The sequence below is a fragment of the Mesorhizobium sp. CO1-1-11 genome, from assembly GCF_020164995.1.
Lineage (GTDB): Bacteria > Pseudomonadota > Alphaproteobacteria > Rhizobiales > Rhizobiaceae > Mesorhizobium > Mesorhizobium australicum.
In genome coordinates this window covers 1-55,738 of sequence record NZ_JAIUHE010000021.1, presented here as the reverse complement: position 1 = coordinate 55,738, position 55,738 = coordinate 1, and the positions used below count along the sequence as shown (strand labels likewise).

At 63.7% G+C, this 55,738-nt stretch carries 54 protein-coding genes and 3 pseudogenes (1 of these 57 cut by a window edge); 38 read left to right on the top strand and 19 right to left on the bottom strand.

Annotated elements, in window-relative coordinates; genetic code table 11:
- From LB554_RS23135 to LB554_RS23120, 4 genes are all read left to right on the top strand, one after another.
- Positions 1–1,564, top strand: partial view of a DEAD/DEAH box helicase gene (locus LB554_RS23135; protein WP_140660419.1) — the 3' portion only. 305 nt of this gene lie to the left of the window's left edge; 1,564 of the gene's 1,869 nt are visible here — the last part of the coding sequence; its start codon lies off the left edge, out of view; the stop codon is at positions 1,562–1,564.
- Between the two features lie 215 nt (positions 1,565–1,779).
- Complete coding sequence (locus tag LB554_RS23130; RefSeq protein WP_140791642.1) at positions 1,780–2,511, top strand: DUF805 domain-containing protein; 732 nt, start codon at positions 1,780–1,782, stop codon at positions 2,509–2,511.
- Positions 2,512–2,649: 138 nt separating this feature from the next.
- Entirely contained in the window at positions 2,650–3,078 is a 429-nt protein-coding gene (locus LB554_RS23125) for a polyketide cyclase (RefSeq protein ID WP_224587118.1), read from the top strand.
- Entirely contained in the window at positions 3,071–3,520 is a 450-nt protein-coding gene (locus tag LB554_RS23120; protein WP_224587116.1) for a MarR family winged helix-turn-helix transcriptional regulator, read from the top strand. The genes LB554_RS23125 and LB554_RS23120 overlap by 8 nt, the downstream gene beginning before the upstream one ends.
- On the opposite strand, the gene leuB is transcribed toward LB554_RS23120, so the two are convergent.
- The 3 genes from leuB to LB554_RS23105 form a co-directional block, all read right to left on the bottom strand.
- The gene (gene leuB / locus LB554_RS23115) at positions 3,521–4,624 is read right to left on the bottom strand and encodes a 3-isopropylmalate dehydrogenase (RefSeq protein ID WP_140660421.1); all 1,104 of its coding nucleotides are present in this window, start codon (positions 4,622–4,624) and stop codon (positions 3,521–3,523) included. It abuts the gene before it with no gap.
- A gap of 184 nt (positions 4,625–4,808) precedes the next feature.
- A complete protein-coding gene (locus tag LB554_RS23110) occupies positions 4,809–5,159 on the bottom strand; it encodes a VOC family protein (protein ID WP_224587114.1) in 351 nt (116 codons plus the stop codon).
- Positions 5,160–5,172: 13 nt separating this feature from the next.
- Positions 5,173–5,556: a RidA family protein gene (locus tag LB554_RS23105; RefSeq protein ID WP_140618274.1), complete on the bottom strand. Its 384-nt coding sequence runs from the start codon at positions 5,554–5,556 to the stop codon at positions 5,173–5,175.
- Positions 5,557–5,798: 242 nt separating this feature from the next.
- Between LB554_RS23105 and LB554_RS23100 the strand changes: the two genes are divergently transcribed.
- Entirely contained in the window at positions 5,799–9,158 is a 3,360-nt protein-coding gene (locus LB554_RS23100) for a tetratricopeptide repeat protein (RefSeq protein WP_224587111.1), read from the top strand.
- Positions 9,159–9,329: 171 nt separating this feature from the next.
- On the opposite strand, the pseudogene LB554_RS29660 reads toward LB554_RS23100, so the two are convergent.
- From LB554_RS29660 to leuD, 3 genes and pseudogenes are all read right to left on the bottom strand, one after another.
- Positions 9,330–9,596: pseudogene (locus tag LB554_RS29660) on the bottom strand (nuclear transport factor 2 family protein); the annotation flags it as partial.
- Positions 9,597–9,768: 172 nt separating this feature from the next.
- Positions 9,769–10,704, bottom strand: a complete 936-nt coding sequence (locus tag LB554_RS23090) for a hypothetical protein (protein WP_224587109.1) — start codon at positions 10,702–10,704, stop codon at positions 9,769–9,771.
- A gap of 50 nt (positions 10,705–10,754) precedes the next feature.
- Positions 10,755–11,360 carry a 3-isopropylmalate dehydratase small subunit gene (gene leuD, locus LB554_RS23085; RefSeq protein WP_224587107.1) on the bottom strand — a complete coding sequence of 202 codons (606 nt, stop codon included), beginning with the start codon at positions 11,358–11,360 and terminating at the stop codon, positions 10,755–10,757.
- A 152-nt stretch (positions 11,361–11,512) separates the two neighbouring features.
- Here leuD and LB554_RS23080 point away from each other — a divergent pair, with 152 nt between their 5' ends.
- From LB554_RS23080 to LB554_RS23060, 5 genes are all read left to right on the top strand, one after another.
- Entirely contained in the window at positions 11,513–11,983 is a 471-nt protein-coding gene (locus LB554_RS23080; protein WP_224587106.1) for a GNAT family N-acetyltransferase, read from the top strand.
- Positions 11,984–12,065: 82 nt separating this feature from the next.
- Entirely contained in the window at positions 12,066–12,383 is a 318-nt protein-coding gene (locus tag LB554_RS23075) for an ArsR/SmtB family transcription factor (protein ID WP_224587103.1), read from the top strand.
- Entirely contained in the window at positions 12,383–12,829 is a 447-nt protein-coding gene (locus tag LB554_RS23070; RefSeq protein ID WP_140660427.1) for an SRPBCC family protein, read from the top strand. Before LB554_RS23075 ends, LB554_RS23070 begins: the two co-directional genes overlap by 1 nt.
- A 41-nt stretch (positions 12,830–12,870) precedes the next feature.
- Positions 12,871–13,362 (top strand): SRPBCC domain-containing protein, encoded by a 492-nt coding sequence (locus tag LB554_RS23065; protein ID WP_140712227.1) that lies wholly within the window; start codon positions 12,871–12,873, stop codon positions 13,360–13,362.
- A gap of 71 nt (positions 13,363–13,433) precedes the next feature.
- Positions 13,434–14,171: a DUF72 domain-containing protein gene (locus LB554_RS23060; protein WP_224587102.1), complete on the top strand. Its 738-nt coding sequence runs from the start codon at positions 13,434–13,436 to the stop codon at positions 14,169–14,171.
- 233 nt (positions 14,172–14,404) lie between these two features.
- On the opposite strand, the gene LB554_RS23055 is transcribed toward LB554_RS23060, so the two are convergent.
- The 4 genes and pseudogenes from LB554_RS23055 to LB554_RS23040 form a co-directional block, all read right to left on the bottom strand.
- On the bottom strand, positions 14,405–15,571 hold the full coding sequence (locus tag LB554_RS23055; RefSeq protein ID WP_015314982.1) for an NAD(P)/FAD-dependent oxidoreductase: 1,167 nt from the start codon (positions 15,569–15,571) through the stop codon (positions 14,405–14,407).
- Positions 15,572–15,598: 27 nt separating this feature from the next.
- Positions 15,599–17,215: an ATP-binding protein gene (locus tag LB554_RS23050; RefSeq protein WP_224587100.1), complete on the bottom strand. Its 1,617-nt coding sequence runs from the start codon at positions 17,213–17,215 to the stop codon at positions 15,599–15,601.
- The gene (locus LB554_RS23045; protein WP_015314984.1) at positions 17,206–17,898 is read right to left on the bottom strand and encodes a response regulator transcription factor; all 693 of its coding nucleotides are present in this window, start codon (positions 17,896–17,898) and stop codon (positions 17,206–17,208) included. Before LB554_RS23045 ends, LB554_RS23050 begins: the two co-directional genes overlap by 10 nt.
- Before the next feature lie 3 nt (positions 17,899–17,901).
- Positions 17,902–19,436, bottom strand: a pseudogene (locus tag LB554_RS23040) (DUF4153 domain-containing protein).
- A gap of 285 nt (positions 19,437–19,721) precedes the next feature.
- Here LB554_RS23040 and LB554_RS23035 point away from each other — a divergent pair.
- Both LB554_RS23035 and LB554_RS23030 read left to right on the top strand, forming a co-directional pair.
- Complete coding sequence (locus tag LB554_RS23035) at positions 19,722–20,609, top strand: HpcH/HpaI aldolase/citrate lyase family protein (protein WP_224587097.1); 888 nt, start codon at positions 19,722–19,724, stop codon at positions 20,607–20,609.
- Positions 20,610–20,647: 38 nt separating this feature from the next.
- Positions 20,648–20,854 carry a DUF1737 domain-containing protein gene (locus LB554_RS23030; protein ID WP_140791662.1) on the top strand — a complete coding sequence of 69 codons (207 nt, stop codon included), beginning with the start codon at positions 20,648–20,650 and terminating at the stop codon, positions 20,852–20,854.
- 18 nt (positions 20,855–20,872) lie between these two features.
- On the opposite strand, the gene LB554_RS23025 is transcribed toward LB554_RS23030, so the two are convergent.
- The 3 genes and pseudogenes from LB554_RS23025 to LB554_RS23015 form a co-directional block, all read right to left on the bottom strand.
- On the bottom strand, positions 20,873–21,154 hold the full coding sequence (locus LB554_RS23025) for a helix-turn-helix domain-containing protein (protein ID WP_015314988.1): 282 nt from the start codon (positions 21,152–21,154) through the stop codon (positions 20,873–20,875).
- A 14-nt stretch (positions 21,155–21,168) separates the two neighbouring features.
- A pseudogene (locus tag LB554_RS23020) lies at positions 21,169–21,488 on the bottom strand (type II toxin-antitoxin system RelE/ParE family toxin).
- Positions 21,489–21,690: 202 nt separating this feature from the next.
- Positions 21,691–22,113, bottom strand: a complete 423-nt coding sequence (locus tag LB554_RS23015; RefSeq protein ID WP_140618287.1) for a metallopeptidase family protein — start codon at positions 22,111–22,113, stop codon at positions 21,691–21,693.
- Between the two features lie 171 nt (positions 22,114–22,284).
- On the opposite strand from LB554_RS23015, the gene LB554_RS23010 reads away from it, so the two are divergent.
- The gene (locus LB554_RS23010; RefSeq protein WP_224587096.1) at positions 22,285–22,581 is read left to right on the top strand and encodes a DUF6932 family protein; all 297 of its coding nucleotides are present in this window, start codon (positions 22,285–22,287) and stop codon (positions 22,579–22,581) included.
- Between the two features lie 186 nt (positions 22,582–22,767).
- Positions 22,768–23,742, top strand: coding sequence for a hypothetical protein (locus LB554_RS23005; protein WP_224587094.1), 975 nt, complete (start codon positions 22,768–22,770; stop codon positions 23,740–23,742).
- Positions 23,743–23,907: 165 nt separating this feature from the next.
- Here LB554_RS23005 and LB554_RS23000 read toward each other — a convergent pair whose 3' ends face one another.
- Positions 23,908–24,858 (bottom strand): IS1595 family transposase, encoded by a 951-nt coding sequence (locus LB554_RS23000; protein WP_224587092.1) that lies wholly within the window; start codon positions 24,856–24,858, stop codon positions 23,908–23,910.
- 158 nt (positions 24,859–25,016) lie between these two features.
- On the opposite strand from LB554_RS23000, the gene LB554_RS22995 reads away from it, so the two are divergent.
- From LB554_RS22995 to LB554_RS22985, 3 genes are read left to right on the top strand one after another with little or no spacing between them, the layout of a single operon-like run.
- Complete coding sequence (locus LB554_RS22995; RefSeq protein ID WP_224587091.1) at positions 25,017–26,057, top strand: ImuA family protein; 1,041 nt, start codon at positions 25,017–25,019, stop codon at positions 26,055–26,057.
- Entirely contained in the window at positions 25,999–27,477 is a 1,479-nt protein-coding gene (locus LB554_RS22990; protein ID WP_224587089.1) for a DUF6504 family protein, read from the top strand. Before LB554_RS22995 ends, LB554_RS22990 begins: the two co-directional genes overlap by 59 nt.
- Positions 27,474–30,812 carry an error-prone DNA polymerase gene (locus LB554_RS22985; RefSeq protein ID WP_224587087.1) on the top strand — a complete coding sequence of 1,113 codons (3,339 nt, stop codon included), beginning with the start codon at positions 27,474–27,476 and terminating at the stop codon, positions 30,810–30,812. Before LB554_RS22990 ends, LB554_RS22985 begins: the two co-directional genes overlap by 4 nt.
- 84 nt (positions 30,813–30,896) lie before the next feature.
- Here the strand turns inward: LB554_RS22985 and LB554_RS22980 are convergent, their stop codons facing one another.
- A complete protein-coding gene (locus LB554_RS22980; RefSeq protein WP_015314993.1) occupies positions 30,897–31,064 on the bottom strand; it encodes a hypothetical protein in 168 nt (55 codons plus the stop codon).
- Between the two features lie 281 nt (positions 31,065–31,345).
- Between LB554_RS22980 and LB554_RS22975 the strand changes: the two genes are divergently transcribed.
- Together LB554_RS22975 and LB554_RS22970 are read left to right on the top strand one after the other, a co-directional pair.
- A complete protein-coding gene (locus LB554_RS22975; RefSeq protein WP_015314994.1) occupies positions 31,346–32,266 on the top strand; it encodes an SMP-30/gluconolactonase/LRE family protein in 921 nt (306 codons plus the stop codon).
- 161 nt (positions 32,267–32,427) lie between these two features.
- The gene (locus tag LB554_RS22970) at positions 32,428–32,637 is read left to right on the top strand and encodes a tautomerase family protein (protein WP_015314995.1); all 210 of its coding nucleotides are present in this window, start codon (positions 32,428–32,430) and stop codon (positions 32,635–32,637) included.
- 39 nt (positions 32,638–32,676) lie between these two features.
- Here the strand turns inward: LB554_RS22970 and zapE are convergent, their stop codons facing one another.
- The 3 genes from zapE to LB554_RS22955 form a co-directional block, all read right to left on the bottom strand.
- Entirely contained in the window at positions 32,677–33,903 is a 1,227-nt protein-coding gene (gene zapE, locus LB554_RS22965; protein ID WP_140712245.1) for a cell division protein ZapE, read from the bottom strand.
- Between the two features lie 92 nt (positions 33,904–33,995).
- The gene (locus LB554_RS22960) at positions 33,996–34,535 is read right to left on the bottom strand and encodes a protease inhibitor Inh/omp19 family protein (RefSeq protein WP_015314997.1); all 540 of its coding nucleotides are present in this window, start codon (positions 34,533–34,535) and stop codon (positions 33,996–33,998) included.
- Positions 34,536–34,673: 138 nt separating this feature from the next.
- Positions 34,674–35,117: a hypothetical protein gene (locus tag LB554_RS22955; protein WP_015314998.1), complete on the bottom strand. Its 444-nt coding sequence runs from the start codon at positions 35,115–35,117 to the stop codon at positions 34,674–34,676.
- 215 nt (positions 35,118–35,332) lie between these two features.
- Between LB554_RS22955 and LB554_RS22950 the strand changes: the two genes are divergently transcribed.
- The 9 genes from LB554_RS22950 (at position 35,333) to LB554_RS22910 (ending at position 43,519) form a co-directional block, all read left to right on the top strand.
- Positions 35,333–36,343: an MBL fold metallo-hydrolase gene (locus LB554_RS22950; RefSeq protein ID WP_224587085.1), complete on the top strand. Its 1,011-nt coding sequence runs from the start codon at positions 35,333–35,335 to the stop codon at positions 36,341–36,343.
- Positions 36,344–36,436: 93 nt separating this feature from the next.
- Positions 36,437–36,991 carry a hypothetical protein gene (locus LB554_RS22945; RefSeq protein ID WP_224587083.1) on the top strand — a complete coding sequence of 185 codons (555 nt, stop codon included), beginning with the start codon at positions 36,437–36,439 and terminating at the stop codon, positions 36,989–36,991.
- 213 nt (positions 36,992–37,204) lie between these two features.
- Entirely contained in the window at positions 37,205–37,366 is a 162-nt protein-coding gene (locus LB554_RS22940; protein ID WP_015315001.1) for a DUF1328 family protein, read from the top strand.
- Positions 37,367–37,459: 93 nt separating this feature from the next.
- A complete protein-coding gene (dapF, locus tag LB554_RS22935) occupies positions 37,460–38,344 on the top strand; it encodes a diaminopimelate epimerase (protein ID WP_140618301.1) in 885 nt (294 codons plus the stop codon).
- Positions 38,344–39,669 carry a tRNA (N(6)-L-threonylcarbamoyladenosine(37)-C(2))-methylthiotransferase MtaB gene (gene mtaB, locus LB554_RS22930; protein ID WP_224587081.1) on the top strand — a complete coding sequence of 442 codons (1,326 nt, stop codon included), beginning with the start codon at positions 38,344–38,346 and terminating at the stop codon, positions 39,667–39,669. The genes dapF and mtaB overlap by 1 nt, the downstream gene beginning before the upstream one ends.
- A 456-nt stretch (positions 39,670–40,125) precedes the next feature.
- Positions 40,126–41,571 carry a signal recognition particle-docking protein FtsY gene (gene ftsY, locus LB554_RS22925; protein ID WP_411962646.1) on the top strand — a complete coding sequence of 482 codons (1,446 nt, stop codon included), beginning with the start codon at positions 40,126–40,128 and terminating at the stop codon, positions 41,569–41,571.
- A gap of 57 nt (positions 41,572–41,628) precedes the next feature.
- The gene (locus LB554_RS22920; RefSeq protein ID WP_224587077.1) at positions 41,629–42,303 is read left to right on the top strand and encodes a septation protein A; all 675 of its coding nucleotides are present in this window, start codon (positions 41,629–41,631) and stop codon (positions 42,301–42,303) included.
- 19 nt (positions 42,304–42,322) lie between these two features.
- Complete coding sequence (locus LB554_RS22915; protein WP_140660442.1) at positions 42,323–42,943, top strand: pyridoxamine 5'-phosphate oxidase family protein; 621 nt, start codon at positions 42,323–42,325, stop codon at positions 42,941–42,943.
- A gap of 36 nt (positions 42,944–42,979) precedes the next feature.
- Entirely contained in the window at positions 42,980–43,519 is a 540-nt protein-coding gene (locus tag LB554_RS22910; protein ID WP_224587075.1) for an NADPH-dependent FMN reductase, read from the top strand.
- A gap of 72 nt (positions 43,520–43,591) precedes the next feature.
- Here LB554_RS22910 and LB554_RS22905 read toward each other — a convergent pair whose 3' ends face one another.
- Entirely contained in the window at positions 43,592–44,020 is a 429-nt protein-coding gene (locus LB554_RS22905; RefSeq protein WP_224587074.1) for a GNAT family N-acetyltransferase, read from the bottom strand.
- Between the two features lie 213 nt (positions 44,021–44,233).
- On the opposite strand from LB554_RS22905, the gene mdh reads away from it, so the two are divergent.
- The 10 genes from mdh (at position 44,234) to lpdA (ending at position 55,400) form a co-directional block, all read left to right on the top strand.
- Entirely contained in the window at positions 44,234–45,202 is a 969-nt protein-coding gene (gene mdh, locus LB554_RS22900; RefSeq protein ID WP_015315009.1) for a malate dehydrogenase, read from the top strand.
- Between the two features lie 45 nt (positions 45,203–45,247).
- Positions 45,248–46,441 (top strand): ADP-forming succinate--CoA ligase subunit beta, encoded by a 1,194-nt coding sequence (gene sucC, locus LB554_RS22895; protein ID WP_224587072.1) that lies wholly within the window; start codon positions 45,248–45,250, stop codon positions 46,439–46,441.
- 4 nt (positions 46,442–46,445) lie between these two features.
- Positions 46,446–46,817: a cupin domain-containing protein gene (locus LB554_RS22890; RefSeq protein ID WP_015315011.1), complete on the top strand. Its 372-nt coding sequence runs from the start codon at positions 46,446–46,448 to the stop codon at positions 46,815–46,817.
- A gap of 3 nt (positions 46,818–46,820) precedes the next feature.
- Positions 46,821–47,318 carry a DUF1579 family protein gene (locus tag LB554_RS22885; RefSeq protein WP_224587070.1) on the top strand — a complete coding sequence of 166 codons (498 nt, stop codon included), beginning with the start codon at positions 46,821–46,823 and terminating at the stop codon, positions 47,316–47,318.
- An 11-nt stretch (positions 47,319–47,329) separates the two neighbouring features.
- Positions 47,330–48,232, top strand: a complete 903-nt coding sequence (gene sucD / locus LB554_RS22880; RefSeq protein ID WP_023784122.1) for a succinate--CoA ligase subunit alpha — start codon at positions 47,330–47,332, stop codon at positions 48,230–48,232.
- A gap of 144 nt (positions 48,233–48,376) precedes the next feature.
- Positions 48,377–51,361, top strand: coding sequence for a 2-oxoglutarate dehydrogenase E1 component (locus LB554_RS22875; RefSeq protein WP_140618313.1), 2,985 nt, complete (start codon positions 48,377–48,379; stop codon positions 51,359–51,361).
- A 32-nt stretch (positions 51,362–51,393) separates the two neighbouring features.
- On the top strand, positions 51,394–52,671 hold the full coding sequence (odhB, locus tag LB554_RS22870; RefSeq protein ID WP_140618315.1) for a 2-oxoglutarate dehydrogenase complex dihydrolipoyllysine-residue succinyltransferase: 1,278 nt from the start codon (positions 51,394–51,396) through the stop codon (positions 52,669–52,671).
- Between the two features lie 39 nt (positions 52,672–52,710).
- Positions 52,711–53,217, top strand: a complete 507-nt coding sequence (locus tag LB554_RS22865; protein WP_411962645.1) for a hypothetical protein — start codon at positions 52,711–52,713, stop codon at positions 53,215–53,217.
- Complete coding sequence (locus LB554_RS22860; RefSeq protein WP_140791683.1) at positions 53,214–53,969, top strand: SDR family oxidoreductase; 756 nt, start codon at positions 53,214–53,216, stop codon at positions 53,967–53,969. The genes LB554_RS22865 and LB554_RS22860 overlap by 4 nt, the downstream gene beginning before the upstream one ends.
- Before the next feature lie 24 nt (positions 53,970–53,993).
- Positions 53,994–55,400, top strand: coding sequence for a dihydrolipoyl dehydrogenase (lpdA, locus tag LB554_RS22855; RefSeq protein WP_224587069.1), 1,407 nt, complete (start codon positions 53,994–53,996; stop codon positions 55,398–55,400).
- Positions 55,401–55,738: the final 338 nt, after the last annotated feature.

The following is a 55,738-nucleotide window of genomic DNA, read 5'->3' as shown; positions in this document are numbered from 1 at the left end:
GGTGGCGTCCTGCGTCGGCGGCATGGATATGCGCACCGAACGGCGCGCGCTGGAGCGCGGCGCCCATATCGTCGTCGGCACGCCCGGCCGGCTGCGCGACCACATCACGCGGCATTCGCTCGACATGTCGACGCTGAAGGCCGTGGTTCTCGACGAGGCCGACGAGATGCTCGACCTCGGCTTTCGCGAGGACCTCGAATTCATCCTCGATGCCGCACCGGCCGAGCGCCGGACGCTGATGTTCTCGGCCACCGTGCCGCGCTCCATCGCCACGCTCGCACAGGGCTATCAGCGCGATGCCGTGCGCATCTCGGCCGCCGGCGAGGAAAAGCAGCATCTCGACATCGAGTATCGGGCGCTGAATGTAGCCCAGGCCGACCGCGAGAACGCCATCATCAACGTGCTGCGCTTCTATGAGGCCAAGAACGCGCTGGTGTTCTGCAACACGCGCGCCGCCGTCAACCATCTGACCGCACGCTTCAACAACCGCAATTTTTCCGTCGTGGCGCTCTCGGGTGAACTCAGCCAGAACGAACGCAGCCACGCGCTGCAGGCGATGCGCGACGGCCGCGCGAAAGTCTGCATCGCCACCGACGTCGCGGCGCGCGGCATCGACCTGCCCAATCTCGAGCTGGTGATCCACGCCGACCTGCCGACCAATCCCGAAACGCTGCTGCACCGAAGCGGCCGCACGGGACGTGCCGGGCGCAAGGGCGTCAGCGCGCTGATCGTGCCTAACAGCGCCCGCAGGCGCACCGAGCGGCTGCTGCAAAGCGCCAAGCTGACGGCGACCTGGGCGAGCCCGCCCTCGGCCGACGACGTGATGCGGCGCGACGACGAGCGCATTCTTGCCGACCCGGCTTTCGACGAACCGGTCAAGGATGACGAGCGCGAGTTCATCGATGCGCTTCTTAGCCGGCATGGCGCCGAACAGGTGGCGGCCGCTTTCGTGCGCCAATGCCGCGCCAGCCGCTCGGCGCCCGAGGATCTCATGGACGTCGCGCCTTTCACGCCATCGCGTGAAAGAGCGGCGGGCGAAAAATTCAGCCCTCGCGACGAGGCACCGAGCCGCCGCGACGATTTCGGCGCCAGCGTCTGGTTCTCGCTGTCGGTGGGGCGCCGGCAGAATGCCGAGCCGCGCTGGCTGATCCCGATGCTGTGTCGTGCCGGCAGCATTTCCAAGCGCGAGATCGGCGCCATCAAGATGCAGCCGGAAGAGACGTTCGTGCAGATCGCCGCCGACTGGGCGGAGCGCTTTCTCGCCGCGATCGGTCCCGACCGCAAATTGCAGGGCAACATCGTGGTCAAGCGGCTGGACGGCACGCCGGACCTGTCGCGGGCCGGCTATCAGCCGCCGAGCCCGGACAAGAAGCCGCATCGCGGCAAGGCGCCGTTCGACCCGAACGCGCCGAAGCGCAAATTCGAGAAGCGTGCACCGGCTTCAGTCGACCATCGTCCGGCCACCACGCATGAGGCAAAGCCGTGGGCGAAGAAGCCGGGCAAGCCGAAATTCGACAACGCCGGTCCGCCAAAAAACAAGAAGACGAAGAAGCGGCCTTCGTAGGAATCCAGACTGGCCGCGCTCTGCTTCAGGCCGGCCCGGATGATCGCCGCCCAGCTTGCCGACGCCAGTGTCGGCCGGTGCTGTCTGGCGATGTGCCCGGCCAGGGACGCGCGGCAGGCATCGGAACGCTTGGCTGTCATAGCTATGGGCGGCTTGCCCATGGGCTTGGGCCTGTGCCACATCTTGGCAGGGAACGGGCTACAAGGGGCGGGCGGATGCGCGGTGAAGTGCTTCACTATGACGAGGACCAGGGCTTCGGCTTCATCACCGGAGCCGACGGCAGCAGCTACACTTTCACCCGCGAGAACCTGCGCCGGCAAACCGCCATGCCCAACGGGACGGCGGTCGAGTTCCAGCCGGGCGGCGGCCAGGCGCGCGACGTCTTTTCGATCGCTGGCCAAACCACCGCAGGCCCGGCCGTGAACTCGACGGTTGGCGCAGGCATAGATGCGGCACCGGCCCAAGCCGGCACCGCATCCACAGCCCGCGCACCGCAGGCGCAGCATTTCGGCCGATCCAGCGAGAGCGCAACCGCCGAACCCAGTGATCTCTGGGGCTATTTCTGGCGTGGACTGACGCAGAACTACTTCAACTTCGCCGGCCGCGCCCGCCGCAAGGAATATTGGGGCTATTGCCTGTTTTGGGTGGTCTGCCTGCTGATCGTCGGCGGCATCGGCATCTTCACCGATATCGAAATGGGCAATTTCGACACAGATGTCTCGGCGGCGGTGACGGTCGGCCTCTGCGGCACCTTCCTCCTGGCGACGCTCCTGCCCGGCCTCGGCATGACCGTGCGCCGGCTGCACGATATCGGCCTGTCGGGCTGGCTCTATCTGGTGATCCTGATCCCCAGCATCGGCAGCCTGATCATCCTGGTCTTCGCGCTGATCCCGACCCAGGCGCGTGAAAACCAGTGGGGACCGATACCGGCGGGAGTCAGGGTTTAGGAGCCAGATCCCTCGAAAAGTCACTCCAAAAAACGACGGTTCAGCCGAACTTCGTATCACAGACGAAGATTCCGCTTGCAATTTAATCCGCGCACAGATAGTCTGTGTGCAGATTAAATAGGTGAATGGAGCAAGACGATGTGGACCAATGAATACACCGCGACTTCCCCCCTTCCTGCGCAAGCCATCTGGAACGCGCTCAAGGCCTTGCATGAAGGCCGCCTGACTTATGAAGGCTCCGATACCTTCGTGCTGCATGGGCCATTCGCCAAGGGCACCCGCGTCTCGGTGACGCCGGTCGGTCAGGACACGTTCGAATCGACCATCGTCGATCTCGTCGAAAACGTCACCTATGCCGATGAAACTTCGTTCGGCGACACCAAGCTGCTGTTCCGGCACACTCTGGTGCCCGTCGAAGGCGGCACGCAGGTGACGCACCGGCTCGATATCTCAGGCCGTTCGGCCGCCGAGGTCGGCCCGGAACTCGGGCCCCAGATCAGTGGCGATTTCGACGTGTCGATGGCCAAGTTGTTCGAGCAGGCGGAGGCGTTGGCGAACCATGGCTGAACTCGACACGCGCTTCAAGGGCGGGCCGTCGGAGAGCCCCGGCTTGCTGCTCTGGCGAACCACCATGCGCTGGCAGCGCGTCATGGCGGCGGCGCTGGCGCCGCTCGACCTGACGCATGTCCAGTTCGTGCTGCTCGCCTCGGCGATGTGGCTTGGCCGCAATGGCGAACCGCCCAACCAGGTGCAGCTCGCCGCCCAGGCCGGCACGGAGGTGAAGATGACCTCTGACGTCGTCGCCCGGCTGGAGGCCAAGGGTTTGATCGCACGCGAAGCCGATTCCCGGGACTCCCGGGCCAAGGTGATCCGCGTCACCGCCGCCGGGGCGGCGGCCGCCCAGCAAGCGATCGTCGCCGTCGAGGCCGCCGACTCAGCGTTTTTCGAGCCGGTGGACGAGGCGCGGCTCGTCGGCCTGCTGCGGCAGCTTGCCGGCGAGATCCGCTGATTATCCCAGGAACTTGGCGATGATCGCGTCGCCCATTTCGACCGTGCCGACCTCGGTCATGCCGGGTGAGAAAATATCCTTGGTGCGCAGGCCCTGGTCGAGCACGGCGGCGATAGCGCCTTCAAGCTTGTCGGCTTCGTCGACCATGCCAAAGGAATAGCGCAGGCACATGGCGAAGGAGGCGATCATGGCGATCGGGTTGGCGATGCCCTTGCCGGCAATGTCGGGTGCCGAACCGTGCACCGGCTCGTACAGCGCCTTGCGCTTCTTGGTCTTGGCGTCAGGCGCGCCGAGCGAGGCCGACGGCAGCATGCCGATCGAGCCGGTCAGCATGGCGGCGATGTCGGACAGCATGTCGCCGAACAGATTGTCGGTGACGATGACGTCGAACTGCTTTGGCCAGCGCACCAGCTGCATGCCGCCGGCATCGGCCAGCATGTGGTCGAGCTTGACGTCGGAATAGCGTGCCTTGTGGGTCTGGGTGACGACCTCGTTCCACAGCACGCCCGACTTCATGACGTTGCGCTTTTCCATCGAGGTGACATGGTTCTTCCGGGTCCGCGCGAGCTCGAAAGCGACGCCCGAAATGCGCTCGATCTCGAACGTGTCGTAGACCTGGGTATCGATGCCGCGCTTCTGGCCGTTGCCGAGATCGATGATCTGCTTGGGCTCGCCGAAATAGACGCCGCCGGTCAGCTCACGCACGATGAGGATGTCGAGGCCTTCGACGACTTCCTGCTTCAGCGAGGACGACGCGGCCAGCGCCGGATAGCAGATGGCGGGCCTGAGATTGGCGAACAGCTCCATGTCCTTGCGCAGGCGCAGCAGGCCGGCTTCGGGGCGCACCTCGTAAGGCACGGCATCCCATTTCGGGCCGCCGACGGCGCCGAACAGCACCGCGTCCGCAGCCATCGCCTTTTCCATGTCGGCGTCGGAGATCGCCGCGCCGTGCGCATCGTGAGCGCAGCCGCCGACCAGGCCCTCGTCGGTGACGAAGCCACTGCCGAGCTTTGCGTTCATGGCCGAGATCAGCTTCTTGACCTCGGCCATCGCCTCGGGGCCGATGCCGTCGCCGGGGAGCAGGAAAAGATGCTTCGTTGCCATGGTGAGCCGTCCTAGAAAGAATGCGTTTCGGTTTGCACGGCGTCCTTCGCGCGCCAAAGAGGCGCGCGGCGCTGTGCGACGCGGCCTTGCTAAACGCCAAGCGGTTGCAGCGCAAGGGGAGGACGAAGGACCTGTCGCCGCTGTCCCGCCGGCATGTCCAAGTTAGTGGCCACGGAAGATGCGCTCACCGGTGCGAGAGAATGTTGACCAGCCGGCCCAGCGGATCGCGCACATAGAAGCGCCGCACGCCCCAGGGTTCATCAGCGGGCCCGTATTCGACGGCGAAGCCGGCGCCCTTCATGGCTTCGAATGCCGCATCGACATCGTCCACCTCGATCGACAGATCCGGCACCGGCGTACCGGACCCGCCTTGCGCCATGAAGCTGACCTGCAGCTGCATCATGTCCTCGGAACCGTAGGTTACGATCCAGCCCTGATCCATCAGGATGTCGAGGCCAAGCACGTCGTGGTAGAAACGGTTCGCCGCGGCCACGTCCGGCGTTTCGATATTGGCCACGATACGCCGGACCTTCATGGCGGAAGTCTCCTCACATGGTACGCCGCAGCGCCGTCACCTCGATCTCGATCTTCATTTCCGGCTTGTTGAGCTGGCAGACGATCATCGTCGCCGCCGGCCTGATGTCGCCGAATGTCTCGCCAAGGATCGGGAAGACGACATCCACGAAGGCCTGGTCGGTGATGTAGTAGTGCGCGCGCACCACGTCGGATATCTCGAAGCCGCCATCCTGCAACGCCTTGCCGATCGTCGCCAGGCAATTGCGCGTCTGCGCCTCGACACTGTCCGGCATCGTCATGGTGGCGTAATCGTAGCCGGTCGTCCCGGACACGAAGCACCAGTCGCCCTGCACCACGGCGCGTGAATAGCCGGCGGTCTTTTCGAACGGCGAGCCGGTTGAGATGAGCTTGCGCATGGGGGAGCCTCGCATTGTTGCAGCTAGTCTGCGGGGAAAAACCGATCCTGCCATGGGCCAATGCGGATGGATCGGCGGTGCAGAAACTGTGGCCTCGACGGGCCAGCTTGTGCCCGGACGCCACAAAGGGAAATCGGCAAAGTCAACCGCCGCCACAATTTCTGCTTGCATTCAGGAACAAAAAGAGAACTATATATGTATCCGCGAGAGCAGACGCGGTCACTCCGGGGGGAGGAATCATTATGTCAAGCCGCACCGTCGCGCTCGCTCGCGCCTTCGTGGTACGGTTTTCGCGCGTGCCGGTGGTAGTCTTGACAGCGATGGCGGCCCAGGCCGGGCTTGGCTCTACGGCGCTTGGCGCGGGCATGGATTACGCCACCTGTTTCAGCGACGGCAAGGTTGGCGCCGACCAGCAGATCGCCGCCTGCACGCCCATCGCCGAGGACAGCAGCGAGATACCCGATCTGCGCGTGAATGCCTATTTCTGGCGTGGCCTTGCCTATACGCAAAAGAATGATATCGACCATGTCATCGCTGACATGAATGAGGTGATAGCGCTCGATCCGACTTACGTGCGCGCTTTTACCAACCGCGCCATTGCCTGGGAGAGCAAGGGGGACTTCGACCGAGCCGTGGCGGACTATACGGGCGCGATCGCGCTCACGCCGAACGACGCCAACCTCTACGCCTATCGCGCCAGGGCACTCGGCAAAGGAGGCGAGCATGATCGCGCTATTGCCGAGTGCGACAAGGCGATCGACATCGACCCCGCCAACGAGATCGCCTATGGCGTGCGCGGTGTCCAATGGGAAGACAAGGGCGACGCGGCGCGGTCCCAAGCCGACTATGACAAAGCGGAGAGCGTCCGTACCGACCCGGTCGCGCCTTATCAAGACCGCGTCCGCTCGTGGATCGCGAAGGGCGAGCGCAAGCGCGCTGAAGCCGACTGCAAGTACATAGCTGGCGTCGACGTGAGCAAAGGACGCGCTTGCAGCCACCTGATCGTGAAAGCTCTCGGCGACCCGCGCGACGGCGGCCCCGGCTCAAACCCCGCTTCTGCTCAAAATGCGATTGGAGTGGGGTGGCAGGAAAAGGGCGACCATACCCGCGCCATCGCTGCATTCGACGAGGCTATCCGGCTCAATCCAACAAGTTCCGCTTTCTACTTCAATCGCGCCAAGAGCTGGGGCTTAAAGAAGAATTATACCCGCGCGCTCACCGATCTGAATGAAGCCGTCCGCCGCAACCCGGCCAACGCCGAGGCTTATCGCGTGCGCGGGATGACTATGGCTCGAATCGGCAATTCAAAGGAGGCTTTTGCCGACCTCGACAAAGCGATTTCCATCAGTGCCGACGATCCAAAACCGTATTTTGAGAGGGCGCTTGTCTGGGAGACGAGCGATCCCAACAAGGCACTCGCCGATCTGGATAAGGCAATCGCGCTCGATCCGGCCAACGTGGGTTACCGCAACGAAAGGCTTCGCGTCCAGCTCGACAAGCGCAGGGCGAAGGGGCAACCCGTACTGCAGGCACCAGACACGGAGGACAATCAGGGTCCCGAGACCGCCGACACCTCCAACCCAGCCGCGATGCAAGCGGCGAAGCCTGCCGAGCCTCCAACGTATGAGCCGTTTCAGCCATATCCCAAGAAGGTGGATCATTCCGAGATCGTGGCCTGGACGCTCAAGCGGGGCCTGGAGCAACAGGCGCGTGGAAATCTCAATGACGCGATAGACTCGTTCAATTTTGCAATCGAACGCGACCCCTACAATGCCGACGCCTTCTACAACCGCTCGATCGCCGAGGCATCGCGAGGGAACGACGCCGTCGCCGCCAAGGACTGCCGGCGCGCCGTTGATCTCGACCCCAGGCGAACGGGTTCCTGCAACGACCATGCGTCGGCCGAACCAGCCGAGTCGGCTGCGGGAGGGACCAGGAACCCGGCAGCTGCGAAAGTCCTGATCGAGCGCGCCAAGGCGCGTCTCGCGGAATATAGCGCCGGCAGCGCGCTCATCGATCTTGCCACTGCGATCCGCCTCGATCCCGACAATGCTGAAGCCTATCTGGCGCGAGGGCGAGCGAGGGCGACGAACGGGGACAAGGCCGGGGCATCGGCGGATTGCAGTCACGCGGTCGAACTCGATCCGAAATGGGCAGGAGCTTGCGACGAGCAGGTTGCAAGCGGCGAAAGCATGCAGTCGACTCCACCGAGGGTGGAACAGCCGAAGCCCTCCGTCGCGGCCGGGGTCGAAATCCTGGCCCGGCAACTCAGCCAGGATAAAGCAAAGCCAACCGAAAAGCTGCCCGCGTCAAAGATAACGGAGCTGGCTCAGGCGGCTCGCCCGGGCGTCCTGAGCGCAGTGCAGAACGGCGACACTTTCTCGGGTGCCGGAAAATACGAGCAAGCCATCGGGCAATATGAGAAGGCGATCGCCCTTGACCCCAATAGCCCGTTCGCCTATTTCGGTCGCGGCAAGGCCTGGGCCGCAAAACGCAACTACAGTCGAGCGATCGCCGACTATGATCGGGTGATCGATCTCCTCCCAAACTTAGAGTCGGCGTGGATCTTCCGGGGCGTCGCCAAGACCATGTCGGGCGATGTCGACGGAGCCTTGGCGGATTGTAGCCAGGCCGCCAAGATTGACCCGGAAGCGAGCGACGCATTTGTCTGTTCCGCGTCGGCTTGGAGCGCCAGGGGCGACGCCGAGCGGGCGATCGCGGCCTACTCAGTGGCGATTAAGATCGACCCGAAAAATGCAGCCAGTTACTTCGGGCGCGGCATGGCACGAGTCGACATGAATGACTATGAGGGCGCCATTGCCGATTTCGATCAGGCGATAAAATTCGATCCTTACAATGTCAGCTATGTGACCGAGCGCATTACGGCTCTGGCCGCGAAGGCAAAAGACGCTGCTGCATCGGGTGCCGTTGGGCCTGAGCCGAAGAATCTAAAGGCTTTGACCGATCGTGGCTACACTATTCCACCTGCAGCCAGAGTGGCTTTCGAGCAGGGAGGGGTGCTGGATAACGAAAATGACTATGACGGCGCCATCGCGCAGTATGGCAAGGCAATCCTCCTGTTCCCTGCATTCCGGGACGCATATGTGGCCCGCGCCTTCCTTTGGGAGATAAAGGGCGATTATGCTCAGGCCATTGCCGATTTCAGCCTTGCGATCGCGATCAATCCCGACATTGGCGAGACCTATGGCGATCGCGGCCGCAACCTCAAATATCAAGGGGATTATGACGGAGCGTTGGCGGATTACGACAAAGCCGTCCGTCTTGATCCAACGAACGCCAGGAGCTATGCCGGTCGAGGCATGTTCCGAATGGCCCGGCGAGAAGACGCAGCAGCACTTGCCGATTTCGAGACTGTGCTCAGCCTCGATCGCAATAACGTTTTCGGTTACTTCGGCCGAGGAGCGATCGGCGTTCGCCAATCGAACTATGATGGCGCCATTGCCGATCTGAACCAAGCAATAAGGATGAAGCCGAATTTCGCTGCCGCTTATCAAGCGCGAAGCCAAGCATGGGAAGCCAAGGGAAACCACAAACGCGCCGAGGCCGACCGCAAGAAAGCGCTCAGCCTCGAAGCGAAATAAGCTTGTCCGTCGGAGTTGCATGGAGGTCGGTCCGACTGGCCCGATGGCGGGCTCACAACGGTGAGCCGGTGATGAATCAGGCTCGCAGTTGCGCCAGGACGCCTGCGATATCACCCATGCCCAATGCCCGATGATGCGACCGTCTTCCACCCGAAAAAATGTCGCAGGAGGTGAAGTGCAGCGTCCGGCCGGTCGGTGCGACACCGAAATAGACACCCTTGTGTGCCGCTGTAGACGAAGCTCGCGGTCCTTGTCGGCGACCACGACTTCCGTGACGACTTTGAGATCCGGCATTGCCGTCAGCCGCGCCTTGAAGAAAGCGACCGTCGCCTGTTTCGGACTGACATTGGCCGGCGGCGGTGCCGCGGCGCTCTGTTGATGATTCACATAGGTGTCGGCGAACAGTTCGGAGAAGGCATCGATATCGCCCGCGCTCAATGTCGCCGCGAACCGTCCCGCCAGTGGTTGAGCCGAGCAGCCGCCCGGGCGAGGGTCGGCGTCAGCAAGCCGCCACCAAGAAGCAGCCCGGCTGCTGTCACTTGTCGCTGATTCTGCATCGTAGCCTCCGTCGGGAAATGGCGACGGAAGACCGTCGCGCTTGGCGACAGCGCTAGTTCGCCGACCCCAGCGCCTTGTCCAGCGCTTCCTTCACATCGGCCGGCCATGTCGCCAGCGCCGGCCAGGCGTTCGGTTGGCCATTGTCGCCGCGGCGGGCGAAATAGAGCTGGTGCTTGGCCGGGTCGACGGCCATGAAGCCGTCATTGCCGCCGCAATCATGCGGCACGCAGCCGCTGGCGAAGAAGGCGCCGGACGCGGTCTTTTCCGTGCCGCCGCCGACCAGCAGGCTGGTCGCCATATCGGGCATGTCCTTGCCGAGCAGCTTTTCGGCTTCCTTGTAGACAGCCTCATTGTGGAAGGCGTCGATGATGTTCTGGTACTTTTCCGGATCGATGTCTTTCCAGTCGGTGCCGGGTTCGGGCATGTAGGTGAGATTGCCCGAAATCGTCAGCCCATCCGTCGGCGACCACTGCAGGGCCGGCTTCTGGTCCCCCGGCAGGAGATAGGGCACGAAATAGATGGCGTTGTCGGACACTCCCGCGGGCGGCGCTCCGCACTCGTCCTGCTCGACCTTGGTGCTCTGGATGGCGCCGCCTTCTGGCTTCCAGACGATCACCGTCGCCGGGCCGCATTGATTGCCGCCATCGCCAACATCGAACAAGGCCACCTTGATGCCGCCAACCTCCACAATCTTGTCGAAGAAGAGATCATAATTGCTGGCCAGTTGCTTACCGTCATAAGCAAGCACCTTCTCGCCGTCCTGCTCCGGCTGCGTGATGGTGAGGTGGCCGCCTTCGAACGGCACCGGCGCCTGTTTGTCGTCGTCGGCGGCGTCGGCGGCGTTGGCTCCCGCATCCTGATCGGGGGCCGGCTTTTCCACCGCCGGCGCCCTCTGCGCGGCGGGCGTCTGAGTCTGCGCGAGCCCGCTCGCGGCGGGCGCCAGCAACAAGGCCAGCCCGCAAAAGCCGGCAAGAAGCTGATGTCTCATGACTGTCCCTCCCTCGACCCGGCCCGGAAAGGGCCGGTCTTGGCGGCCGCTCAAGCCCAGGGGCGCAGTTCGGCGTTCTTCTTCTCGAACGAGGCGATGGCGCCTGCCTTTTCCATGGTCAGGCCGATATCGTCGAGCCCATTGAGCAGGCAGTGCCGCTTGAAGTCGTCGAGGTCGAAGGTGACCACGCCGCCGTCCGGACCACGGATTTCCTTGGCTTCGAGATCGACCGACAGGGTGGCGTTGGAGCCGCGCGATGCGTCGTCCATCAGCTTCTCCAGGTCCTCTGGGCTGACGGTGATCGGCAGCACGCCGTTCTTGAAGCAGTTGTTGTAGAAGATGTCGGCGAACGAGGTCGAGATGATGCAGCGTATGCCGAAATCGAGCAGCGCCCATGGCGCGTGTTCCCTGCTCGAGCCGCAGCCGAAATTGTCACCGGCAACCAGGATCTGCGCCTTGCGGTAAGCCGGCTTGTTGAGCACGAAATCCGGATTTTCGGAGCCGTCGTCCCTGTAGCGCATCTCGGCGAACAGGCCGGTGCCAAGCCCGGTGCGCTTGATCGTCTTGAGATAATCCTTCGGGATGATCATGTCGGTGTCGACATTGACGATCGGCAGGGGAGCGGCGACGCCGGTGAGCTTGGTGAATTTTTCCATGGCTTTGGCCCGTGTTTTCGTTGCGGGGGATTTGCTGAGGCTCGGTTTACACAAAGCCGCGGGCAAATAAAAGGCAACTGTTCGTGCGCGCCGGCACAAGGCGCTGCGCAAAACAGCTTCGAATTCACCGCCCGATGGTGCAGTCTGGTCCAATGGTGGAAAACTCCCACGTTCTCTATGCGCGTGAACCGGCGCTCGGCATTCCCGAATTCCGCCGCGTGCTGGTGGAATCCGGTCTCGGCGAAGTCCGGCCCGTCGATGACGAGGCAAGGCTGAAGGCGATGCTGGAGGGCGCCAACCTGATCGTGACCGCCCGTCTCGACATGGCCCACCTCGACAGGGCCGGTCTCGACATGGCCGGTCTCGACATGGGAGGCAGGCCGCTGATTGGCGTTGCCCGCTGCCTGGCCGACTTTTCCTGGGTCTGCTACATCAGCGATCTTGCCGTTTCGGCCAAGGCGCAAGGCCTGGGCATCGGCAAGGGACTGATGGACGAGGTGGCCCGGCAGCTCGGACCGTCGGTCGCCATCAGCCTGATTTCCATGCCGGACGCTGTCAGATTCTATGAACGCATCGGCATGAAGCGCGTGCCCGACGCCTTCTGGATCTCCCGCAAGCGCTGACTTTTCTTCTGTGATCCATCCATCGTCAACGGTGAGCGACCTTGTCGCTTGACATGCAACCAAATGGTTGCATATTAAAGCCATGAGCATGGATGCCGTCTTTCGCGCCCTGGCCGACCCGACACGCCGGCAATTGCTGGACAGCCTCCATGCCAGGAACGGACAGACGCTCAATGCGCTGTGCGCGGAGATGGCCATGACCCGCCAGGCGGTGACCAAGCACCTGGCGATCCTGGAAGAGGCGAACCTCGTCACCACCATCCGCCGGGGCCGAGAGAAGGAGCACTACCTCAACCCGGTTCCGATCAATGAGATCGCCGAACGCTGGATCGGCAAATTCGAGCGCCACCGGCTTGAGGCATTGAGTGATCTGAAGAAACGCCTCGAAAGGGAAGACTGATGAGCAACAGCTTCGTTTACGTGACCTATATCCGCACCACGCCGGAGAAACTCTGGGAGGCGTTGACCGACCCGGAGTTCAACCGGCAGTTTTTCCTCTGCTCCTATCAGGAGAGCGACTGGAAAGTGGGCTCCAGCTGGAAGCTGATCTTCCCGGACGGCCGTGTCGCCGACAGTGGCGAGATTCTCGAGATCGACCCGCCACGACGCCTGGTCATCAAATGGCGCAATGAATGGATGCCCGAGATCAGGCAAGACGGCTACACGCGCTGCACCTTCACCATCGAGCCCGACGGCGAGCTGATGAAACTTGCCGTCACCCATGAGGCGGACGGCCCGCACAGGCTGATCGGCAATGTCGCCAAAGGCTGGCCGCTGGTGCTGGCCAGCCTGAAGAGCCTGCTCGAGACCGGCAAGGGATTCGAGCGTCCGCCATCGAAAGCTTGAACTCGTTTCGCTAGCGGAACAAATTTCACGTGGAGGCATCGATGATGCACGCTCTCAGGGTGCGGAGCATGACCAATGGCGAGACGATCATGGCATCGGCCGAGATCGGCGCGCCTCCCGAACGCGTCTTCAAGGCGCTGGTCGGCAAGGAAGCCGAGCAATGGTGGGGGTCAGCCGATACCTACCGGATGGTCGACTGGTCGGCCGACCTTCGCGTCGGCGGCCGCTGGACTGTTGTCGTGCGCACGGCCGGCGGTAGGGACCTGCCGGCCGGCGGCGAATTCCTCGAAATCGAAACACCGCGCCGGATCGTGCAGACGTGGGCCCATGGCTGGGACCATCCCACGCTTGGCCGGCGGCAAACCAGGGTCGCCTGGCTGCTGGAGCCTATCGCCGACGGCACGCGCGTCACCATCTGCCATGGCGGCTTTGGCGGGCGGCAAGAGGCGGCGGCTGAACATGCCGAGGACTGGGCCCGGGTGCTGGCCTGGCTGCAGGCGCATGTCGAGGCTGGAAGGCTGGCTGCGGCCTGATCGGCGTGCGGAGCGACGTCACGCCCCTCCGCACGCCTTGACCCACGCCTGTTCTGGTCCACATCCCATGCATGGGAAAACAGGCATGTTTCATAGGCACGGCTGGCTGGGGCATTCCGACACGATACAAGAATAATTTCCCGCAACCCGGATCGCATCTCGAACGCTACGCCCGGCACTTTCCGATCGTCGAGATCGACACGTCCTTCTACAAGCCGCACCGTCGCGAGACTTACGAACGCTGGGCACACGCCGTGCCGCAGCACTTCCGCTTCGCCGTCAAGATGCCGAAGGCGATCACCCATGAGCGCCGTCTCGTGGACTGCAACGAAATTTTGCAAAGCTTTCTCCAGGAGGTCGAAGGTCTCGGTGGAAAGCTGAGCGTGCTTCTGGTGCAGCTGCCGCCGAGCCTGTCCTTCGAGCCCGATGTCGCGAGCGATTTCTTCGACATGGTGGGCACCCGAACCGAAACTAGGCTGGTCTGCGAGCCGCGCCATCCCAGCTGGTTCGAAGCAGAGGCTGAAGCGCTTCTGGCCGATCGCCGGATCGCGCGCGTTGCCGCCGATCCCGCTCCGGTGCCACCTGCGGCGATGCCGGGCGGCTGGCCCGGCCTCGCCTATTTCCGCTGGCATGGCGCGCCGCGCGTCTACTATTCCGACTACGATGCCGACAGCCTCGACCGGTTCAGCCGGCAAGTCGAGGCCGCCGCCGCTTCGGGTGCCGAGGTCTGGGGAATCTTCGACAATACGGCCGGAGGCAATGCGCTGGGCAACGCGCTCAAGGTTGACGCCCAGACTTCGTCATTCTAGGGCGAAGCAAGGAGCGCAGCGACGCGGCGCAGACCCTAGAATCCATGCCGCGACGTCGACTTATCGCGACAATACGCGCCAATCGGCACCCCCTTCGTTCTGCGCCGTTAGAACACTACGACAACGGTAACGGCATGGATTCCAGGGTCTCCGCGACGTCGCTTCGCTCCTGCTCCGCCCTGGAATGACGAAGAAACTGAGCGCCTGGCAAACCCGCGAGGCAGCCCCTGACCTCAAATCACGTTCAATTCCCGGAAGGCCCGCCCTTCGGCGACGCGCGCGTAGCCAAATGCCGAGCAGTCGATCGTCCGGTAGCCGCCATGCACGATCAGTTCGGCCAGCGCCTTGCCGACCGCCGGCGCCTGTTGCAGGCCATGGCCGGAGAAACCGTTGGCGAACAGGAAATTCGTCACTTGCGGGTGCGGGCCGATCACGGCGTTCTGGTCCAGCGTGTTGTAGTCGTAGTGCCCGGCCCAGGCGCGCGTCGCCTTGATCGCCTCGAAGGCCGGGATGCGGGTTGCCAGCACCGGCCAGATTACCTCTTCGAACAGCGGCCAGTCGACGTCGAAGTCCCCGGGGTCGGCCGGACCGTCGCCCTCTTCCGGCTCAGCGCCGCCGGTGAGGTAGACCGAGCCTTCCGGCCTGACATAGATGCCGGAGGGATCGACCAATAATGGCATGTCAGTGAATTTGTCCCGCGCGTCGAACACGAAGACGTTGCGCTTGCGCGGCTCGACCGGCAGCGAAAGCTGGGCAAGGGCGGCGACCTTGCCGGCATTCGGCCCGGCGGCATTGATGACGGTGCCGGCCTCGAGCCGATCGCCATTGTCGAGGCTGACGCCGGTGACGCGGTCACCCTGCCGCTCGACGCCGGTGACCGACGCGCTGATGAAGTCGATCTTCTTCTGCCGCAGCGCCTTGCGAAACAGCATCAGCATCGCATGCGCGTCGAACCAGCCCTCGCCGGTCCGGCCATAGGCGCCGGCGGTGATGCCTTCGGCCGACAGCCAGGGGAAGCGGCGCGTCAGCTGGTCGGCGTCCTCGAGCAGGATGTCGGCTCCCTCGGCGACCTGCGCTTCGTGGTTGGCTTTCAGGATCGGCAGCCCGGCCTCGCCAGCAAGGATGAGATAGCCGCCCTCGCGAAAACCGATATCGGCGTCGGTGCCGAATTCTTCCTTCAGCCGCCGGAACAGTTTTAGCGTGAACTGCGACAGGCGGATGTTTTGCGGAATGGAGAATTGCTGGCGGATCGAGGCCATGGACAGCGTCGTCGCCGCATGGGCGAATTGCGGGTCGCGCTCGATCAGCGCGATCGAGCCGGAAAACCCTTCCTCGCGCAGATAGTAGGCGATCGAGGACCCGACGATGGCCCCGCCGATGATGACGATGTCGTAGCGCACTTTTTTCTCCGATCCGCCGTCCGCAATCTACGCGACCGGCAAAGTGATCTCGAAGCGCGTGCCGCGCTCGGAGTCAACCAGCCGGATCGTACCATCATGCGCTTTCAGGAGGGCCAGCACGATGCCAAGCCCCATGCCGGTGCCGCCCGTATCGCGTCGCGTGGTGAAGAACGGCTCGAAGATGCGCGCTTGGTTGCTTGGCGAGATGCCGGCGCCGTCGTCGCCGACCAGCACGGTCGCCTTGCCGCCTGCGCTTGCGGCGGTGATCGAAACCAGCGTCGCGCCGTGCCCGGCGGAATTGTCGATGAGGTTGGCAAGCACGATCGCCGCGTTCTCGGCCGAGATGCGCAAGGCCAGGTCGCCACCGGCCTTGACTTCAACCGCCAGCCTGGTGTCGACGGGAAGCAGGGCCAGCGCCGCGCCGACCGAGGTGCTTTCGCCGCTGGGTGCGAGGTTTTCGGCCCGCGCCAGGTCGAGCAGCCGCCGGACCAAAAGGTTGAGCCGCCCTGCATCGGTGACGATATTGTCGGAGAAGCGCCGCCGCTCGTCATCGTCCATCGCCGAGCCTGAATCGCGCAGCAGTTCGGCCGCGCCCTGGATCGCCGTCAGCGGCGATTTGAGTTCATGCGAGACATGGGTGGCGAAGGTCTGGATGGCGTCCGAGCGCGCCTGCAGTTTTTCGGCCATGTCGAGAAAGGCGGCGGAAAGCTCCGCCATTTCTCGCGTGCCATGGTGGTCGAGAGGCCGGATCGCGTCGCGCTCGCCGGCGGCGATGCGCTGGGTGCGGTCGATCAGCGCGTAGATCGGCCGGCTGACGGTGCGCAGGAAGACGAGGCCGATGAGCAGCGTGCCACCTAGGATGGCGATCGCCGCCGCCGTCACCTTGCCGCGTTCGCCATAGAGATGTTTTATGATGTTGTTGGGCGTCCGCGACACATAGACCGCGCCGGCGACCTTGCCGTCGACGGCCACCGGCAAAGCGACGAAGACGCGCACCCTGGTGCCGCGGCTGACCGAATAGAGCGGCGGCGCCGGCTGGTTGGGGATGCGCAGCCGGAGCGCGCTGGCATAGCGCCCGGCGAGCGCCTCACGCACCTCCTCGACCCCGGCGAGCGACTGCCCGGTCTCGTCGCGCCCGGCAATCACGACACCCCGGGGATCGAGCAGCCGGAAGCCGGCCAGCGTGGTCTTCTGCGTCGCGTCGAGAATGCCCGCCAGCCGCGCGCCGATCGTGGCGAAAGCGGGATCGACCGTGGCGGGGATCCCCGCCGGCCGGGTCGCAAGCACGTAGTCCGAGGCGAGATCGAGCCGCGGCTCGATCGGCCGATAGGGCGAATCGAGATTGGCGCCTCGGCTCGCATAGCCATTGGCCGGCGGCATCGCCACGCCAAGCTTTTCCGGTGAAATGCCGGCGTCGCGGACCTCCTGCGCATAGATGGCGGCGACGGCCGCGCCCTGTGCGATCAGTTCTGCCTCGGTCTGGCGGATCAGCTGGTTCTCATAGAGGCGGAAGAAGAACAGGCCGACCAGCGGCAGGGACATTACCAGGATCAGGATGGCGACGACGACGGTGGCGAGGCGAGGCCGCCATTTGCGGCCGATCCACTTGCTGCCAATCGATTTGCTTGATGTCGTCAGCCGCATCGGCCGAGCCGGAAGCCGACGCCATGCACGGTCTCGATGACCTCCGGGCACCCCACGGCCGCCAGCTTGGCCCGGATGTTGCGGATATGGCTGTCGACGGTGCGGTCGGCGACATGGATCTTGCCGGCATAGGCGTTGGCCATCACCGCGTCGCGGTCGAGCACATGGGTGGGCCGCGCCAGAAACCCTTTCAGGATCGAGAACTCGATCGCCGTCAGGGCGAGCGGCTTGCCGTCGAAGGCGGCCGCGTGGCTGGCCGGCGCCAGGGTGAGCTTTCCCTGCGCGAACTGCCTGTCGTCGGCCAGTTCCGGCGCCGCCGGACGGGCGCGGCGCAGGATGACGTTGACACGGGCGACGAGTTCGCGCGGGCTGAACGGTTTGGTGACATAGTCGTCGCCACCCATTTCGAGCCCGAGGATGCGGTCGATCTCCTCGTCGCGCGCGGACAGGAACAACACCGGCACGTCTGATGTGTGACGCAGCCGCCGGCAGACCTCCAGCCCGTCCATCTCCGGCATGCCGATGTCGAGCACGACAAGGTCGGGTGTGCTTCGTTCGATTGCCTGCAGGGCGGCGGCGCCATCGGAGACGGCAGCCGTTTTCATGCCGGCCTTTTCCAGCGCGAAGCAGATCACTTCGCGGATATGCGGGTCGTCGTCGGCGACGAGGATGTGATGCGGCATGGATTAGCGATCCGGCACGGGTTCCGCGGCGCTGGGAACAATAGGCCGCCTGTTGTCGAGATAGCGAAGCAGGCGCCAGTCGCGGAAGCTCCAGCTTCGCCAGTTTTCCTGCAGGCTGCGATACCAGCCTTCATCGACACCGCGCAACCTTGCCAGTTCGGCGACGGCACCGGCATTGGCCGTCCCGCGCTGACGATCGAAGAAGCGATCGAGCGCCGGAAACGCGTCCGGCCCGGCGAGCGGAGATACCAAGCGTCGAGCGGGATGCCCTGGCCGCTCATTTCGAGGGAATGGTCGACATTGTAGGTGGCGATCATGGCTGCGAAGTTGATGAAACAGCAGACATAAAGCGTCAGGGATAACGTCAGAAGATTGGCGGAGAGCAGCCATTCACTGGATTTTCCGAGCGCGATACGGGCGATGATCAGCGCAAGGCCGGCCGCCACCAGTCCCATCCAGACGAAGGTGGCGACGCGCCAGTAGGTCAGCGCATAGATGCCGACATAGAGGTCGAGCCGCAGGATCGACGAGACGACCAGCATGATGTTCTGCGCCACCCAGGCATAGACCAGCCGACGGATGAGCGGGTCGGCCGATGTTTCGCTGCCGGGCCTCAGCGCCGCAAGGACAAAACCGGCGGCCAGCAGCGCGGTGGCGATCAAGAGATAGGCGCCGCGATGCGCGTAGGCGGCGTAGCTCAAACCATCGGGAAGCGCGACCCCGCCCCACAGATAGGTGGCGTCGAGTCCGCTCTGCAGCGCAAACAGAATGTTGAAGACGATCAACGCGCGCAGGATGGCGGCCTTGCCGAAGACGATATCCTCGACGGCGTGCCTGTCGGCCGCTGGCTGGGCATCGGCAGGAGGGTGATTTGGCCTGGCGATGCGGCGCTGAAAGCGCGGCAGGCGTGGCCGCAGAAAGGCCCAGACGCCGGCAAGCACGAATAGCCAGAAGGCAATCCGCGTCAGCTGGATCAGGTCGAGCAGCTTGAAGACGTCGATCAGCGACAGCCAGTCTTCGATGACCGGATTGGCTGCACCGAAAAGGGCGACGAAGACCGCGCCCAGCGTCAGCGGCATTACCCAGACCGCGATTGCCGCCAGCCTTATGCGATGTCCGCCGAACCGCCGCGCCGCTCTTCGCCACTGGAGAAAATCGCCGAGGAACCGGAACGGCGCCGCCAGTCCGAACAGCACGATCTGGCCGGCAATTCGCGCCATGCCGTGCCACGGGCGGCCGCTCAGCGAAAGCGCGAACGCCACCAGCGCGGCAAGCGCGACCGAGACGGACAAGGGACTGACAGTCTCGGCGAGCGGCAACAGCGCGACAAGCAAGGCGGCCGACTTGAGCCACATCTTGCCGTCGCTGAAGGCGGCGGGATGCACGGCAATCACCGCGGCGGCAAGCAGCGTGGCGAACAGCAGAACCGTGATCCCGGCGGGCTGGCCGTAGAACAGGAAATCGGCGAGCGCGACCAGCAGCACGGCGACGCCGAAGCGGCTGCAATAGCTTGGCGCGGCGCGGAAGAAAGAGGTCATGGCCTGATCTTCCTGATGGCGTCCCATCGCCATGGCGATGGGCTCTTGCGGACAAATGGGATGGGAATTGCAGCGGGGTTGGCGCGTTGCGGGTCGACCAGCCACCAGCCTTCGCTGCGCAGCCGGTAAGGCAGACGGGGTTTTGCTCGCTTGTGCATGCCGCCTGTGTCGCAGGCCTGCAGGAAAGCGATGCGGCGGATCGGAGGAGGTTTTCGGCAGGCGCGTGCAGTTTTCGTGCAGGGCTGGCGGCTTGCCTCGACCAATCACACACGGCATAGATCTGGCATGACCGAAATCTACCGCCCGCGCCGCTCCGTGCTCTATGTCCCGGCCTCCAACGACAAGGCGCTGGCCAAGATCGCGCAGCTTGCCTGCGACGCCGTCATCATCGACCTCGAGGACGCCGTCGCCCCCGCCGACAAGATCGCCGCGCGCGAAAAACTGGCCGGCATTTTCGCCAACCGCCCTGATCCCAATGGCCGGCGCCGCGAGATGGTGGTACGCGTCAATGCGCTGTCCAGCGAATGGGGCACTGACGATCTTGCGGCCGTGGCCAAGGCGGAGCCGGACGGCATCCTGCTGCCGAAGGTCGACACGCCGCGTGACGTGCTCGAAGTCGGCGATGTGCTGGACGATAGTTTTGCCCCGGACAGCGTGAAACTATGGGCGATGATCGAGACGCCCAAGGCCATGCTCAACATCGGCGCCATCGCCGAACTCGGCCGCGACCCCGCCTCGCGCCTGGATTGTTTCATCGCCGGAACGAATGACCTGATCAAGGATACCGGCGTGCTGGCGACGCCGGATCGCGCCTATCTGCTGCCATGGCTGATGCAGATGCTGCTGGCGGCACGCGCCGGCGGGATCGACATGCTCGATGGGGTGTTCAACGATTTCCGCGACCCGGATGCGTTCGCGCGTGAGTGCACGCAGGCCGCCGCCATGGGCTTCGACGGCAAGACGCTGATCCATCCATCGCAGGTCGAGGCGGCCAACCGTGCCTTCGCCCCGTCGGCGCAGGCGCTGGCCGAGGCGCGCGCGGTGAAGGATGCCTTCGCGCTTGCGCAAAACAGTGGCAAGGGGGTCATCGCGCTGAATGGCAGGATGGTCGAGCGGTTGCACTTGGCGCAGGCCGAAAAACTTCTGGCGAAAGCGGCCGCCATCGGCGCATGATATTCGCCGATTTGGGGATACACGACAGGAGTTGGACGATGAAACTCTACCGCTTTCTCACCGCCCCGGACGACGCCAGCTTTTGCCATAAGGTGACGGCGGCGCTGAACAGGGGCTGGCACCTGTTCGGCTCGCCGACCTACGCCTACGACAAGAAGACCAAGACCATGCGCTGCGGCCAGGCCGTGGTGAAGGATGTCGATGGCCAGGAATACGGGCCGGATACGAAGCTCAGCGACTGGTAGCCGCTGGCAAGGAGAGCATCAGGCGGCCTCGACAATATCAAGACGCACGGTAAGTCCGGCCAGCGCGGCAAGATTGATCAACGTGTCCAGACTGAAATTCGTGATCCTGCCCCGCAGGAGGTCGCTAAGGCGTGGCTGGGTAATCCCAAGCCGGTTGGCTGCTTCGGCCTGGGTAACGTCCCAACTCCGCACCCGCTGTTCGATAGCGATCAGCAAGTTGGAGCGCATGGTCATGTTGGCGGACTCGGCCGGAGTCTCCTCCAGTGCGTCCCACACGTTTTCAAAACTCTGACGGTCCATCGTCCTTACCTCCACTAGATTTGTCTGAACCGGGATGCGGCAAGATCCAAGTTTCGTTTCACTGTCTGTTGCGTCTTCTTCTGGAAGGCGTGCAGCACATAGACAGCGTCGCCTATGCTCGCGACGTAAAGCACCCGGAACGCGCCGGTGGCGTCGCGGACGCGGATTCCCGCACACCTGGGCCGACCGTCGTCATCGGCTTCCAGTCGCTTGGCTCTAGTCCGAGCTGCACCTTATGCAGCTGAACGCCCGTTTCCTTGCGTGCCGCCTCTGGAAAATCCCGGAGCTGGGCAAGAGAATCTCCGAGAAACTCTAAGCGCTTTGTTACTGGCATTGGTGGATTTATATCAAAACTTGTATATTGCGCAAGGCGGTGATCCGGCCAATCGATGACCATAGCGGCGGCTCACCGACCATGCTGAGACCAACATGGTTAGGGATATCGACTGAGAAGGGAAGCGCGGTAACCTCTCTCTTCGTCACCTAGGGCGAAGCAAGAAGCGAAGCGGCATAGAGCAGGAAGACGAAGGTACGGGCTATTCAGCCGCCTCTTCGATCTTCTCCATATCATCGTCCGACAGGCCGAAATGGTGGCCGATCTCGTGGACCAGTACGTGGGTGACGATGTCGCCCAGCGTTTCCTCGTTTTCGGCCCAGTAGTCGAGCATGGCGCGGCGGTAGAGCGTGATGCGGTTCGGGCCTTCGCCTGTCTGCGGGTTCCAGCGTTCGGCGATGCCGCGCCCCTCGAACAGGCCGAGCAGGTCGAACGGTGTTTCCAGCGACAGGTCGTCCATGATCTCGTCGGTCGGGAATTCAGCGATCTGGATGACGATCTCGCCGGTCAGCTTGCGAAAATCCTCCGGCAGGTGGGCGTAGGCCTCCAGGGCCAGGAACTCCAATTCCTCCATCGAGGGCGCAAGTTCACCATGCCAGGTGCGGGTCTTATAGATGCGGGCCATGCTTTGTCCTTTGATCCCGGCATATAGGCGTTCGCGCTGGTCGAGGCAAATGACGCCTGTACGTCGGTGTCGCGCAGGAAGAGGAATAAATTCCGCATATTGTACTTCGCGTACCCACTGGCATTTTGAGCGGAACGCCAGTATGGTCCCCACGGCATTGGGGGGAACTGAGTGGCTGTCGGGCAAAAGCACGATTACGAACCGTTGCTGCCGCCCGGTCGCCACCAGATGACCCTAAGCGATGTTTGGGATCGCTTTGTTGTCCCCTTTGGCGAACCTCCTTCTCGAACCATGATTTTTTGGAACTTGGAGCAGGTCGTCCAAGACCTTCTTTCGGCAAAAATCCCCTGTGATTTGTGGCTTGACGGAAGCTTTTTGACGACGAAACCAGACCCCGACGACCTTGACATCACGATAGTGATAGTAATGAAGTCGTTGAATCTGTTGATGAAAATCAGTTTAAATTGATTGATAAACTAACCGTGGCAGGTTATGGTGAGAACATCGACAGTTTCGTGCTTACCAGGTGGCCAAGAGACCACCCAATCTTTGGAACGGAGCTGGATGAACTGAGTTCTTGGAATGAAGTGTACGGAGCGGAACACAGCAAGGAGTGGCTAAAGGGCTATGTCGTCCTGACGCTATATGAGACAGATGTCGGACTATTCCTACGTCGCGGATAGAGCAAAGAAGGCCCATGCGTCCGTCTCTCGTCTAGAGGCGGCGCTTCAGCGCGCGCCGCAGGATCGGGGGCTTCAAATCAATCTTGCGTCGATGCGTCGGCTGGCCGAGCAGGCCCGGTCGGACTTGAACAGGCTAGCTGCGATCAATCATATCGAGGTTTGTAACTACCGACTTTCCCCTGAATTTGGCGACGGCTATGCCTTGGAGCACGTGGCAAGTTCGTTCTTGGAATATCAGTTGCTCTTCAGCCAGATTTACGACGCATTCGCCAATGGGCCGAAGTCGAATGCTGTTATCGGGGCGGAAGCTAAGGCCGCCAGCACTCTCGACTTTGCGTTTTCCTACAGCGGCTCGCTAGGCATTGTTCTACTTGCCAAAAGCGAGCGCGATTTCATCGAAGGGAACTTGGACAAGCCAATCGACGCACTCTATCAGATCATGGATGTGTCTGACGTTGATAACGTCAAGGACATTGCCAACAATCTTGGTCGCGCGGTCGTTAAGCGCGTCCACGACTGGTCGAAGGCCACCGTCAAAGGTGGGTTCGCTGCGGATATTCGATGGAAGCGGTCTGACGGGGTAGAGCGAGGGCAGGTGATTGCCCGTTCTAAGTTGGAAAAGATCGCCGAAATCATTGATAGAACTTCGGATGAGAAAACCATTCCAATATCGGTTGCGGGAACTCTGGTCGGCATAGACGTCAATGCCAAGACCTTCCATTTTGTGGTTCCTGATGGAGAGTCCTACAAAGGCAAGCTTGACGATCAATTCTCATTGATTGCGCAGAACCGCGTTCCCGCTCCCTATGTCGCCGACATCAGCATGATTGAACGTCAGCACTACGCTACAGACGTACGCGAGGTCAAAAACGTACTCAGAAGGCTGAATCCGCTTCCTTTGGATCCACTTTCTATCGCTCTCGGTCCGCCGCTGCTCGGCGGATGATCGCGTCGACTGCCGACTCGAAGGCTTCCCCACTTTCATCAGCCTCAAGCTCCCGAGCGGCTTCCTTGAACCGCTCGGATTGCTCTTTCTGACTAAGTGGCTTTGCCTTTTTTCCGCTTGGCTTTGGGGCGGTATTTGGACGGTCGCCAGACGCCATAGGGTGCCTCACCTCGCACTAGTCGTTCGATAGGTCAGGCGCTTTCCGACGACACCATCAAGGATGCGATCGGCGCGCGCTACGTCATTCACGCCAAGGGCTACGCGTGAATTGTGGCGGAAGTCAAATTCCGCAAGGTAGCGGTGAAGGTGCTTCTCTGCGCAATGCTGGTAGGTCCCGCGCATACCGCGCTTGAAGATACTGAAATAGCTTTCGATGGTGTTCGAATGCACCACACCGCGCACGTATTCGCCAGCCGAATGCTTGACGCTATCGTGAGCGGCGAAGTGATCGCCCATGGTGGTGTAGAGGCGGCTTTCGTCGGTGTAGAGAGTGCTTTCGTGGTGGACGTTATCAGTCACCAGCTCGGCAACGTTGACCTTGGTGGCCTGCGCAACATGGAAGGTGCGCACGTTGCCGCCACGCTCGATAAGGCCAAGCACGGCGCGCTTGCCGGAGGGGCCGCCACGGCTCTTGAACTTGAACGGGGTCTTGCCATCGGTGCGCAGCGCCGGCTTTTCGGCGGTCTTGCCAAAGTAGGTTTCGTCCGCCTCAACGATCATCCCGTTCCCGCCGAGCGGACCAAGCTTGCCGTCGCGCATGGCCTCGCGAATGCGGTGCGAGATGAACCAAGCGGTTTTCAGGGTCACGCCAAGGGTGCGGTGAAGCTGGTTGCTCGAAATGCCTTTCTTGGACGACGCGATAAGGAAGATCGCCTGTAGCCAGTGGTTCAACTTGACGTGGCTGGCTTCGAAGATGGTGCCGATCTTCACGGTAAAGGGCTTGCGGCACTGGTAGCACTTGTAGGTGCCAATCCGGGTGCTCTTGCCTTCCATCTTGGAGATGCGCTCGAAGCCGCCGCAATGCGGGCAAACCGGGCCGTTCGGCCAAATCCTGGCCTCCACAAACTTGTAGGCTTCGGCTTCGTCGTGGAAGTGGGGATCGGAAAGGACGGACATCGGGGCAACTCCTTGTGTCTCCTTTCTAATCCCGAAACGTGGGTACGTCAAGTATAATATGCGGAATAAATTCCTTGATGACTCTGCTTGACTCTTCCGATCCCCTCTGGAATCTATAGGAACATAACAGGAACAATCGTGAGTGAAAGCTGACCGTCATGGCGATGACCGCCGTGGCGCGGGAGACTGTTTTTGCCCTGCGCCGCCAGATCGCGAAGATCGAGGGAACACTGCCCGAGCGCCTGCAGGCGCCGGCTGGCGCGCCCCTTGCTGACGCCGGCAGCGATCTGACGATCGTCCGGCGCGGGCTTGCCGCGGCCTTGCCGGATGCTTTCCTGCCCATCGGCATCGAGCGGCTCGATGCCGCGCTCAGCGGCGGCCTGCCGAAAGCCGCCCTGACCGAAATCCATGGCCTGGAAACCCGCGATGCGGGCGCCGTCGCCGGTTTCGCTCTGTCGATCGTCAGCCTGATCCTCAACCAGGCGCAGGGGCTGCCCATCCTGTGGATCGGGACATCGGAAATTTTCCATGAGGCCGGCTTTCCCTATGCCAGGGGGCTGCATGCCTCGTTCGGCATCGAGCCCCAGCAATTGCTGTTTTCCGAGGCGCCCAGGCTTGTCGATGCGCTGTGGATCGCCGAGGAGGCGGCCCGCATGACCGCGCTTGCAGCCGTCATCCTGGAGATCCGCGGCAATCCGCAGCGGCTGGACCTGACCGCGACACGCCGCCTGCATGCGCGGGCGCAAGGTGCCGGCCGGCCGGTGTTCCTGCTGCGACAAGCGGCCGAGCCCGAACCGACGGCGGCGCCTGTTCGTCTGATTGTCGCTTCGGCGCCGGCCGTGCCGCGCGAAACAGTCGCCGGGCCGCTCGCCGGCTCGATCGGCCACCCGGCCTTCACCATCAGCATCGGCAAGAGCCGCACGGCCCTGCCTGGACAATTCACACTGGAGTGGAACCCCGATGAACGCAGATTCGATGAAAGAAGGGGCGAGGAAAGAAGCAGGGCAAGCAACGAATGGGCAGAGAATCCTGTCCCTGTGGTTTCCCTATCTCGCGACCGAAAGGATCCTGCGGCAGCGTCTGGGGAAATCCTGGCGTTCCCGGCCGCCGGATCATCCGCAGCCATCTCATCCACCGCTCGTGATCAGCCATCGCCAGGGCAACGCGCAGCGCATCTCGGCCCTCGACGCGCGGGCTGAGGCGCTGCACCTGAAGCGCGACATGGGGATTGCCGACGCGCGCGCCATGCATCCGTCGATCGACATCGTCGAAGCCGATCCGGAGGCCGACCGGCGCCTGCTCGAGGGCCTTGCCGACTGGTGCGACCGCTACACGCCGCTGGTGGCGCTGGACGGCATCGACGGCCTGTTCCTCGACGTCACCGGCTGCACCCATCTGTTCGGCGGCGAACGCGCCATGCTGGACGAAATCCTGTCGCGCTTCTTCCAGCAGGGTTTCGACGTCCGCGCCGGGCTTGCCGGCACGCCCGGGGCGGCCTGGGCGGCGGCCCGCTTTTGCGGCGACCGCATCGTTCCATCAGGCGAGGAGGAAGCCCTGCTCGCGCCCTTGCCGCTGGCCGCCCTTCGCATAGCGCCGGAAACCCGTACCAGCCTGGAAAGCGTGGGGCTGCGCACGGCGGGTGCCGTCATGGCGGCACCGCGCGCGCCGCTCGCCCGCCGCTTCGGCGCTTTGCTGCTCCAGCGCCTCGACCAGGCGCTTGGCCGTCTCGACGAGGCGATCTCACCGCGTCTTCCCGTCGCGCCGCTTTCGGTCGAGCGTCATCTCGCCGAGCCCGTCACGCTGACGGAGGAGATAGAGCGGCTGGTGGGCATGCTGGCGACGACCTTGAAGACCGACCTCGAACGCCGCGGCGAAGGCGCAAGGAGCCTGGCGCTACTGCTTTTTCGCGTCGACGGCGCCGTCAGCCGCATCGCGCTCGGCACCTCGCGGCCGATGCGCGAACCCTTGCTGATCCGGAAATTGTTCCATGAAAGGCTGGCGGCACTCGAGCAGCATATCGATGCCGGCTTTGGCTTCGACCTGGTGCGCCTCTCGGTGCTGGCCGTCGCCGCTTTCGACATGCAGCAGACCGATCTGACCGGCGAAGCGGCCGATGACGGCGCCGACATCGCCCTGTTCGCCGACCGTATCCGCGTCCGCCTCGGCGAGGGCGCGGTTCTGCAGCCGGTTCCCGTGGAAAGCCACCTGCCGGAACGCGCCGTCGCCGTCATTCCCTTCACCGAAGCCCCGCGCCGGACCACACCACCCAAGAAGCCGGACAGGATGCAGGCGCCGATGACCATCTTCCCGCCGGAACGACCGATCCGGCTGTTCCGTTCGCCCGAGCCCATCGAGGTGCCGGCCACCGAAATGCCGGAGGGACCGCCGCTGCATTTTCGTTGGCGCCGCGCGCTTTACCGTGTGACGCGCGCCGAAGGGCCGGAGCGCATCGCCGCCGAATGGTGGCGCGAGGCGCCGGGCGACGCGGCGGCGTCGACACGCGATTATTTCCGCATCGAGGATGCCGGTGGCCGCCGCTACTGGCTCTACCGGCAAGGCCTTTACGGCGGCGTCTCGCAAACCCCGCCGCGCTGGTTCATGCATGGGGTCTTCGCATGAACGCGCTGACCGTCATTCCTTATGCGGAGTTCGGCATCCAGTCGAATTTCTCCTTCCTGCGCGGCGCCTCCAAACCCGAGGAGCTGGTGGTCGCGGCCAAGCTCATGGGCTTCTCCGCGATCGGGCTCGCCGACCGCAACAGCGTCGCCGGCGTGGTGCGCGCCTGGCAGCAGGCCAAGGTCGAAAAGCTTGCCTACCATCCCGGCTGCCGGCTGGTTTTTGGCGACGGCACGCCGGACATTCTCGCCTATCCCAGGGACCGTGCGGGCTGGGGCCATCTGTGCCGCATGCTCACCCAGGCCAATCTGCGTGACGAGACCGAAAAGGGCGCCACCCTGCTCCGGCGCGACGACCTGCTCGAATGGGGGGACCGGATGTCGCTGGCGGTCCTGCCCGATCTGGCGGCCGGCGCGCAAGACAGTCTGGCTTTGCTCCGTGAACTCAGGGGTCGCTTCGGCAGGATCCTGCGGCTCGGCGTCTCACCCTGTTATGCCGGCCATGATCGCTTCCGGATCGAGCAGGCGGCGGCGTTCGCCGAGAGCACCGGCATCCCGCTGATGGCGACCAACGATGTGCTCTACCACACGGCCGAACGGCGCCCGCTGCAGGACGTGCTGACCGCGATCCGCCTCAATGTTCCGGTCGCCGAGGTGGGGCTGGAACTGACCGCCAATGCCGAACGCCATCTGAAGCCGCCGCTGGAAATGGCGCGCCTGTTCCGCCGGTATCCGCAAGCGCTGGCGGAGACGCTGCGGTTTGCGCAAGAGCTGACCTTCTCGCTCGGCGACCTTCAGTACAATTATCCCGACGAGCCGACGGAATCGGGTCTCGGACCGCAGGCGGAGCTGGAGCGACTGGCTCGGGAAGGTGCGGCCCGGCGCTTTCCCGGCGGTATCCCCGCCAGCGTGATAAAACGAATCCAGGAAGAGCTCGCCCTGATCGAGCGGCTGAATTACGCCCGTTATTTCCTGACCGTCCATGACATCATCAAATTCGCCCGAGGCGAAGGCATTCTCTGCCAGGGCCGCGGCTCCGCGGCCAATTCGATTATCTGCTTCTGCATTGGCATTACCGAGGTCGGGCCGGACAAGATCGACACGCTCTTCGAGCGTTTCATTTCCGAGGAACGCAACGAGCCGCCGGATATCGACGTCGACTTCGAGCATGAACGGCGCGAAGAGGTGATGCAGTACATCTATACGAAATACAGCTCCAAACGCACGGCACTCGCCGCCGCCGTCATCAGCTATCGCGGCCGTTCGGCGCTGCGCGAAGTGTCGAAAGCGATGGGCCTTTCGGAGGATGTCAGGGCGTCTCTCTCCGGCTCGATCTGGGGTTGGTCGACCTCGGAACTCGGCGAGAAGGAAGCCAGGGCCGGCGGCCTCGACCGCAGGGATCCGGTGTCACGGCATGTGATGGAACGCGCCAACGAGATCATGGGCTTTCCCCGCCACCTCTCCCAGCATGTCGGCGGCTTCGTCATCACCAGGGACCGGCTCGACGAGATCGTCCCCATCGTCAAGACGGCGATGGACGAGCGCAAGATGGTCGAATGGGACAAGGACGATCTCGATTCGGTGAAAATCCTCAAGGTGGATATCCTGGCGCTCGGCATGCTGACCTGCCTCCAGCGCGCTTTCACCTTGCTCACGGATCACTATCCAAAGGCACGGGATGCGTATGGGCAGCCCTATGTGCTCGCCACCCTGCCCCCCGAGGATAGGCAGGTCTACAAAATGATCTGCCGAGCCGATACGCTTGGGGTCTTCCAGATCGAATCGCGCGCCCAGATGTCGATGCTGCCAAGGCTCGAACCAAAAGATTTTTATGACCTTGTCATAGAGGTGGCGATTGTTCGACCTGGTCCGATCCAGGGTGACATGGTCCACCCTTACCTGCGTCGGCGACAGGGCAAAGAGGCGGCCGAGTATCAAAAACCTGAACTAGAAGCGATCCTCAGCAGGACGCTGGGCGTGCCGCTGTTCCAGGAGCAGGCGATGAAGATCGCCATCGTCGCCGGTGGCTTCAAGCCGGGCGAGGCGGATGAACTGCGCCGCGCCATGGCCACCTTCAAGCGCACAGGCACGATCGGCAATTACCGCCAGCGCATGATCGACGGCATGGTCAGCAAGGGCTACACGAAGGACTTCGCCGAGCGCTGTTTCAAGCAGATCGAGGGCTTTGGCGAGTATGGCTTTCCCGAAAGCCACGCCGCCTCCTTCGCCCTGCTCGTCTATGCCTCCTGCTGGTTCAAGACCTTCTACCCGGACGTGTTCTGCGCCGCGATCCTGAATTCGCAGCCGATGGGCTTCTATCAGCCGGCGCAGCTGGTGCGCGACGCCCGCGACCATGGCGTCGACATCCGCGAGGTCGACGTCAATTTCTCCGTCTGGGACTGCACTTTGGAAAAGGCGCTTTTCGACCCGGCCCGCATCCTGCCGCGTCATGCCGAAATGCGCGGTGTCATCGAGACTCAGCATGCGGTGCGGCTCGGCTTCCGGCAGATCAAGGGACTTTCCAAGGAACGCATGGAGGTTTTCGTCGAGCGGCGCGGCGCCGGCTACTCGACGGTCCGGGATGTCTGGCTGCGCTCCGGCCTCAATGTCGACGAGATCGAGAAATTGGCGCAGGCCGACGCCTTTCGTTCCATCGGCCTCGACCGCCGCGCGGCACTATGGGAGGTCCGCGCGCTCGACGGGAAGAGTGCCGCCGAGAAGCTGCCGCTGTTCGACCAGCCGGCGCTCAGCCTGCGCGAGCTGGAGCCCGAAACGAAGCTGCCGAAAATGCCGCTCGGCGAGCATGTCATCCATGACTACCGCTCGCTCGGCCTGTCGCTGAAGGCGCATCCGGTCGCCTTCCTGCGCGAGCGGCTCGACCGCGCCGGCATCACTCCCAATGCCAGCCTGCCTTCCGTGCGCGACGGCAGGCGGGTCTCCGTTGCCGGGCTGGTGCTGGTGCGCCAGCGCCCCGGCAAGGGCAACGCGATCTTTCTCACGCTGGAAGACGACAAGGCCGTCGCCAACGTCATCTTTTGGGAAAGGACCTTCACCCGTTTCCGGCCCATCGTCATGGGTGCCCGGTTTGTGAAGGTCACCGGGAAACTGCAGTCGGAATCAGGTGTCGTCCATATCGTCGCCGAGAAGATCGAGGACCTGACGCCCTGGCTGACCGTGCTGCTGGAGAAGGTTGGTGCGGCCGCACTGCCGGCCGCCGATCCCTCGGACCGCTCCGGCCAACCCGCAATTCGGCCCGCGATGCTGAAAGACGGACGGGATCTCGCAACGCTGTCGGAAGAGGCGGAGAGGGTCATGCCCAAAGGGCGTAATTTTCAGTAGGCCCGCCCCACCTTCGTCATCCACGGGCGAGCAGGAGCGAAGCTCCGTCGCGGCCACCCGAGGACGACAAACGTGACGAGTTGCTCAGCCGTAGATCTGCTTGTGGATCTGGTAGAGCATTTCCGAACGGTCGGCGCGCATGTCGGCCAGATCGCGGCTGGAGAAGCTGTCGATTTCGGCGATGAGGCGATTGTAGTGCTTGCGCTTGGCGATGCTGGTGCGAGCGCGGGTCACGAGGTCGTTGAAGATCATAGCAAGGTTCCTTCTGTGCCGCATTCGGCGCGGCCGTTTCTTCCTCCCTTGATCGGTACGGATCATGACATAGGAATGATGCGTTGCAAAAAGAAGATGTTGCAATGCACCATTGCAGCCAGCGCATAGCCGGTTAATGGCTTCCAAGCTCCCGCACGACGCGCGGGCCGGGCCGGCAGGCGAGCCGCCTTCCATTTTGTCTTACAAATTAGCGTTACCCCGTCTTGCCAGATCGATTGCGGGCTGGCTTGATCCAATGTCACCTGATGCCTGGAGGAAACATGGCGGCCGCAGATTATTATGAAGTTCTCGATCCGCGTTTCGGGCGCCTGTTCAACGGCAACGCGCAGGTGGAGAAGCTGTTCACCGGCTGCCGGTGGGCGGAAGGGCCGGCCTGGTTCGCCGCCGGCCGCTATGTCGTCTGGTCGGACATTCCGAACAACCGCATGATGCGCTACGACGAGACGGACGGCAGCGTCAGTGTCTTCCGTCAGCCCTCCGGCAATTCCAACGGCAACACCGTCGACCGGCAAGGCCGGCTGGTCACCTGCGAGCATTCGGGCCGGCGCGTCAGCCGCACCGAGCATGACGGCTCGATCACCACCATCGCCGCCAAATGGAAGGGCAAGCCGCTGAACTCGCCCAACGACGCGGTGGTGAAGTCCGACGGCTCGATCTGGTTCACCGATCCGACCTACGGCATCGACACCGACTATGAGGGCGACAAAGCCGAGAGTGAAATCGGCGCCTGCCATGTCTACCGGGTCGATCCCGACACGGGCGATATCGAGGCTGTCATCACCGACATGGTCAGGCCGAACGGCCTTGCCTTCTCGCTCGACGAAAGCCTGCTCTATGTCGTCGACACCGGCCGCACGCATGGCGCCGAGAACCCGGCGCATATGCGGGTGTTCAACGTCGGCAAGCACGGCAAGAAGGTTTCCGGAGGCAAGGTGTTCGCCGACTGCACGGCCGGACTGTTCGACGGCTTCCGGCTCGACGCCGATGGGCGCATCTGGACGAGTGCCGCCGACGGCATCCATTGCTACGATCCCGACGGCACGCTGATCGGCAAGGTCAAGGTGCCGGAGGTGACCGCCAATTGCGTTTTCGGCGGCGCCAAGCTGAACTGTCTCTACATCGCCGGCACCACCTCGCTTTATTCGGTGCGGCTGATGGTGAATGGGGCCAAGACCTATTGAGTCTGCTGGAAACGCTTCTCTGGCGTCCCTTATTGGCCGTTTTGCGGGTAGCCACAGCGCCCGCTTCGCCGCGGCTTCCGGAGCCACCATCCTGCGGTTCGCCGGGGCGGAGTCGAAGCCGCATGTCGGCGGTATCAGACACAATTCAAGGGGAGGGCGTCATGCCATTCGTCAACATCCGCATCGTCAAGGAAGTGATCGCCGCCGATCCGGCCGGCAAGAAGGCTGACATCGCCAGGAAAGTCACGGCGGCCATCATGGACGCCACCGGGCTTAGCAACGACGATGTCTGGGTGGTCTTCGAGGAAGTCAACGCCCGCGACTGGTATGTCGGCAAGACCGACGTGGAGACGTTGAGAGGCAAGAAATAATCCCAAGGCGCGATGAGCGCCGTAAATCCTGGGCTCTGCTCAGGAAGGTGAAGGTGCGGCGTCCGTGTCCGCGCCTGCCGTGCGTCGGCCGACCGTACCTTCACCCGGCCGGCGCTTCGCCCAGCTCTCCAGCCAGTCGCGGCTTTGCATCTCGATCAGCCGCGATGCGGTTCGCTCGAATTCGAACACCTCGACGCCGCGCTTGGCCACATAAAGCGCGTGCGGTGGCGCCTCGGCGCTCACCACCAGCCGCGTATGATGGTCGTAAAGCGTGTCGATCAACAGGATGAAGCGTTTGGCCTCGTTGCGCTTGCCTTCGCCCAGTACCGGCACACGGTCGATGAAAACAGTCGAAAACCGCCCGGCGATCGCCAGGTAATCGCGCGCGCCGAGCGGCTTTTCGCAAAGGTCGGCGAAGGTGAAACGCGCCGCGTCACCAGCGGCGGCCGGCACCACCACCTTGCGTCCCTTCAGCGTCAGCGAGGTCTCGGCCGTCGGCGCACCGCGCGTCATCGCCTGCCAGGCCTCGTCGAGCGCCTGGTCGGCCGCCGCATCGGCCGGCGTGACATAGACCGGCGTACGGGCGAGCTTTTCCAGCCGGTAATCCTTGTCGCTGTCCAGCGACAGCACCTGCGCGTGGCGTTCCAGTATGGCGATGAACGGTAGGAAAAGCTGGCGGTTCAACCCGTCACGGTAAAGGTCTTGCGGCGCCACGTTCGAGGTGGCCACCAGTACGACCCCGTTGGCAAACAGTGCCGAGAACAGCCTGGACAGGATCATGGCGTCGGCGATGTCGGTGACCGAGAACTCGTCGAAACACAGCACCCAGGCCTGCTCGGCGAGCGCCTTGGCCACCGGCGGGATCGGATCGTCTTCCCTGACCGTGCCTTCCTTGCGCGCCTGCCGGTGTTTCTGGATACGGTCCTGCACATCGGCCATGAAGTCGTTGAAATGCACACGGCGCTTGCGCCTGACCGGCAGGAGCTCGAAGAACATGTCCATCAGCATGGTCTTGCCGCGGCCGACGCCGCCATGGATGTAGAGGCCCTTGACAGCTTCATGCGTCTCGCGCTTGCGCGCAAACAGCCAGCCCAGTGCACTGGACTTGTGCGCCAGCCGCTTGGCCGAGATCTCGACGGTCAGCCGGTCGAGCGCGGCGGCGATCGCTTCCTGCGCAGCATCGCGCTCGATCGCGCCTGATACCACCAGATGGTCGTAGCGCTGCCGGACGGTCGGATGGGTCTGAAGGCCGTCACGCAGATGCATCGATCACGTCATTGTTCAGAGCAGGATGCCCAGAGAAAGGGTGCGCCGAGATTGAGGTCACGCCGCCGGCATCACCTGAATGTCGGCATCTCCTACCTCGTAAGCGAGATCGGTTGCCCGTTGGAAGTCTGGCCGTCGAATTTCGAGCCGCCCGACGAATAGAGCCGCGCCAGCGAACCGCCATTCTCGTCATAAAGCGTCAGCTGCTTGCCGGCGACGTTCCACGACTTGATGCCGTCGATCGGCGCCGGGCAATGCAGCGGCCCGGCGCGGAAACCGGCGCCGAACTTGGTCTGCGGCGTCGCCACCTTGCAGCTCTGGCCGGAGACGCTGACGTTCCAGACACCGGCGACGGCCGCCGCGCTGAGATCGGCGGCACCCGCGGGCGCCGCGCCGTCCGGCGGCAGCGAAGCAACCTGCGTGTTGGCCGGCGCGGTCGGGAACCGCGACGGGTCGGTGGTGCCGGGCGAGGCCGGCGGCGGCAGCTGGTTGGAACTCACCTGGCCGGCGGGGGCTGGCTGCAGCGGCGCCGGTTGCTGGTCGTCCATCGACGAGAAGCGTGAGGTTGAGCAGCCGCTCGCAACGAGTGCCGCCAGGGATACGGCCACCAGGCCGCCTTTCGAAAAATTCATTACAACCTCCGTCGGATCCGGCTGGGGGGAAACCGTCCGCGCAATCTCACCTCCACCAAGATGGAGAAGGTGGCGAAATTTCAACCCGATATGGTTAAAATAGGGTTTGTGACATGAATTGTTGCAAATTTATCGCACTCACCCGGCGAGCGGCGCACTCGGCACGAACACATATCCGTCCGGTCCGACGATATAGCACTCGCGCAGACCATGCGGCTTGTCGATCGCGCCGGCCAGCACGATGTGGCCATGCTCCAGCGCCGCCGCCTCGATCGCGTCGGGCTCCGCGCCATAGAGACGCAGTTCGATGCCGGCACCGCGCGTCTCCGTACCCGCGATGGAGCCCGTCATGGGATTGTCGAGATAAGAATGGTCCGCATGCAGCATGAACACCGATCCCAGAAGCTCGAGCGCGGCGAAATCCTCGTCGGCATAGACGATGCGGGCGCCAAGCACGTCACCGCAGAAGGCTTCCATCGCCGCCATGTCCGATACCAGCAGATTGACGCCGATGCCGCGCGGCAGCGAGCGGCCGAAATCCTCGGCCTTCATCCAGGGTGTCTTGGTCCGCTTCATCGCCATGGCGTCTTCCTCCTGATGCCGCGATCCTAGCCGAGACCGCCTTGCCGCCCTTGGCCTTCGGCCGGCAAACACTTGCGCCAGCCGCGTCAGGGCTTATGTCTATGGCCAATTCCAGGAAAGGTGTGTGGCGATTTCCCCGGGAAAACGCACAGCACTTTCCCCCTGGGAATTGAGTGAAAACAAAGAGTTCACCGAAACCCGCCGGAGCGCAGACCTTGGCCGCCAGAAAGAAAGCCGCCAACCGCTACTACAGCGGCCCGCCCAGCGACCATTTCGACGGCAGCCTGTTCTTCAATCCCGGCGGCCGGATGCCCGGCCCCTTCAAGGATCTGCTGAAATGGCAGTTCAGCGGCCAGCGCTCGAAATGGCCGGCTGCCAGCCCGAGCCCCTTTGCGCAGGCAAAGCCGGCGGCGGCGGTCGAAGGCGCCGATCTGATCGTGACCATGGTCGGCCATTCGACCTTGCTGATCCAGACAGCCGGGCTGAACATCCTTACCGATCCGGTCTGGTCGGAGCGCACATCGCCGTTCTCCTTTGCCGGACCCAGGCGCGTCAATCCGCCGGGTATCGCCCTTGGCGATCTGCCGGCGATCGACCTCGTGCTGGTCAGCCACAACCACTATGACCATCTCGACCTTGCCACGCTGAGGCAGTTGCAGGAGAAGCACGATCCGCTGGTGGTGACGCCGCTCGGCAACGATGCCATCATCGCCGCCGCGGTGCCCGGGATGCGGCTTTCCGCGCATGACTGGGGCGACAGGGTCGATGTCTCCGACGGCACCGCTACCCACGTCGAGCCCGCGCATCACTGGTCGGCGCGCGGGGCGCGCGACCGGCGCATGGCGCTGTGGGCCGGCTTCGTCATCGAGACGCCGGGCGGAAAAATCTATTTCGCCGGTGATACCGGCTTCCACGGCGGCATCAACTACCGGCTGATGGCGGAGAGGCATGGCGGCTTCCGCTTCGCCATCCTGCCGATCGGCGCCTACGAGCCGCGCTGGTTCATGGCGCCGCAGCACCAGAACCCCGAGGAAGCGGTCCAGGGCATGTCGTTGTGCAACGCAGCCTTCGCCGCCGGCTGCCATTGGGGCACGTTCCAGCTCACCGACGAGCCGTTCGACGAACCGGTGCGGAAGCTGGCCGAGGCGCTGGACGGCCGAGGCATCCCACAGGAGCGCTTTCGCGCCTTGCGACCCGGCGAGATCTGGGAAGTGCCCCGGATATGATCGCCTCGATGGCTGGAATGACCGTTTACGCTGCCATGGTTTTCGCTGATGGTCATCCGCGGACAGGATAGGGGGAATCAGATGAAGTCAATCATGGCAGGTCTTTTGGCGCTGGCGGTCTCTGTGCCGGCGGCTTTCGCGGGCGAGATCAGCGATCGGGCGGCCGAGGCCGAGAAGCTGCTCCAGTCGGGTGATGGCGCCGGTGCGCTGGAGAAATTCAGCAGCGCCCAGGAAGCGCTCTGGCAAGCGATGCCGCTTGGCGTCCTGAACGTCAAGCAAGTCGACACGGCCTCCGGCTTCGGTATCTACAGCGAGCGCGCCAACCACATCTACAAGCCCGGCGAGAAAATCGTGCTGTACATGGAGCCGGTCGGCTATGGCTACGGCAAGGACGGCCTCGGCAACAGCATGATCGCGCTCTCTGTCGACATCACCATCGTGTCCGCAGCCGGCGAAACGCTCGGCACAATGGAGAAGGTCGGCCGTGTTCAGATCGCCTCTCGCTCGCACAATCGCGAACTGTTCTTCAAACTCGACCTCTCCCTCGACGGCCTGCCGGCCGGCAAATACCGGTGCAACTTCGTCATGCATGACGAGAATTCGAGCAAGACGGCCCCCTTCAGCACGGATATCGAGATCGCCGGCTGAGGCGATGCCGGGAAAACCACCGATGTCCGATGGAGACGGCACCGGCGGGGACGAAATCCGCGTCGGGCGCAATGTCTTCATCAATCAGAACTGCACTTTCTACGACCTCGGCTGCCTCGACATCGCCGACGCTATCTCCCGGCCTCGGGAACCCAAGCACGACAGCCGCGTTTTTCAACCGGTTTCAATGTGTCCGGCTTGCGAGGCGTTCCCATGCTCAAATGGATCATCATTCTCCTGATCATCGCCGCCGCGGCGAGCCTGCTCGGCATGCCGGCGCTGGCGGGCGCGGCCGCCACTGGCGCGCGCATTCTCATCGGCATCGTGCTCATCATCTTCCTGTTGATCTTGCTTGGGGTCTTTGCGGTAACGTAAGTCCCGCACCTTCGCCGTGAAAGCGGCTGCGCACTGGTAATTCCTGCCCGTTTCCGCCATATAGCGCCGAACGGACATGGAAATTTCGGAGCAATGGCAGGCACGGCCCCTTTCGCCAAGATGAACGGCATCGGCAACGAGATCATCGTTGCCGACATGCGTGGCCGTGCGGATCGGGTGACGGCCGCGGCTGCCATCGCGCTCAACGCCGATGCCTCGACGCGGTTCGACCAGATCATGGCGATCCACGACGCCAGGACGCCGGGCACCGCTTATTTCGTCGACATCCTGAATTCCGACGGGTCGGGCGCGCAGGCCTGCGGCAACGGCATGCGCTGTGTCGTCCAGGCGCTGGCCGCCGAGACCGGCGAGAAGACCTTCACCTTCGAAACCGTGGCCGGGATCTTGAACGCCCGCGAACACGCGGACGGCTCGATCTCGGTCGACATGGGCACGCCGCGCTTCGGCTGGCGCGACATCCCGCTGGCCGAGGAGTTCCGCGACACCCGCATGATCGAATTGCAGGTCGGCCCGATCGACGCGCCGGTGCTGCATTCGCCTTCGGCGGTCTCGATGGGCAACCCGCACGCCATCTTCTGGGTCGACGCCGATGTCTGGACTTATGAACTCGATCGTTTCGGCCCGCTGCTCGAAAACCATCCGATCTTTCCCGAGCGCGCCAACATAACCATCGCGCAGGTGACCTCGCCCGACTCGATGATCATCCGCACCTGGGAGCGTGGCGCCGGCCTGACGAAGGCCTGCGGCTCCGCCTCGTGCGCGGCTGTCGTTGCCGCCGCGCGCACCAGGCGCACGGGCCGCAGCGTCAACCTTTTGACCCCCGGCGGCGGTACGCTGCATGTCGAGTGGCGCGAGGACGACCACGTCATCCTGACCGGCGCGGCCGAGTGGGAATTTTCCGGCAGCTTCGATCCGTCGACCGGACAATGGGCCCGCGACACCGAAAGCGCGGCGTGATGTCCGCCCTTGCCAAGGACGTCGACGTGGCGAAGGAGGCCGGCCGCATCGACGTGGTGACTTTCGGCTGCCGTCTCAACACCTATGAGTCCGAAGTGATGCGGCGCGAGGCCGAAAATGCCGGCCTCGGCGCGCTGGATGGCGGCGCCGTCATCTTCAACACCTGCGCCGTCACCGGCGAAGCGGTGCGCCAGGCCAGGCAGGCAATCCGCAAGGCGCGCCGCGACAACCCGGCCGCGCGCATCATCGTCACCGGCTGCGCCGCGCAGACCGAGCCCGAAAAATTCGCCGCCATGGACGAAGTCGATCTCGTGCTTGGCAATGAAGAGAAGCTGAAGGCCAATTCCTATCGCGCGTTACCGGATTTCGGCGTCAACGACACCGAGAAGGCGCGCGTCAACGACATCTTTTCGGTGCGCGAGACCGCCGGCCACATGGTCGACGCCATCGAGGGCCGGGCCCGTGCGTTCGTGCAGGTGCAGAATGGCTGCGACCATCGCTGCACCTTCTGCATCATCCCCTATGGCCGCGGCAATTCGCGCTCGGTGCCGATGGGCGCCGTGGTCGAGCAGGTCAAGCGGCTGGCGGGCAACGGCTATGCCGAGATCGTGTTGACGGGCGTCGACATGACGTCTTTCGGAGTCGACCTGCCAGGCGCGCCGAAGCTCGGCAAGCTGGTGAAGACCATTCTCAGGCAGGTGTCCGACGTAAAGCGGCTCAGGCTGTCCTCCATCGATTCGATCGAGGCCGACGACGACTTGCTCGATGCGCTCGCCACGGAACCCAGGCTGATGCCGCATCTGCATCTGTCGCTGCAGTCGGGCGACGACATGATCCTGAAGCGCATGAAGCGCCGCCATCTGCGCGATCAGTCGATCCGCTTTTGCGAGGATGTGCGCAAGCTGCGGCCCGGCATTGTCTTCGGCGCCGACATTATCGCGGGTTTCCCGACCGAGACAGAAGCCATGTTCGAGAATTCGCTGGAGATCGTCGAGGAGTGCGGCCTGACCCATCTCCACGTCTTCCCGTTTTCGCCGCGCGAGGGCACACCCGCCGCGCGCATGCCGCAGGTCCGCCGCGAGTTGGTCAAGCAGCGCGCCGCCCGGCTGCGCGCCGCCGGCGAAGCGGCCTACCAGCGCCATCTGTCCTCGCTCGCCGGCAGCCGTCAGTCGGTCCTGATCGAGCGCGACGGCCTTGGCCGCACCGAAGGGTTCACGCTTGCCGCACTCGGCACCGGCGCGCCGGGAGAGATAGTTGAGGCTGATATAACCGGCCACGACGGGATCAGGCTGATAGCCACCCCCCTTGCCGCCCGCGCCGCCTGAGAACACAAAAGCATGGCTGGTTTTTTCAAGAAGATATTTTCGTTCGGCAAGAAGGAGGTGGTCGAGGAGCGCATCGACGAGACCGCCCCGCTGCCGCCGATCAAATGGGACCAGCTCGACGCGCTGAAGCCGGCGGCCGAGCAGGCCTTGCCGGAGTTTTTGAAGCGCGAGGAGCCTGTGGCGGAAGCCGCGCCGGCGACCGTGCCTGCTCCGGTCGAGGCCGCGCCCGGACCGCAGCCCGAGGAACCCACACCCGAGGAACCCACACCCGAGCCTGCGCCGACCATTCCGCCCGCGCCGGAGCCAACTGTTCCGTCAGAACCGGAGCGGCAGCCGGAGCCTGCGCCGGAAGAGAAACCGGCACCCGCGCCCGAGACGCCTGAACCGCCTGCGCCCGAAGAGGTCCCGCCGCCGCCGGTTGCTCCCGAGCCCACGCCCGAACCCCAGCCGCAGGAGATCCCGCCGGCGCCATCGGAGCCGGAGATCGTTCCCTCGCCTCCGGAGAGGCGACCGGAACCCGCGCCCGTCGAAGTGCCGACGCCGCCAGTCGAAGTGCCGGCCGAGATACCCGCACCGGTCGAGGTGCCATCGGCGTCGCCGGCTGAAGTGCCTCCGTCGGCGGCCGCCGTCGAGCAGCCTTCAAGGGCCGGCGCTGCCCCTCATCCGCCTGCCGGCACCTCCCGGTATAGGGACGGGGCGAAGGAAGGGGCGTCAGCACCGTCCTTGCCCGGTTTGCGGGGAGAGCATGAAGGAAAGCGCGGACCTGCCGTCGAAGCGGGGCTCGAAGCGCCACCAGCTGAAATCGCCCCTCCCATTCGCCAGCCTGCACCGGTCGAGACGCAGCCGGTCGTTGCCGAGGTCGCGCCCGAGACTCAATCGGTCCCGCGGCCCACCCCGGAGCCAAGACCCGTTCCCGGCAAGGTGACGGTCGCCAGGAAGGTCGAGCAGAAGGCCGAGCCACAGAAGGCGCCGGAACCGGCGCCGAGGCAATCCTGGTTCCAGCGCATGCGGGACGGGCTAGCCCGGTCCTCGCGCGAACTGACCGGCAACATCGCCGGCGTCTTCACCAAGCGCAAGCTGGACGAGGAGACGCTGCAGGACCTGGAGGACGTGCTGATCCGCGCCGATCTGGGCGTCGAAACGGCGCTGCGCGTCACCGATTCACTGGCCGCCAGCCGCTACGGCAAGGATGTTTCCGATACCGAAGTGCGCGCCGTCATGGCAGCCGAGGTGGAGAAGGTGCTCGCCCCGGTCGCGAAACCACTCGAGCTTGACCTCTCGCACAAGCCGCATGTCATTCTGGTGGTCGGCGTCAACGGCACCGGCAAGACCACGACCATCGGCAAGCTCGCCGCCAAGCTGACCGATGGCGGCCTGTCGGTGATGCTGGCCGCCGGCGACACGTTCCGCGCCGCCGCGATCGAGCAGCTGAAGATCTGGGGCGAGCGCACGAAATCGCCCGTCATTGCCTCGAAGCTCGGCGCCGACGCCGCCGGTCTCGCCTACGATGCCTTCGAACGGGCAAAAGAAGCCGGCTCCGACGTGCTGATCATCGACACCGCCGGCCGGCTGCAGAACAAGACCGAACTGATGGCGGAGTTGGAAAAGATCGTCCGCGTTCTGGGCAAGCTCGATCCCGAAGCGCCGCACACCGTGCTGCAGACGGTCGACGCCACGACCGGCCAGAACGCGCTCAACCAGGTCGAGATCTTCCGCAATATCGCCGGCGTCAACGGCCTGGTCATGACCAAGCTGGACGGCACGGCGCGGGGCGGTATTCTGGTGGCGATCGCGGCAAAGCATAAATTGCCGGTCTATTTCATCGGCGTCGGCGAACAGGTCGACGACCTCGAACCGTTTTCCGCAAGCGAATTCGCCAGGGCGATCGCTGGAGTGGCTTGAACAGGCACGATGCCGGAAGTGAGGCTTTCGGACTGGATCGTGCGTTAGAAGGAAACCATGAACCCACCCATTCTCGAACGCGATCCGTCCGACCCGCAGAAAGACAAGAAGGAAGGCATCAATCCCGTGCTCAAGCTGGCGCTGGAGCTCGGGCCGCTGCTCGTCTTCTTCTTCGCCAATGCGCGCGGCGAGTGGCTGACGCAGAAATTGCCCGTGCTGGCTGAATTCGGCGGCCCGATCTTCGTCGCCACAGGCCTGTTCATGGCCGCGACCGCCATCGCGCTGATCGCCTCATGGCTGCTCACCCGCACCTTGCCGATCATGCCGATGGTGTCGGGGGTCGTCGTTTTCATCTTCGGCGCGCTGACGCTTTATCTGCAGGACGATATCTTCATCAAGATGAAGCCGACCATCGTCAACACGCTGTTCGGCGGCGTGCTGCTTGGCGGCCTGTATTTCGGCCGCTCGCTGCTCGGCTATGTCTTCGAGTCCGCATTCAAGCTCGATGCCGAAGGCTGGCGCAAGCTCACCTTCCGCTGGGGCCTGTTCTTCCTGTTCCTGGCTCTCGTCAACGAAGTCGTCTGGCGGAATTTTTCCACCGACGCCTGGGTTACGTTCAAGGTCTGGGGCATCATGCCGATCACGCTTCTTTTCACCTTCAGCCAGATGCCGCTGATCCTGCGCCACTCGCTGGACGACAAGGCCGGCGGCGAAGAGAAAGTCGGCAAATAGGGCTGTAAAGGGGAGAGCCATGGAATTCGTCACCACCCAGGAGGAGCTGCGGACGATCTACAAGACGCCGCGCCCGACCGATGGCTCGATCCGCAAGGAATTGAAGGCGCTGGACGCCCATTGCCGCTCCTTCATCGGCAAGAGCCCATTCGTGCTGATCGGCTCGTCCGATGGCGAAGGCAATGCCGACGTCACCCCGAAAGGCGACAAGCCCGGCTTCGCCGCCATTCTCGACGAGAACACCATCGCCATTCCCGACCGGCCCGGCAACAACCGGCTGGATACGCTGGAAAACATCATCCGCAATCCCTCGGTCGGGCTGCTCTTCCTCATACCAGGCATGAACGAGACGCTGCGCGTCAATGGCGATGCCCGCATCACCGTCGATGCCACCTTGCGCGAGCGCCTTGCGGTCGACGGCAAGGAGCCGCAAAGCGTTATCGTGATCGTAGTCAAGGCCGCTTACATGCATTGCGCCAAGGCTTTCATGCGCTCCGATTTGTGGAAGCCCGACAGCTGGCATGATCGCGCCACGCTGCCGACGCTCGGCCAGATCCTGCGCGACCAGTTGGCACTGGCCGATTCGGCCGAGGCGACCGACCGCTGGCTCGACGGCGAGTACAAACAGACGATGTGGTAGGGTTGTCGGCCCCCGATTCGTCTGGACTGGTCCGCCTTGCTCAACCTCATTGCGATATCCGGCAGCCTGCGGGCGGCCTCCACCAATTCGGCCCTGGTCGCGGCACTGGCGCTGAACACGCCAGCGGGCTGTCGTGTCACCGTCTATGACGGGCTTGGCCGGCTGCCGATCTTCAATCCCGACGACGAGGGCGAGCGGACGCCGCGCGAGGCCTCCGATCTGATCGAGGCCGTCACCGGCGCGGACGGTGTCGTCGTCTCCTGTCCCGAATATGCCCATGGCGTGCCTGGCGGCCTTAAGAACGCGCTCGACTGGCTGGTCTCGCGTGACGCCGCCGTCGGCAAGCCGGCGATGCTGGCGCACGCCTCGCCACGCTCGCTCTACGCCCGCACGGCGCTGGCGGAGATCATGCGCACCATGTCGTTCGCGCTTTGCGAAGAAGCCATGCTCGAGGTTTCGCTCCTCGGCAAGAAGCCGGCGGAGGTTGAAAGGATCCTGCGAGAGCCGGCAAACGTGCGGGCAATTCGCGATGGCCTGTCAGCCTTCGCGGCCTTCATCCGCTCGCGCCAAATTTGAGCGGACTCGCGCCAAATTGAGCGGTCGCCATCGTGTCGTCGTCCTGGAAGGACCGGAGGCGTCGGCCAATCGCTACAGCCGATAGACGTACATCACAAAGGTCTCCGCCTCGCCATGCGCCTCCTTGCGCCCCTCATAAAGTGCGCGGGCGGGCAGATTGTCCGGATCGGTGCCGACCCAGGCCTCTTCGCAGCCATGCTCGCGGCCGAGCGCGAACATGGCGTCGAGCATTCCGCGCGCGATGCCTTGGCGCTGGAAGGCTGGCGAGACGCCGACCTCGTCGACATAGAGTTCGGTCGCCTTGTCCGGATGGCGGTGCATGACCGCCGCGCATTGGCCGACGACAACGTCCTCAGCCAGGGCCACGATCATGAAATGGCCCGATTGCGCGAGATAGCTTGCCAGGCGATCGGGCCGCACCGGCTCGTCGAACACGTCGTCGGCAATCCGCATCACAAGGGCGTCATCTCCGGGATAAAGCCTTCTGATCTCAATCGCCATTGTGTAAATTCTCCCAAGTCGGCTTGCAAACTTTGACGTTTACGTAAATCCCGAAGACACTAACCGATTGAAAATGCAGGGGTCGAAATAATCGTTTGAATTTATTCCGCACCAGAGTTATTGGGTGCGGGAAATTCGCGGTTCCCCGCAGCAGTCCGGCCTCTTCCTCGACGCCGTGTTGGCGCGTCACAGACAAAGGGAAATCATCCTCACATGGCACGCAACAAGATAGCGCTTATCGGCTCTGGCATGATCGGCGGCACGCTCGCCCACATGATCGGCCTCAAGGATCTCGGCGACGTGGTCCTGTTCGATATCGCCGAGGGTATCCCGCAAGGCAAGGGGCTCGATATCGCGCAGTCGTCGCCGGTCGATGGTTTCGATTCCCGGCTGACCGGCGTCAACGACTATGCCGGCATCGAGGGCGCCGATGTCTGCATCGTCACCGCCGGCGTGCCGCGCAAGCCGGGCATGAGCCGCGACGACCTGCTGGGCATCAACCTGAAGGTCATGGAGCAGGTCGGCGCAGGACTGAAGAAGTACGCGCCGAAGGCCTTCGTCATCTGCATTACCAATCCGCTCGACGCCATGGTGTGGGCGCTGCAGAAGTTTTCGGGCTTGCCCAAGACCCATGTCGTCGGCATGGCCGGCGTGCTCGACAGCGCGCGCTTCCGCTACTTCCTGGCCGAGGAATTCAAGGTTTCGGTCGAGGACGTCACCGCCTTCGTGCTCGGCGGCCACGGCGATTCCATGGTGCCGATGATCCGCTATTCCACGGTGTCGGGCATTCCGCTTCCCGACCTGATCAAGATGGGCTGGACCTCGAAGGAAAAGCTCGACCAGATCGTGCAGCGCACCCGTGACGGCGGCGCCGAGATCGTCGGCCTCCTGAAGACCGGCTCGGCCTATTACGCGCCGGCGGCCTCGGCGATCCAGATGGCTGAATCCTACCTCAAGGACAAGAAGCGCGTGCTGCCTTGCGCGGCACACCTCTCCGGTCAGTATGGCGTCAAGGGTACCTATGTCGGCGTGCCGGTGGTGATCGGCGCAGGCGGTGTCGAGCGCGTCATCGAGATCGACCTTAACAAGGCCGAGCAGAAGATGTTCGAGGCATCGGTGGCGACCGTGCAGGGCCTGACCGAGGCCTGCGTCAAGATCGCGCCGCAGCTCGCCTCGAAATAACCCGCCCAAACGTCACCCCGGCAAACGACCTGGAGATAGTTCCCGATGAACATCCATGAATATCAAGGCAAGGCGCTGCTGAAGAGCTTTGGCGCGCCGGTGGCCGAAGGCGTGCCGGTTTTCAAGGCAAGCGAGGCGGAAGCCGCTGCACAGGCGCTGCCCGGCCCACTCTATGTGGTGAAGAGCCAGATCCATGCCGGCGGCCGCGGCAAAGGCAAATTCAAGGAACTCGGCGCCGACGCCAAGGGCGGCGTGCGGCTGGCGAAGTCCGTCGCCGAGGTGGTCGCCAACGCCAACGAGATGCTCGGCCATACGCTGGTGACCAAGCAGACCGGCCCGGCCGGCAAGCAGGTCAACCGCCTCTATATCGAGGAAGGCGCCGACATCGAGCGCGAGCTCTATCTCTCCATCCTGGTCGACCGCTCGGTCGGCCGCATCGCCTTTGTCGTCTCGACCGAGGGCGGCATGGACATCGAGGGCGTCGCGCACGACACGCCGGAAAAGATCATCACCGTCGCCATCGATCCGGAAAAGGGCGTTACGGCTGAGGACGTCAAGGCGCTCAACGACGCGCTTAAGCTCGACGGCGACGCGGCCAGGGATGGCGGCACGCTGTTCCCGATCCTCTACGAGGCCTTCGTCGAGAAGGATATGAGCCTGCTCGAGGTCAACCCGCTGATCGTCATGAAGGACGGGCATCTGCGCGTGCTCGACGCGAAGGTGTCGTTCGACAACAACGCGCTGTTTCGCCACCCCGATGTGCTGGAACTGCGCGACACGTCAGAAGAGGACGAGAAGGAGATCGAGGCGTCCAAATACGACCTCGCCTATGTCGCGCTCGACGGCAATATCGGCTGCATGGTCAACGGCGCCGGCCTTGCCATGGCGACGATGGACATCATCAAGCTCTACGGCGCCGAACCCGCCAACTTCCTCGATGTCGGCGGCGGCGCTTCCAAGGAGAAGGTGACGGCCGCGTTCAAGATCATCACCAGGGATCCGGCGGTCAAGGGCATCCTGATCAATATCTTCGGCGGCATCATGAAGTGCGACATCATCGCCGAGGGTGTGATTGCCGCGGTCAAGGAAGTCGGGCTCAAGGTGCCGCTGGTCGTGCGCCTGGAAGGCACCAATGCCGAGCTTGGCAAGAAGATCATCAACGACAGCGGCCTGAACGTCGTCTCGGCCGACGATCTCGACGACGCGGCCAAGAAGATCGTGGCGGCGGTGAAGGGCTGATCCGGTGCCCCCACGCAAGATAAACCTGGTCGAGGCAGCGGATCGGACCATCACTGAGGTCTTCGATCCGCATATCGCCGGCGACGTCAACGACAGCCAGGCCAAGGTCGCCAAGTTCGGCGAGGTCTTCGACTGGCATGCGCATGACAATGAAGACGAAGCCTTCCTCGTGCTGCGCGGCAGGATCGCCATCGATTTCCGCGACGGGCCGATCGAGCTCGGCGAGGGCGACTTCATCGTCGTACCGCGCGGCGTCGAGCATCGGCCGCGTTCGCTGACATCAGAGCCGGTGGTGCTGATGTTCGAACCGGCGACGACACTCAACACCGGCAATGCCAAGAGCGATCTGACGGTCGCCGATCTGAAGCGGCTCTGACCGATGAACGCCTCGTCCTTCTCTTCGCTCTCGGCCGATCACCAACGCCTGCAGGCGTTGGTCGGCGCGTGGCGCGGCGAGGAAGAGGTGGCGGACACGCAGTGGGCCGATGGCGGCATGGCGACGAGCGAAGTGCTGGCGGAAGCGGAGTTCGGCGGCCAGTTCGTGGTGCAGCGTTATCGCCAGCGCCGCGACGGCACGATTTCGTTCGGTTCGCACAGCGTATTCGGCTTCGACCAGCAGAACAGCGTCGTCACCATGCACCAGTTCGATTCGATGGGCTTTGTTCCGTCCTCGCCCGCCACGGGCACATGGAACGGCAGCGAGCTGGTGCTGGAGCGGTCGTCGCCGCGCGGCCTTGCGAGGGTGACGTATGTTTTCGACGACGCCGACACCTACCGCATGCGATTGCATTTCAAACCCGCCGGCAGCGATGGCTGGCAAGACATGGTGAGCGGCGTCTACCGGCGCGTCTCGCCTTCCTCGATCAACGGTTTTTAAAAAGGGCGACCATGTCCATTCTCGTCGACAAGAATACCAAGGTGCTGGTGCAGGGCCTGACCGGCAAGACCGGTACGTTCCACACCGAGCAGGCGCTGGCCTATCACGGGACAAAGATGGTCGGCGGCATCCATCCCAAGAAGGGCGGCGAGACCTGGACGGGCTCGAAAGGCGAGAGCCTGCCGATCTTCGCCACTGTCGCCGAAGGCAAGGAAAAAACAGGCGCCAACGCCTCCGTCATCTACGTGCCGCCGGCGGGCGCCGCGGAAGCCATCATCGAGGCGATCGAGGCGGAGATCCCGCTGATCGTCTGCATCACGGAAGGCATTCCGGTGATGGACATGATCAAGGTCAAGGCGCGGCTCGATCGCTCGGCCTCGCGGCTGATCGGACCGAACTGCCCGGGCGTGCTTACCCCCGACGAATGCAAGATCGGCATCATGCCCGGGAACATCTTCCGCAAGGGCTCGGTCGGCGTTGTTTCGCGCTCGGGAACACTTACCTATGAGGCTGTGTTCCAGACCACCAATGTCGGCCTCGGCCAGACCACCGCCGTCGGCATCGGCGGCGACCCCGTCAAGGGCACCGAGTTCATCGACATGCTCGAGATGTTCCTGGCCGATGATGAGACCAAGTCGATCATCATGATCGGCGAGATCGGCGGTTCGGCCGAGGAAGACGCCGCGCAGTTTCTCAAGGACGAAGCCAAGCGTGGTCGCAAGAAGCCGATGGCCGGCTTCATCGCCGGGCGCACGGCGCCGGCCGGACGCACCATGGGCCATGCGGGCGCGGTCATCTCCGGCGGCAAGGGCGGGGCGGAAGACAAGATCGCGGCGATGGAATCGGCCGGGATAAAAGTTTCGCCGTCGCCGGCGCGGCTGGGCACGACGCTGGTCGAGGCGATCAAGGGTTAAGCCAGTAGTGAGTAGCAGGTAGTCAGTAGTGAAGAAGGGAAGAACGGGTGAGTAGCAACTGAGTGGAAAATTCCATTTTCCACTCACTACCGGCTACTCACCGTTCCCTCGAAAGGAGACGGAGCCAGGCTCCGCTGAAACGACATGGCAAGACAAGATCAGGCCAACGACCAATTTTCGCTCACCTCTTTCCTCTATGGCGGCAATGCCGATTACATCGACGCTCTCTACGCGGCGTATGAGGACGATCCCGCCTCGGTCAATCCCGAGTGGCAGGAGTTCTTCGCCGGACTGAAGGACGATGCCGGCGATGTGCGCAGGAACGCCAAGGGCGCTTCGTGGGCGAAACCATCCTGGCCGCTGCAGGCCAATGGCGAGCTGGTGTCGGCGCTGGACGGCAATTGGGGCATCGTCGAAAAGCACCTGGAAAAGAAGGTCAAGGACAAGGCCGTCACCAACGGTGTCGTGCTGTCCGACGCCGATGTGCACCAGGCGACACGTGATTCCGTGCGCGCCATCATGATGATCCGCGCCTTCCGCATGCGCGGCCATCTGCACGCCAATCTCGATCCGCTCGGCATCAACACGCTCGAGGATTACAACGAACTGTCGCCGGAAAATTACGGCTTCACCGAAGCCGACTACGACCGGCCGATCTTCCTCGACAATGTGCTGGGGCTCGAATTCGGCAGCATCCGGCAGATGCTGGAGATCCTCACCCGCACCTATTGTTCGACGCTCGGCGTCGAGTTCATGCATATTTCCGATCCCGAGGAAAAGGCCTGGATCCAGGCGCGCATCGAGGGCGCCGACAAGGAGATCTCGTTCACCGCCACCGGCAAGAAGGCGATCCTGCAGAAGCTGGTCGAGGCGGAAGGCTTCGAGCAGTTCATCGACGTCAAGTACAAGGGCACCAAGCGCTTCGGTCTCGACGGCGGTGAATCGCTGATCCCGGCGCTGGAGCAGATCGTCAAGCGCGGCGGCCAGCTCGGCATGAAGGAGATCGTGCTCGGCATGGCCCATCGCGGCCGCCTCAATGTGCTTTCCCAGGTGATGGCCAAGCCGCACCGCGCCATCTTCCACGAATTCAAGGGCGGCTCGGCGGCCCCCGACGAGGTCGAGGGCTCGGGCGACGTGAAGTACCATCTCGGTGCCTCGTCGGACCGCGAGTTCGACGGCAACAAGGTTCACCTTTCGCTGACGGCGAACCCTTCGCATCTGGAGATCGTCGATCCCGTGGTGATGGGCAAGGCGCGCGCCAAGCAGGATTCCCTGTTCGGCCGCGGCCGCGAAGAGATCGTTCCGCTGGAAGAGCGGGCCAAGGTGCTGCCCCTCTTGCTGCATGGCGACGCCGCCTTCGCCGGCCAGGGCGTGATCGCCGAGATCCTCGGCCTGTCGGGCCTGCGTGGCCACCGCGTCGCCGGCACGCTGCACTTCATCATCAACAACCAGATCGGCTTCACCACCAATCCGCGCTTCTCGCGCTCATCGCCCTATCCGTCCGATGTCGCCAAGATGATCGAGGCACCGATCTTTCACGTCAATGGCGACGATCCGGAGGCTGTGGTGCACGCCACCAAGGTGGCGATCGAATTCCGCATGAAGTTCCATAAGCCGGTGGTCGTGGACATGTTCTGCTACCGCCGCTTCGGCCACAATGAGGGCGACGAACCGGCCTTCACGCAGCCGCTCATGTACAGCAACATCCGCGCCCACAAGACGACGGTGCAGATCTATGGCGATCGCCTGATCGCCGAAGGGCACATCACCCAGGCCGAGCTCGATCAGATGAAGGCCGACTGGCGCGCGCATCTGGAAGCCGAATGGGAAGTCGGCCAGCACTACAAGCCCAACAAGGCCGACTGGCTCGACGGCGCCTGGTCAGGCCTGCGCACGGCCGACAACCAGGACGAGACAAGGCGCGGCAAGACCGCGGTACCGGTCAAGACGCTGAAGGAAATCGGCAAGAAGCTGACCGAGGTGCCGAAGGGCTTCGAAGCGCACAAGACGATCATCCGCTTCCTCGAAAACCGGCGTCAGGCGATCGAGTCCGGCGAAGGCATCGACTGGTCGACGGCCGAGGCGCTGGCCTTCGGCGCGATCCTGCTCGACGGCAATCCGATCCGGCTGTCCGGACAGGATTCCGAGCGCGGCACCTTCTCGCAGCGCCATTCCGTGCTTTACGACCAGCGCGACGAGACCCGCTACATCCCGCTCAACAATCTGTCGGCGGCGCAGGCCGGTTACGAAGTCATCAACTCGATGCTGTCGGAAGAAGCGGTGCTGGGCTTCGAATATGGCTACAGCCTGGCCGAGCCGAAGGCGCTGACGCTGTGGGAGGCGCAGTTCGGCGACTTCGCCAACGGCGCCCAGGTGGTGTTCGACCAGTTCATCTCGTCGGGCGAACGCAAGTGGCTCAGAATGTCGGGCCTCGTCTGCCTGCTGCCACATGGCTATGAAGGCCAGGGCCCGGAACATTCTTCCGCCCGGCTGGAGCGCTTCCTGCAGCTTTGCGCCGAAGACAATATGCAAGTCGCCAACTGCACGACGCCGGCCAACTACTTCCACATCTTGCGCCGGCAGCTGAAGCGCGACTTCCGCAAGCCGCTGATCCTGATGACGCCGAAGTCGCTGCTGCGCCACAAGCGGGCGGTGTCGACGCTGCCGGAAATCTCGGGCGAAAGCTCGTTCCACCGGCTGCTGTGGGATGATGCCCAGCTGTTGCCCAACCAGGCGATCAAGCTGACCAAGGATTCCAAGATCCGCCGCGTCGTGCTGTGCTCGGGCAAGGTCTATTACGACCTCTATGAAGAGCGCGAGAAGCGCGGCATCAACGACATCTACTTGCTGCGCGTCGAACAGCTCTATCCGTTCCCGGCCAAGGCGCTTATCACCGAGCTGTCACGCTTCCGCAACGCCGAGATGGTGTGGTGCCAGGAGGAGCCCAAGAACATGGGTGCCTGGTCGTTCATCGATCCGTATCTGGAATGGGTGCTGGCGCATATCGACGCCAAGCATCAGCGGGTGCGCTACACCGGCCGTCCGGCGGCCGCGTCGCCGGCGACCGGGCTGATGTCGAAGCATCTCGCCCAGCTCGCCGCCTTGCTCGAAGACGCGCTCGGCGAATAAGCAGAACAGAACCGAAAGAACGGACAGGCACAATGGCTACCGAAATCCGCGTTCCCACACTCGGCGAATCCGTCACCGAAGCGACCGTCGGCAAATGGTTCAAGAAGGTCGGCGATGCCATTGCCGCCGACGAACCGCTGGTCGAGCTCGAGACCGACAAGGTGACGATAGAGGTGCCCGCCGCCGCCGCCGGGACGCTCGGTGAAATCACGGTTGGGGAAGGCGAGACGGTCGGCGTCGGCGCCCTGCTCGGGTCGATTTCGGCCGGTGGCGCGGCTGCTCCCGCGACCAAGCCGCAAGCGGTCGCGCAGGCGTCCAGCCCCGACGCGGCATCCACCACCAAGCAGGCCGCGGCCGAGACCGCCAAGGTTGCCGGCGATGCCGGACCGGTCGAGCCGCGCACCATGCCGCCGGCGCCGGCGGCGGCAAAATTGATCGCCGAGAACAATCTGTCGGTCGACCAGCTCTCCGGCTCGGGCAAGCGCGGCCAAGTGCTGAAGGGCGACGTGCTGGATGCCATCTCCAAAGGTGCGCCGTCGCAGCCGGCTGAGACGCCAAAGGCAGCGCCGGCACCGATCGCGGTTCGGGCGCCGTCGTCTGGCGAGGATGCATCGCGCGAGGAGCGCGTGCGCATGACCAAGCTGCGCCAGACCATCGCGCGCCGCCTGAAGGAGGCGCAGTCGACCGCCGCCATGCTGACCACCTTCAACGAAGTCGACATGTCGGCGGTGATGGCGCTCAGGACCAAGTACAAGGACGTTTTCGAGAAGAAGCACGGCGTGAAGCTCGGCTTCATGGGCTTCTTCACCAAGGCCGTCACCCACGCGCTGAAGGAAATCCCCTCGGTCAATGCCGAGATCGACGGCACCGACATCATCTTCAAGAACTATGCCCATATTGGTGTCGCGGTCGGCACCGAAAAGGGCCTCGTGGTCCCGGTCGTGCGCGATGCCGACCAGATGTCGATCGCCGAGATCGAGAAGGACATCGGCCGGCTGGGCATCGCCGCGCGCGACGGCAAGCTGTCGGTCGCCGACATGCAGGGCGGCACCTTCACCATCTCCAATGGTGGCGTCTACGGGTCGCTGATGTCGACGCCGATCCTCAATGCGCCGCAGTCGGGCATTCTCGGCATGCACAAGATCCAGGACCGGCCGGTCGTGGTCGGCGGCCAGATCGTGATCCGGCCGATGATGTACCTGGCGCTCAGCTACGACCACCGCATCGTCGACGGCAAGGAAGCTGTGACCTTCCTGGTGCGGGTCAAGGAAAGCCTGGAGGATCCGGAACGGCTGGTGCTCGATCTGTGAGGCGGTCGGATGGCGGCTTGCGGCAAAGAGCGGCCAATGATGGCGCGTTTGCTCGGAGCCACCAAACCGGTTGTGCTGATGATCGGTGTCGTGATGGCCACCGCAGCCGCCCAGGCCGCCTGCCCGATCGAACTCGCCGTCTATGGGGATAGCCAGAGCGGCAGCGAGATCGATTTTACCCCGACCGGCACATCGGCTGTTGTCACCAATACGTTCCGGCTGATCCTCGACAACGATGTGGTGCTGAACGGCATCGTCATGTGGAACGAAGGCGTCGCACGGTCGAACGGTTCCTTGATGTACAAATGCCCTGAGGGCGACATCACCGGCGCCGAGCTCGCCACCTGTACGCTGTGGAACGGCGTCATCTACACGTCGGACGACAAGGGCAGCATCGGGCTTTTGCCGGCCGAGGGAGTGGAGGCGCCGAAGACGCTGATCCTGCCCGATCTCGGGCCGGTGCTTAGGCAATCCCGGGCGTATGGCGGTGGCGGATTTTCGAAAGTGCCGTCCGATGTGTTCGCGATGAAGGGATGCCAGGAATGAGCGCGACGCAAAAAGTGCTGCTGGTCACCGGCGGCAGCCGCGGCATCGGCGCCGCCATCTGCCGGCTGGGGTCGGAGGGGGGCTATCGCGTCGCGGTCAATTACGCCTCCAACAAGGCCGCCGCCGATGCGCTGGTCGCCGAAATCAAGGACGGCGGCGGCGAAGCCGTTGCCGTCAGGGGCGATGTCGGCAAGGAAACCGATATCGTGGCCATGTTCGGCGCCGTCGACCGTGCCTTTGGCCGCCTCGACGCCTTCGTCAACAATGCCGGCATCGTCGACGTCAAGGCGCGTGTCGACGAAATGGATGTCGCGCGGCTGGAACGCATGATGCGCATCAACGTCGTCGGCTCGTTCCTGTGCGCCCGCGAGGCGGTGAAGCGCATGTCGACGCGGCATGGCGGGTCGGGCGGTGCGATCGTCAACATCTCGTCGGCGGCGGCGACGCTGGGCTCGCCGGGCGAATATGTCGACTATGCCGCATCCAAGGGCGCCATCGACACCTTCACCATCGGCCTCGCCCGCGAGGTGGCTCTGGAAGGCATTCGCGTCAATGCGGTGCGGCCGGGCATCATCGACACCGACATCCACGCCTCCGGCGGCCAGCCGGACCGGATAGAACGGTTCCGCGATCTTCTGCCGATGAAAAGGGCGGGCACCGCGGATGAAGTCGCCGGTGCGGTCCTCTATCTTTTATCCGATGCCGCGTCCTATACGACGGGCGCGATCCTGAATGTCAGCGGCGGCCGCTGAGCCCCAAGCAAAAGGGAAACAAACATGGCTTATGACGTGGTTATCATCGGCTCGGGACCGGGCGGCTATGTCTGCGCCATCAAGGCAGCACAGCTTGGGCTGAAGGTGGCGGTGGTCGAGAAGAACGCGACCTTCGGCGGCACCTGCCTCAACATCGGCTGCATCCCGTCCAAGGCGCTGCTTTATGCCTCGGAAATGTTCGCCGAGGCCGGCCATTCCTTCGACACGCTCGGCGTCGAAATTCCGGCACCCAGGCTGAACCTGAAGAAAATGATGGCGCACAAGGACGCGACGGTGTCGTCCAACGTCAATGGCGTCGCCTTCCTGTTCAAGAAGAACAAGATCGATGCCTTCCGCGGCACCGGCAAGGTGGTTGCCGCAGGCAAGGTCTCGGTGACCGGCGAGGATGGCAAGGTCGACGAGATCGAGACCAAGAACATCGTCATCGCCACCGGGTCCGACGTCGCCGGCATTCCCGGCGTCAAGGTCGATTTCGACGAAAAAATCATCGTGTCCTCGACCGGCGCGCTGTCGCTGGAGAAGGTGCCTGGCCATTTGGTGGTGGTGGGCGGCGGTGTCATCGGTCTCGAACTTGGCTCGGTCTGGGCACGGCTTGGCGCTAAGGTCACTGTGGTCGAGTTCCTCGACACCATTCTGGGCGGCATGGACGGCGAGGTGTCGAAACAGTTCCAGCGGCTGCTCTCCAAGCAGGGCTTCGAATTCAAGCTCGGCGCCAAGGTGACCGGCGTCGCCACGGCCAAGAAGGGCGCGACCGTTACCTTCGAGCCGGTCAAGGGGGGTGCTGCCGAAACCATTGAGGCCGATGCCGTGCTGATCTCGACGGGACGCCGCGCCTTTTCGGACAGCCTCGGGCTGAAGGAAGCCGGCGTCGAGGTCGACGAGCGCGGCCGGGTCAAGGCCGACGGGCATCTCAGGACCAATGTGCCCGGGATCTACGCCATCGGCGACGTCATCGCCGGTCCGATGCTGGCGCACAAGGCCGAGGACGAGGGCGTGGCGGTGGCCGAGACCATCGCCGGCCAGGCCGGCCATGTGAACTATGACGTCATTCCGAGCGTCGTCTACACCAGTCCGGAGATCGCCTCGGTCGGCAGGACCGAGGAAGAGCTGAAGAAGGCCGGCATCGACTACAAGGTCGGCAAATTCCCCTTCACGGCCAACGGCCGCGCGCGCGCCATGCTGCATACCGACGGTTTCGTGAAGATCCTGGCCGACAAGCAGAGCGACCGCGTGCTCGGCGTCCATATCGTCGGCTTCGGCGCCGGCGAGATGATCCATGAGGCGGCGGTACTGATGGAGTTCGGCGGCTCGTCGGAAGATCTGGCCCGCACCTGCCACGCCCATCCGACGATGTCGGAAGCGGTGAAGGAAGCGGCGCTGGCCACCTTCTTCAAGCCGATCCACATCTAAGGGTGCCCAACGCTTCGTCGTCCTATGGCGGAGCAAGGAGCGAAGCGACGCGGCGTAGATCCCTGGAGCTGCTCCGCAGCCCAAGGGACCCCTGCCGTGACTTCAGAGCGCTCCTGCGATGCGGAATTCTGCTCCGCTGCATTCCTCGGCCGAGGTCGCGGCATGGATCCTCGGGTCAAGCCCGAGGATGACGAACGGGCGGAGTGGCTTGGCGCCAAGGCCCCCCCAACGGTCATCACCCAAAACAAAACGGCCCGCCTTTCAGCAGGCCGTTGGTCTTTGATATCGAGCCCCTTACTGGGCCGGCGCTGGTGCCGGGGCGGGCGCTGGTGCCGGGG

Excerpts from the sequence above, each read along its gene's own strand:
- leuB (WP_140660421.1), bottom strand. The coding sequence starts at position 4,624 with ATGGCAACGAAGCATCTTTTCCTGCTCCCCGGCGACGGCATCGGCCCC.
- LB554_RS22955 (WP_015314998.1), bottom strand. The coding sequence starts at position 35,117 with ATGGCGATGAAGCGGACCAAGACACCCTGGATGAAGGCCGAGGATTTC.
- LB554_RS23110 (WP_224587114.1), bottom strand. The coding sequence starts at position 5,159 with ATGAAGGTCCGGCGTATCGTGGCCAATATCGAAACGCCGGACGTGGCC.
- LB554_RS22980 (WP_015314993.1), bottom strand. The coding sequence starts at position 31,064 with ATGATCTTCAACGACCTCGTGACCCGCGCTCGCACCAGCATCGCCAAG.
- LB554_RS22960 (WP_015314997.1), bottom strand. The coding sequence starts at position 34,535 with ATGAATTTTTCGAAAGGCGGCCTGGTGGCCGTATCCCTGGCGGCACTC.
- LB554_RS23025 (WP_015314988.1), bottom strand. The coding sequence starts at position 21,154 with ATGGACCGTCAGAGTTTTGAAAACGTGTGGGACGCACTGGAGGAGACT.
- LB554_RS23070 (WP_140660427.1), top strand. The coding sequence starts at position 12,383 with ATGAGCAACAGCTTCGTTTACGTGACCTATATCCGCACCACGCCGGAG.
- LB554_RS22875 (WP_140618313.1), top strand. The coding sequence starts at position 48,377 with ATGGCAAGACAAGATCAGGCCAACGACCAATTTTCGCTCACCTCTTTC.
- LB554_RS23090 (WP_224587109.1), bottom strand. The coding sequence starts at position 10,704 with ATGAGACATCAGCTTCTTGCCGGCTTTTGCGGGCTGGCCTTGTTGCTG.
- LB554_RS22860 (WP_140791683.1), top strand. The coding sequence starts at position 53,214 with ATGAGCGCGACGCAAAAAGTGCTGCTGGTCACCGGCGGCAGCCGCGGC.
- LB554_RS23120 (WP_224587116.1), top strand. The coding sequence starts at position 3,071 with ATGGCTGAACTCGACACGCGCTTCAAGGGCGGGCCGTCGGAGAGCCCC.
- LB554_RS23075 (WP_224587103.1), top strand. The coding sequence starts at position 12,066 with ATGAGCATGGATGCCGTCTTTCGCGCCCTGGCCGACCCGACACGCCGG.
- LB554_RS22865 (WP_411962645.1), top strand. The coding sequence starts at position 52,711 with ATGGCGCGTTTGCTCGGAGCCACCAAACCGGTTGTGCTGATGATCGGT.
- LB554_RS23030 (WP_140791662.1), top strand. The coding sequence starts at position 20,648 with ATGAAACTCTACCGCTTTCTCACCGCCCCGGACGACGCCAGCTTTTGC.
- LB554_RS22940 (WP_015315001.1), top strand. The coding sequence starts at position 37,205 with ATGCTCAAATGGATCATCATTCTCCTGATCATCGCCGCCGCGGCGAGC.
- LB554_RS22985 (WP_224587087.1), top strand. The coding sequence starts at position 27,474 with ATGAACGCGCTGACCGTCATTCCTTATGCGGAGTTCGGCATCCAGTCG.
- LB554_RS23100 (WP_224587111.1), top strand. The coding sequence starts at position 5,799 with ATGTCAAGCCGCACCGTCGCGCTCGCTCGCGCCTTCGTGGTACGGTTT.
- LB554_RS23000 (WP_224587092.1), bottom strand. The coding sequence starts at position 24,858 with ATGTCCGTCCTTTCCGATCCCCACTTCCACGACGAAGCCGAAGCCTAC.
- LB554_RS22995 (WP_224587091.1), top strand. The coding sequence starts at position 25,017 with ATGGCGATGACCGCCGTGGCGCGGGAGACTGTTTTTGCCCTGCGCCGC.
- LB554_RS22975 (WP_015314994.1), top strand. The coding sequence starts at position 31,346 with ATGGCGGCCGCAGATTATTATGAAGTTCTCGATCCGCGTTTCGGGCGC.
- LB554_RS23080 (WP_224587106.1), top strand. The coding sequence starts at position 11,513 with ATGGTGGAAAACTCCCACGTTCTCTATGCGCGTGAACCGGCGCTCGGC.
- LB554_RS22915 (WP_140660442.1), top strand. The coding sequence starts at position 42,323 with ATGGAATTCGTCACCACCCAGGAGGAGCTGCGGACGATCTACAAGACG.
- LB554_RS22885 (WP_224587070.1), top strand. The coding sequence starts at position 46,821 with ATGAACGCCTCGTCCTTCTCTTCGCTCTCGGCCGATCACCAACGCCTG.
- sucD (WP_023784122.1), top strand. The coding sequence starts at position 47,330 with ATGTCCATTCTCGTCGACAAGAATACCAAGGTGCTGGTGCAGGGCCTG.
- LB554_RS22920 (WP_224587077.1), top strand. The coding sequence starts at position 41,629 with ATGAACCCACCCATTCTCGAACGCGATCCGTCCGACCCGCAGAAAGAC.
- LB554_RS23130 (WP_140791642.1), top strand. The coding sequence starts at position 1,780 with ATGCGCGGTGAAGTGCTTCACTATGACGAGGACCAGGGCTTCGGCTTC.
- dapF (WP_140618301.1), top strand. The coding sequence starts at position 37,460 with ATGGCAGGCACGGCCCCTTTCGCCAAGATGAACGGCATCGGCAACGAG.
- mtaB (WP_224587081.1), top strand. The coding sequence starts at position 38,344 with ATGTCCGCCCTTGCCAAGGACGTCGACGTGGCGAAGGAGGCCGGCCGC.
- mdh (WP_015315009.1), top strand. The coding sequence starts at position 44,234 with ATGGCACGCAACAAGATAGCGCTTATCGGCTCTGGCATGATCGGCGGC.
- LB554_RS23105 (WP_140618274.1), bottom strand. The coding sequence starts at position 5,556 with ATGCGCAAGCTCATCTCAACCGGCTCGCCGTTCGAAAAGACCGCCGGC.
- sucC (WP_224587072.1), top strand. The coding sequence starts at position 45,248 with ATGAACATCCATGAATATCAAGGCAAGGCGCTGCTGAAGAGCTTTGGC.
- LB554_RS23060 (WP_224587102.1), top strand. The coding sequence starts at position 13,434 with ATGGGAAAACAGGCATGTTTCATAGGCACGGCTGGCTGGGGCATTCCG.
- LB554_RS22905 (WP_224587074.1), bottom strand. The coding sequence starts at position 44,020 with ATGGCGATTGAGATCAGAAGGCTTTATCCCGGAGATGACGCCCTTGTG.
- LB554_RS23065 (WP_140712227.1), top strand. The coding sequence starts at position 12,871 with ATGATGCACGCTCTCAGGGTGCGGAGCATGACCAATGGCGAGACGATC.
- LB554_RS23005 (WP_224587094.1), top strand. The coding sequence starts at position 22,768 with ATGTCGGACTATTCCTACGTCGCGGATAGAGCAAAGAAGGCCCATGCG.
- zapE (WP_140712245.1), bottom strand. The coding sequence starts at position 33,903 with ATGCATCTGCGTGACGGCCTTCAGACCCATCCGACCGTCCGGCAGCGC.
- LB554_RS23045 (WP_015314984.1), bottom strand. The coding sequence starts at position 17,898 with ATGCCGCATCACATCCTCGTCGCCGACGACGACCCGCATATCCGCGAA.
- leuD (WP_224587107.1), bottom strand. The coding sequence starts at position 11,360 with ATGGAAAAATTCACCAAGCTCACCGGCGTCGCCGCTCCCCTGCCGATC.
- LB554_RS23125 (WP_224587118.1), top strand. The coding sequence starts at position 2,650 with ATGTGGACCAATGAATACACCGCGACTTCCCCCCTTCCTGCGCAAGCC.
- LB554_RS22945 (WP_224587083.1), top strand. The coding sequence starts at position 36,437 with ATGGCAGGTCTTTTGGCGCTGGCGGTCTCTGTGCCGGCGGCTTTCGCG.
- odhB (WP_140618315.1), top strand. The coding sequence starts at position 51,394 with ATGGCTACCGAAATCCGCGTTCCCACACTCGGCGAATCCGTCACCGAA.
- LB554_RS22970 (WP_015314995.1), top strand. The coding sequence starts at position 32,428 with ATGCCATTCGTCAACATCCGCATCGTCAAGGAAGTGATCGCCGCCGAT.
- LB554_RS23035 (WP_224587097.1), top strand. The coding sequence starts at position 19,722 with ATGACCGAAATCTACCGCCCGCGCCGCTCCGTGCTCTATGTCCCGGCC.
- LB554_RS23015 (WP_140618287.1), bottom strand. The coding sequence starts at position 22,113 with ATGGCCCGCATCTATAAGACCCGCACCTGGCATGGTGAACTTGCGCCC.
- LB554_RS23050 (WP_224587100.1), bottom strand. The coding sequence starts at position 17,215 with ATGCGGCTGACGACATCAAGCAAATCGATTGGCAGCAAGTGGATCGGC.
- lpdA (WP_224587069.1), top strand. The coding sequence starts at position 53,994 with ATGGCTTATGACGTGGTTATCATCGGCTCGGGACCGGGCGGCTATGTC.